Genomic DNA, 56337 nt, shown 5'->3' with positions numbered 1-56337 from the left:
CGCCGGGCACGCCCGCCGCGTGGCCGCGCTCAGCCTCGCCGTCGGCCGGGACCTCGGCCTGACCGGGGGTGAACTGACCGTTCTGGAGTACGCGGCCCTCATGCACGACATCGGCCAGCTCAGCCTGGTCGACCCGGTCCCGGGCGGCGCCACCGCGGGTCTGCCCGCCGCGGAGCAGCGGCGGATCGCGTTGCTCGGCGGGGCGGTCGTACGGCAGACCGGGGTGTCCGCGGCCGTCGCCGTGATGGTGGAACGGCAGGCGGACCCCTACCGCGAACAGCCCGTCCCGGCCCGCATCATCCGGGCCGTGAACGCCTACGAGGAGAAGGCCCGGGACGCGGGCCCCGAGGGGCCCCTGCGGGCGCTGGAGGAGCTGCGCCTCGGTACCGCCGGTGACTACGCTCCTGAGGTGGTGGAGTCCCTCGCCCGGGTGCTGGCGCGGCCACGGACCTGGCGGGAGAGCGCGCCGGTGGCGGGCGACGGAAGACGCACGGCACTGTCTGACCCCGCTCCGGGCTGGGTAACCCATGGGTAATGAGCGCCTTTCCCGCCGTACGTGGTTGGATGCGAGGGAGAGGGTGTCCGGGGGCACAAGCCAGCCCATGGGTGGAACTGGAACTGGCAGGCGGGAATCGTGAGGATCTTCGGCAAGGGACGGCACCGGCCCTCCGCCTCCTGGCGGCAGGCCACCGACCGTGCGTTCACGCTCATCGGCGACGGCCGGTACGAGGACGCGGGCGAGCTGCTGACACGGGCCGCCGATCTGGAGCCCTGGCTGTCGGAGTCCTGGTTCAACCTCGCCCTGCTGCACAAGTTCCGGCACGACTGGGAGCAGGCGCGGGCCGCGGGGCTCCGGGCGGTCGCCCTGCTGGACCGGGAGGCCGGGGCGCCCGACTGGTGGAACGTCGGCATCGCGGCCACCGCGCTGCAGGACTGGCCGCTGGCCCGCCGCGCCTGGCAGGCGTACGGCCTGAAGGTGCCCGGCGGCGCCACCGTGGCCGGGGAACCGGCCGGCATGGAGCTCGGCAGCGCGGCGGTACGGCTCTCCCCGGAGGGCGAGGCCGAGGTCGTGTGGGGCCGCAGGCTGGACCCGGCGCGGATCGAGGTGCTGTCCATCCCGCTTCCCTCGTCCGGGCGACGCTGGGGCGAGGTGGTGCTGCACGACGGCGTCCCGCACGGCGAGCGCACGACGTCCACCGGGCACGCCTACCCGGTCTTCGACGAGATCGAGCTGTGGGCCCCCTCGCCCGTGCCGACCTGGGTGGTCCTGCTGGAGGCGGCCACCGAGGCGGACCGGGACGCGCTGGAGCAGCTGGCCGCGGACGCGGGGTTCGCCGCGGAGGACTGGTCCTCCTCGGTGCGGCTGCTGTGCCGGATGTGTTCCGAGTCCCGGATGCCGTCCGACGAGGGCGAAGGGGAGCACCTGGACCCGCATGATCACAGCGAGCCCGGTCATCCCGGGCCGCTGGGCCACCGGACGGACGGGCAGCTGTGGGTGCCGGAGCGGGAGTGCGGGGTGGCCGCGCCGGCTTCGCTGGTGCGGGGGTTGCTGGACGGGTGGGTCGCGGACAGCCCGGACTCCAGGGACTGGCGGGATCTCGAAGAGGTTTGCTGAGCCGCCGATGACCAGCCGTCGCCTTTAGGCTGTACCCGAGACTTTTCCCAGGTTTGCAGGAAGGCGTACGTCGGTCATGGCGCAGCAGGACACCGATCAGCAGCACGCGGGCGTGCTCCCCGTCGACGACGAGGGGTACGTCGTCGACACGGAGGACTGCGAGGAGCGCGAGAAGGCCTGGCGGGAGCGCGGGACCTCGCGGCCGATCACGGTCGTCGGCAATCCGGTGCTGCACAAGGAGTGCAAGGACGTCACCGAGTTCGGCGAGGAGCTGCAGCAGCTCGTCGCCGACATGTTCGCCAGCCAGCGCACCGCCGAGGGCGTGGGCCTGGCCGCCAACCAGATCGGTGTCGACCTGAAGGTCTTCGTCTACGACTGCCCCGACGACGAGGGCGTCCGGCACACCGGCGTGGTGTGCAACCCGAAGCTGGTCGAGCTGCCCGCCGACCGGCGCCGGCTGGACGACAGCAACGAGGGCTGCCTGTCCGTGCCGACGGCCTACGCGCCGCTCGCCCGCCCCGACTACGCCGAGGTGACCGGCCAGGACGAGCGGGGCAACCCGGTCAAGGTCCGGGGCACCGGCTACTTCGCACGGTGTTTGCAGCACGAGACCGACCACCTCTACGGCTATCTGTACATCGACCGGCTGTCCAAGCGGGACCGCAAGGACGCGCTGCGGCAGATGGCCGAGAACGAGCCACGCTATCCCGTGGTCGCCAACGACTAGGGCACGCCGGGGACTTGGGGCGCCCGGCCGGGACCGCTCCCGGCCGGGCGCCCTTCGCATGACCCGCCTCGCTCATCCGTGCGTCGTACAACCGATCCCTTCCGGCCTCCTAGTGATCCTTAATCAGTCACACAAGGGGGGATTCTCGGCATCTTGGGGTGGTGAGTGAAGCAAATCCGTTCCCAACGCGGTCAGTTGTGGTGCTGAATGTAAGTGCGGGGATACGCAACGGCGCACGCCCGGCACGACCGGGAGGGTGTGCGTTCCTGGCGGCTGAGAGGGGTTTGTACGTGCATGCTTTCCCACACAGCACCACAGCGACACGGACGGCGGTGGTAGTACCACCGTCACTGGCACTCCCGGTGATCGAGTCCGCCTTTCCTCGGCGACTGCACCCGTATTGGCCGCGACTCCAGGAGAAGACACGGGTCTGGCTCCTGGAAAAACGGCTCATGCCGGCGGACAAGGTGCAGGAATATGCCGACGGACTGTGCTACACCGACCTCATGGCGGGCTACTACCTCGGCGCCCCCGACGAGGTCCTGCAGGCCATAGCCGACTACAGCGCGTGGTTCTTCGTCTGGGACGACCGCCACGACCGGTACGTCGTCCACGGCCGGGCCGGCGACTGGCGGCGCCTCAGGCACCGCCTGCACGCGGCCCTCGACGCACCCCGGCACCATCTGCACCACCCGGACCCGCTGCTCGCCGCCTTCGCGGACAGCGTGCTGCGGCTGTACGGCTTCCTGCCGCGCACCTGGAACCAGCGGTTCGCCCGGCACTTCCACGCGGTGATCGAGGCCTACGACCGCGAGTTCCGCAACCGCGTCCAGGGATACGTGCCCGGCGTCGAGGAATACCTCGCCCTGCGCCGGCACACCTTCGCGCACTGGATATGGACGGACCTGCTGGAGCCTAGCGCCGGATATGAACTCCCGGCATTCGTGCGGAAAAACCCGGCCTATCGCCGGGCCGCGCTGCTCAGTCAGGAATTCGCCGCCTGGTACAACGATCTGTGCTCGCTGCCCAAGGAAATAGCGGGCGACGAGGTCCACAATCTCGGCATCAGTCTCATCCTCCATGAGGGGCTGACTCTCGAGGAATCGGTGGACGAAGTGAGGCGGCGCGTCGAGGAATGCATCAGTGAATTCCTCCAGGTCGAACAGGACGCCCTCCGGTTCGCCGACAGTCTGGCCGACGGCACCCTCCGCGGAAAGGAGCTGAGCGCCGCGGTGCACGCCTGCGTCGGCAATATGCGGAACTGGTTCAGCGCCGTCTACTGGTTCCACCACGAGTCCGGCCGGTACATGGTCGACACCTGGGACGACCGGTCCACGCCCCCGTACGTCACGAACGAAGCGGCAGGTGAGTAATGACCGTCGAGTCGGTAAGGCCCCTGACCCCCGAGACCGCGACCGAACTGCGTGAACCGCCCCTGGCCGGGGGCGCCCTGCCGGGCCTCGGGCACGGCCTGAAACTGGTCCGCGACCCGCTCGCGTTCATGTCCGGGCTCCGCGACCACGGCGACGTCGTACGCCTCAAGCTCGGCCCCAAGACGGTGTACGCCGTCACCACCCCGGAGCTCACCGGCGCACTCGCGCTCAGCCCCGACTTCAAGATCGACGGACCCCTGTGGGAGTCCCTGGAGGGGCTGCTCGGCAAGGAGGGCGTGGCCACCGCCAACGGCCCCCGGCACCGCCGCCAGCGGCGCACCATCCAGCCCGCGTTCCGGCTGGACGCGATCCCGGACTACGGGCCGGTCATGGAGGAGGAGGCGCACGCGCTGACCGAGCGCTGGCGGCCCGGCGAGACCGTCGACTGCACCTCCGAGTCCTTCCGGGTGGCCGTCCGCATCGCCGCCCGCTGCCTGCTGCGCGGCGAGTACATGGACGAGCGCGCCGAGCGGCTCAGCGTCGACCTCGCCACCGTCTTCCGCGGCATGTACCGGCGGATGGTCATCCCGCTCGGGCCGCTGTACCGGCTGCCGTTCCCGGCCAACCGCGAATTCAACCGGGCGCTGGCCGATTTGCATCTGCTGGTGGACGAGATCGTCGCCGAGCGGAGGGCATCTGGTCAAAAGCCGGACGATTTGCTGACGGCATTGCTGGAGGCAAAGGACGACAATGGCGAGCCCATCGGGGAACAGGAGATCCACGACCAGGTCGTGGCGATACTCACCCCCGGCAGCGAAACAGTGGCGTCCACGATCATGTGGCTGCTCCAGGTGCTCGCGGAACATCCGGAACACGCCGAGAAGGTACGGACCGAGGTCGAATCCGTGACCGGTGGCCGGCCCGTCGGATTCCCACACGTCCGCTCACTCACGCACACCAACAATGTCGTCGTCGAGGCCATGCGGCTCAGGCCGGCCGTATGGATTCTGACCCGGCGCGCGGTGACCGACACGGCGCTCGGTGACTATCGCATTCCGGCTGGGGCGGACATCGTCTACAGCCCCTACGCGATCCAGCGCGACGCCCGTTCCTACGACCGCCATCTCGACTTCGACCCCGACCGGTGGCTGCCGGAGCGGGCCGCGCAGGTGCCGAAGTACGCCATGAGCCCCTTCAGCGTCGGCAACCGCAAGTGCCCCAGCGACCACTTCTCCATGGCCCAGCTGAGCCTGATCACGGCGGCGGTCTCGGCGAAGTACCGCTTCGAGCAGGTGGCGGGGTCGGACGACAGCACCCGGGTGGGCATCACGCTGCGCCCGCACAACCTGCTGCTGAGGCCGATGCCTTGGTAGGACGCCTGGTACCGGCGCGCGCTCCGGCGGCCTCACGGCCCGGAACGCGCGCCGGCGGACGTGCCGCGGCCCGGCTCAGAAGTCCTCGTCCAGGTCGACGGTGCCCTCCACCGCCACCTGGTACGCCGACGGGCGGCGCTCGAAGAAGTTCGTCAGCTCCTGGACGCCCTGCAGCTCCATGAAGGAGAACGGGTTCTCCGAGCCGTACACCGGGGCGAACCCGAGGCGGGTGAGGCGCTGGTCGGCGACGCACTCCAGGTACTGCCGCATCGACTCGGTGTTCATGCCCGGCAGGCCGTCGCCGCACAGGTCCCGCGCGAACTGCAGCTCCGCCTCGACGGCCTCCCGCAGCATGTCGGTGACCTGCTGCCCCAGCTCGTCGTCGAACAGCTCCGGCTCCTCCTTGCGGACCGTGTCGACCACGTCGAAGGCGAAGCTCATGTGCATCGTCTCGTCGCGGAACACCCAGTTGGTGCCGGTCGCCAGACCGTGCAGCAGGCCCCGGCTGCGGAACCAGTAGACGTACGCGAAGGCGCCGTAGAAGAACAGGCCCTCGATGCACGCGGCGAAGCAGATGAGGTTGAGCAGGAAGCGACGGCGGTCGGCCTTCGTCTCCAGCCGCTCCAGCTTCTCCACCTCGTTGATCCACTTGAAGCAGAACTGCGCCTTCTCGCGGATGGACGGGATGTTCTCCACGGCCGCGAAGGCCGCCGCCCGGTCGTCCGGGTCGGGGAGGTAGGTGTCCAGCAGCGTCAGATAGAACTGGACGTGCACGGCCTCCTCGAAGAGCTGACGGCTCAGGTACAGCCGCGCCTCGGGGGAGTTGATGTGCTTGTAGAGCGTCAGCACCAGGTTGTTGGCCACGATCGAGTCACCGGTCGCGAAGAAGGCGACCAGGCGGCCGATGAGGTGCTGCTCCTCGGGCGTCAGCTTCGCGAGGTCGGCGACGTCCGAGTGGAGGTCGACCTCCTCCACGGTCCAGGTGTTCTTGATCGCGTCCCGGTAGCGCTCGTAGAAGTCCGGGTAGCGCATGGGACGCAGGGTCAGCTCGAAGCCCGGGTCGAGGAGGTTGGCATTGCGGGTTGGCGCAGTCGGCGCGGAGCGCCGTCCATCAGGGGTGGTGGTCGGGCGACGGGTGGGCATTACTGGCAGGCCTCGCAGGACTCGGGGTTCTCAAGGGAGCAGGCGACGGCGTCGGGGTCGGCGGCCTGCTGCACGGGGATGGGGGTCTTGGTCTGCGCCTGGCCCTGGGCCGCGCGGGCGATCCGGGTCGCCGGGCGGGAGCGCAGGTAGTACGTCGTCTTCAGGCCCGACTTCCAGGCGTACGCGTACATCGAGGAGAGCTTGCCGATGGTCGGCGTCTCCATGAAGAGGTTCAGGGACTGGGACTGGTCCAGGAACGGGGTACGGGCCGCCGCCATGTCGATCAGCCCGCGCTGCGGGATCTCCCACGCCGTGCGGTACAGGGCGCGCACGTCCTCGGGGATCCAGGCGAAGCCCTGCACCGAGCCGTTCGAGTCGCGCAGCGCCTCCCGGGTGCGGGCGTCCCAGACGCCCAGTTCCTTAAGGTCGTTCACCAGGTACGAGTTGACCTGCAGGAACTCACCGGACAGCGTCTCGCGCTTGAACAGGTTCGACACCTGCGGCTCGATGCACTCGTACACGCCCGCGATCGAGGCGATGGTGGCGGTGGGCGCGATGGCCAGCAGCAGGGAGTTGCGCATGCCGACCTCGGCGATACGGCTGCGCAGCGCCTCCCACCGCTCGGGCCAGGTCAGCTCGACGCCGTAGTGGTCGGGGTGCAGCACACCCCGGGCCGTACGGGTCTTCTCCCACGCCGGCAGCGGGCCGCTGCGCTCGGCGAGGTCGGCGGAGGCCTCGTACGCGGCGAGCATGATCCGCTCGGCGATCCGCGTGGACAGGGCCTTGGCCTCCGGGGAGTCGAAGGGCAGGCGCAGCTTGAAGAAGACGTCCTGCAGGCCCATCGCGCCGAGGCCGACGGGCCGCCACTTGGCGTTGGACCGTCCCGCCTGCTCGGTCGGGTAGAAGTTGATGTCGACCACGCGGTCGAGGAAGGTCACGGCGGTGCGGACGGTCTCGTCCAGCCGCTCCCAGTCGATGTCCCCGGTCGCCGTGTCGACGAAGGCACCGAGGTTCACGGAGCCCAGGTTGCAGACCGCCGTCTCCCCGTCGTCGGTGACCTCCAGGATCTCCGTGCAGAGGTTGGAGGAGTGGACCACGTGCCCCGGCAGGGCCGTCTGGTTGGCGGTGCGGTTGGCCGCGTCCTTGAAGGTCATCCAGCCGTTGCCGGTCTGCGCGAGGGTGCGCATCATCCGGCCGTACAGCTCCCGGGCCGGGATGGTCTTCTTCGCGAGGCCCGCCTGCTCGGCCTTGCGGTAGGCGGCGTCGAACTCCTCGCCCCACAGGTCCACCAGCTCGGGCACGTCCGCCGGGGAGAACAGCGACCACTGCTCGTCGGCATTGACCCGGCGCATGAACTCGTCCGGTACCCAGTGCGCGAGGTTCAGGTTGTGCGTACGGCGGGCGTCCTCACCGGTGTTGTCCCGCAGCTCCAGGAACTCCTCGATGTCGGAGTGCCAGGTCTCCAGGTAGACGGCGGCGGCACCCTTGCGCCGGCCGCCCTGGTTCACGGCGGCCACCGAGGCGTCCAGGGTCTTCAGGAACGGCACGATGCCGTTGGAGTGCCCGTTGGTCCCGCGGATCAGCGAACCGCGGCTGCGGATCCGGGAGTACGAAAGGCCGATGCCGCCGGCGTGCTTGGAGAGCCGGGCCACCTGGTGGTAGCGGTCGTAGATGGAGTCCAGCTCGTCCAGCGGGGAGTCGAGGAGGTAGCAGGACGACATCTGCGGGTGCCGGGTGCCGGAGTTGAAGAGCGTGGGGGAGGACGGGAGGTAGTCGAGCCGGCTCATGAGCCCGTAGAGCGCGGCCACTTCGTCCACGGACCGGACGGTGTCGTCCTCGGCGAGCCCGCTCGCCACCCGCAGCATGAAGTGCTGGGGCGTCTCGATGACCTTGCGGGTGATCGGGTGCCGCAGCAGGTAGCGGCTGTAGAGCGTCCGCAGGCCGAAGTAGCCGAAGCGGTCGTCCGCCTGCCGGTCGACCAGCGCGTCGAGCCGCTCGGCGTGCAGCCGCGCGAACTCGGCGGTCCGGTCGGCGATGAGCCCCTCGCGGTGTCCCACGGCCACGGACCCGGTGAAGGACGTCACGCCCTGCGAGGCGGCCTCGGCGCGGATGGAGATGGTCAGCAGCCGGGCGGCGAGCCGGGAGTAGGCGGGGTCCTCCGAGATGAGCCCGGCGGCGGCCTCCGTGGCCAGCTCGCGCAGCTCCGACTCGTCGGCCTTCGCCGACCGGCCGCGCAGCGCGGCGGCGGCGACCCGGCCGGGGTCGGCGTCGGGCAGGTCGGCGGTCAGCTCGGTCAGGGTCCGCAGCAGCGCGGTGCCGGGACCGTCGGTCTCCAGGCCGCCGGCTGACATGCCGCCGGCTGAAGCCGGGTCTGCTGGCGCGATGGTCACGTGGGGCTCTCCCTCGCTCGGCACGGGGGCCTCGCGGGCGGGCAGGGGGCAGCCACGAGCGCAGACGGCGCCCGAGTCCACCGGCCCATTCCGCGAGGCCCGGACGTCGGAAGGCACCCGGACCGGACGGCCGGGCGCGCGCTGCCGGCAGGTCCTCGGACTGACACGGGCGTGCGAACGCACGCGAGTACACCGTTGCGGGACAGTTCCGGATTCGCACCGGATTCCCCTGCGGCGACAGCGAGCACGAGCATACATCTAGTGCCGGGCTGTCGTGACACCCCCAGATGTTGTGTCGTGGCGGTGTCGGAGCGTCAACTCGTAGGTGAGCAGAGTGATGTCGAGCTGCCCCGGCAGCGGATTCCAGTCCCGCTCGGGCGTGCGAACGAAACCCAGCCGTTCGTAGATGCGGTGGGCGGCGTGCATGGTGCGCTGGGTGGACAGGACGACGGCCCGGCAGCCCTCGGTGGCCCGCGCGCGGTCGACGCAGGCCCGCACGAGAGCCTCGCCGACGCCCCGGCCACGCGCCGCGTGGGCCACGGCGAGCATCCGTATCTCGGCCTCTCCGGGGCGTGCGATGTCGGCCATGGGTCCGGGGGACGGAACGAAGGTGACCCCGCCGAGGAGGGTGTCGTTCTGCGTGGCCACGAGTACGTCCGCGTCGGCGGCGCGCTTGGCCACGTCCCTCAGTTCACCGAGGTACGCGTCGCTCTCCCCGAAGTCGAGGAGACCGTCCTGGAGGTAGGCCTGGGCGGTGACCTCGCCGAGGCTTTCGTAGTCGCCCGGGGTCACCTTCCGGATCACGAAGTCCATGGCACCGAGTGTGCCGGAGGGGTACGACAACGGGCCGCCGGTTTTTCCTCCGGCGGCCCGTCGTACGACAGTCGTTCAGTGACTGGCGCCCGCGGTGGCCGGCGGCAGTTCCACCTGCACCCCGGGGTCTCCCGCGTCCGCCGTGTAGTCCTCCGGCTTGGTCTCGTCGGTGCCCTCCGGGGCCTTCAGGGCCTTCAGGGCGAAGGTGAGGACCACGGTGACCACGACGTTGAGGACGAACGCCGTGAGGCCGATGTAGCCGATCTCGCCGATGCCGGGGATCTCCTTCGCCGAGCCGCCGAAGTGCTTCTGGGTCGGGGAGGCGACGCCGTACGCGGCGACCGTGCCGTACGCCATGCCGACCGCCCAGCCGGCGAGCAGCGCCCAGCGGTGGAACCAGCGGGTGAACAGGCCGCCGACCAGGGCTGGGAAGGTCTGCAGGATCCAGATGCCGCCCAGCAGCTGGAAGTTGATGGCGACCGTCTTGTCCATGGTGAGGACGAAGACCAGGGCGCCGACCTTCACCAGCAGCGAGACGACCTTGGAGACCTGGGCCTCCTGCTTCGGCGTCGCGTCCGGCTTGATGAAGTCCTTGTAGATGTTGCGGGTGAAGAGGTTCGCCGCCGCGATCGACATGATCGCCGCCGGGACCAGCGCACCGATGCCGATCGCCGCGAAGGCCACGCCCGCGAACCAGCTCGGGAACATGTCCTCGAAGAGCTGCGGGATGGCCAGCTGGCCGTTCTTGACCTTCACTCCGGCCGCGATCGCCATGAAGCCCAGCAGGGCGAGCAGGCCCAGCATCAGGGAGTACAGCGGCAGGATCGTGGTGTTGCGGCGGATCACCTCACGGCTCTTGGAGGACAGGGTCGCGGTGATCGAGTGCGGGTACATGAAGAGCGCGAGGGCGGAGCCGAGGGCCAGGGTGGCGTACGTCCACTGGCCCGCCTCCGGGGGCACGAGCGCACCGCGCGGCTTGCCCGTGGCCGGGTTGACCTGGCTGAAGGCGTGGGCCGCCTTGGCGAAGACGTCGTCGAAGCCGCCCAGCTTGATCGGGATGTAGATGATCGCCACCGCGATGACGATGTAGATCAGCGCGTCCTTGACGAAGGCGATCAGGGCGGGGGCGCGCAGACCGGACGAGTAGGTGTACGCCGCGAGCACACCGAAGGCGATCAGCAGCGGCAGGTCCCGTACGAACCAGTTGGTGCTGCTGTCCCCGCCGACGCCCATCACGTCCAGCACCGCCTGGATGCCGACGAGCTGGAGCGCGATGTACGGCATCGTCGCCAGGATGCCGGTCAGCGCCACCGCCAGCGACAGGCCCCTGGAGCCGAAGCGGCCCCGGACGAAGTCGGACGTGGTGACGTAGCCGTGGCGGTGGCTGACCGACCACAGGCGCGGCAGGAAGGTGAAGATCAGCGGGTAGACCAGGATCGTGTACGGCACCGCGAAGAAGCCGGACGCGCCCGCCGCGTAGATCGCCGCCGGTACGGCGACGAAGGTGTACGCCGTGTACAGGTCGCCGCCGAGCAGGAACCAGGTGATCCAGGTGCCGAACGACCGTCCGCCCAGGCCCCATTCGTCCAGGGAGTGCTCGTTCTCGGCCCTGCGCCAGCGGGCGGCGAGGAAGCCCATGACCGTGACGGCCAGGAAGAAGAAGATGAAGACGCCGAGCGCGACGCCGTTGACGCCGTTCTTCACTCCGCCTCACCGCCCGTCTCTGAAGCGGGGGAAGCCTGGGAGGCGTGGGCGCGCTGGTCGCGCTGCCACAGCTGGTACGCGGTCATCGTGAGCGCGGTGGAGATCAGCACCCAGAGCATCTGGTACCAGTAGAAGAACGGGATCCCGATGAAGGCGGGGCCCGTCTTCGCGTAGGAGCCGACCCAGAGCATCGCCACGAAGGGCGCGACCAGACACAGGGCGATGATCACCCGGACCGGTGTGACGACCGGGGGTCTCACTTCAGACGTATCGGACATGCCACGGCTCTCCGTCCCCTCGCTGATCACCTGTGTAATGCGCAGGCAATCTAGGTGACGGTGTCAGGGAAGTGGAAGACGTCGTCCGTATATCGGTATATCGATTCAGTGAAGGCCCTGGTGAAGGCCCCGGCGGAGGCCCGCGGGACCCAGCCGCCTTACTCCGCCGGGCGCTTGAGCCGCGCCACGAACTTGTACCGGTCGCCCCGGTACACCGACCGCACCCACTCCACGGGCTTGCCCTCGCGGTCCAGGGAGTGCCGGGAGAGCATGAGCATCGGCAGGCCGACGTCGGTGCCGAGCAGGCCCGCCTCGCGCGGGGTGGCCAGCGAGGTCTCGATGGTCTCCTCGGCCTCGGCGAGGTGGACGTCGTAGACCTCGGCGAGGGCGGTGTAGAGGGACGTGTACTTCACCAGGGAGCGGCGCAGCGCCGGGAAGCGCTTGGCGCTCAGGTGGGTGGTCTCGATGGCCATCGGCTCGCCGTTGGCCATGCGCAGCCGCTCGATGCGCAGCACGCGTCCGCCGGCGGCGATGTCGAGCAGCCCGGCGAGCCGGTCGTCGGCGGTGATGTAGCCGACGTCCAGCAGCTGCGAGGTCGGCTCCAGGCCCTGGGCGCGCATGTCCTCGGTGTAGGAGGTGAGCTGGAGCGCCTGGGAGACCTTGGGCTTGGCCACGAAGGTGCCCTTGCCCTGGATGCGCTCCAGCCGGCCCTCGACCACCAGTTCCTGAAGGGCCTGGCGGACGGTGGTGCGGGAGGTGTCGAACTCGGCCGCCAGCGTGCGCTCGGGCGGGACCGGCGTGCCCGGCGCCTGGGTCTCCGTCATGTCGAGCAGGTGCTTCTTCAGGCGGTAGTACTTGGGCACGCGCGCCGTACGCACGGTCGTCCCGGCCTCGTTCTCCGCACTGCTGACGTCGGTGGTCATGCTCTGCCTTCCCGGCTCCGGATGCCGAAAGCGACCGACTGACATCGGCCACGGCTCACATCGTGGCACGGGTTCTTCTGTCAGGACTCCACCCGCACGCTCCGTGATCTCCTCTATATACAGTGGTGACCGAGGTTGGTCTAGTCCATGATGGCGGGCTGGGCGTCAGATCCCCTGCCAGTCCGGCTTGCCCGCGTAGGTGTGCCGGAAGTAGTCGGCCAGCTTCAGCTTGGCCGCGGCCGGCTCGTCGACGACCACCGTGGCGTGCGGGTGCAGCTGGAGCGCCGAGGCCGGGCAGACGGCGGCGACCGGTCCCTCGACGGTCGCGGCGACCGCGTCCGCCTTGCCCTCGCCGGTCGCCAGCAGCACCAGGTGGCGGGCCTCCAGGATGGTGCCGATGCCCTGGGTGATGACGTGGTGCGGGACCTGCTCGATGTCGCCGTCGAAGAAGCGGGCGTTGTCGATCCGGGTCTGCTCGGTCAGCGTCTTGATCCGGGTGCGCGAGGCGAGGGACGAGCAGGGCTCGTTGAAGCCGATGTGGCCGTCGGTGCCGATGCCCAGCAGCTGCAGGTCCACCCCGCCGGCCGCGGCGAGCGCGCGGTCGTACGCCGCACAGGCCGCCTGGATGTCGTCGGCGGTGCCGTCGGGTCCGAGGAACTTGTCCATGCCGATGCCGAGCGGCTCGAGGACCTCCCGGCGCAGCACCGAGCGGTAGGACTCGGGGTGCTCGGCGGGCAGTCCCACGTATTCGTCGAGCTGGGCTATGCGCGCCCGCGAGGTGTCCACGGCGCCGGAGCGCACCTTGGCGGTCAGCGCCTGGTAGATGGGCAGCGGGGTGGAGCCGGTGGCCACGCCGAGCAGGGCGTCGGGCTTGCGTCGCAGCAGCTGTGCCATGGCCTCGGCGATGAGCTCGCCGCCCGCCGCGGCGTCCGGAACGATGACAACTTCCACGCTGGGCCTGCCGTTCTGAAGTGGGCTCTGGACGTCTCTATGTGGTTTAGACCAATCTAACAGAGCCGGGCCTCCGGAGGGGCTGGTTCATTTCTCTAAGGTCCGCTATAAAATGACCCTCATGGTGACCTCCAGATCGCGTGGCCGCCCGCGCTCCTTCGATCGTGCCACCGCCCTGGAGAAGGCGCTCATGGCCTTCTGGGAGCACGGCTACGAGGCCACCTCCGTCGCCGACCTCACCAGGATCATGGGCATCGGCGCCCCGAGCCTCTACGCCGCCTTCGGCGACAAGCGGACGCTGTTCGAGGAGGTCGTGCGGCTCTACACCGACACCTACGGCGCCTTCGGTGATCGTGCCCTCGCCGAGGAGCCCACCGCCCGCGCCGCCGTCGAGCGCCTGCTGCGCGAGGCCGCCGCCGAGTACACCGACGCCGCCCACCCGCACGGCTGCCTGGTCGTGCACGCCGCCACCAACTGCACCAGCCCCGAGGTGGGGCGGCTGCTGCGCGAGCGGCGCAACGCGAACATCGCCGCCCTCGAGTCCCGGATCCGGGCGGACGTCGTGGCGGGCCGGCTCCCCGCCGGCACCGACGCCGCCGCCCTCGCCCGGCACACCGGCGCGATGATCCAGGGCATGTCCCAGCAGGCCCGCGACGGCGCGAGCCGTGCCGAACTGGAGGCGCTCGCGGAAATTGCCCTGTCCATCTGGCCCCATGGCTGACCGCGGCGGGCTAGGCTTCGTGGCATCGGGTGCCATCAGTCGTGCATGCCGACAAGACCATGGACACATCGTTGTGGTCTAGTCCACAATCGACGACGACGTTTCTGTGCGAACAAGCCTCCGTCTTCCCCGCACAGGAAGGCGGATCGAGGATCCGGAGCTCTCTGCCCTGACTGCCCCGGCTCCTCGACCTTCGGCCGACCGGGACCGCACACCCCACGGCCGATGATGCTCCGGGCTGCGGTGCCGGGAGGGTTGAGGGTCCCTTCCAGGCGCCGCGGCCCGCGGGTGTTCCAGGGGCCGCTCGCGACTGGTTTTCGGCCATGTTCGAACGTCCGGGTACGCTCGCAGACGTGCCCTCCATGAACGAACTGGTCCGCCAGCACACCGCCCTCGACGACTCCGACCTCGAGTGGCTCCACCTGCTGGTCTCGGAGTGGCAGCTGCTCTCCGACCTCTCCTTCGCCGACCTGGTCCTGTGGGTCCCCACCCGGGACGGCACCCGGTACGTCTCGGTGGCCCAGATGCGCCCCAACACCGGCCCCACCTCCTACCAGGACGACATGGTCGGCCACCTGGTCCCGCGCGGCCGGCGGCCCATGCTGGACGCGGCGCTGGACGAGGGCCGGATCGTGCGCGAGGGCGACCCGGAGTGGCGCGAAGAGGTCCCCGTACGGGTCGAGTCCATCCCCGTACGGCGGGAGAGCCGCGTCCTCGGCGTGATCGCCCGCAACACCAATCTGCTCACCGTCCGCACCCCGAGCCGCCTGGAGCTCACCTACCTGCAGAGCGCCTCGGACCTCGCGCAGATGATCGCGGCCGGCTCCTTCCCGTTCCCGGACCAGCAGGTCGACATGGACGCCGCGCCCCGCGTCGGCGACGGCCTGATCCGGCTCGACGCGGACGGCCTCGTCCAGTACGCCTCGCCGAACGCCCTGTCCGCCTACCACCGCCTCGGCCTCGCCGCCGACCTGGTCGGCCAGCACCTGGGGCAGACCACCGCCGAACTCGCCCCGACCCGGGGACCGGTCGACGAGGCGCTCGCCAAGGTGGCCAGCGGCTGGGCGCCGCGCGAGTTCGAGATCGAGGCCAACGACGGGGTCATCCAGTTCCGGGCGATCCCGCTCAAGCCCAAGGGCACCCGGATCGGTTCGCTGGTGCTGTGCCGGGACGTCACCGAACTGCGGCGCCGCGAGCGGGAGTTGATCACCAAGGACGCGACCATCCGGGAGATCCACCACCGGGTGAAGAACAACCTCCAGACGGTGGCCGCGCTGCTGCGCCTCCAGGCCCGGCGCATCGGCTCCGAGCGCGGCCGGGAAGCCCTGGAGGAGGCCGTCCGCCGGGTCGGCTCGATCGCGATCGTGCATGAGACGCTGTCTCAGAACCTGGATGAGCGCGTGGAGTTCGACGACATCGCCGACCGGGTGCTGGCGATGGTCGCCGAGATCTCGCCGGGCAAGGTGACCGGCCGGCGCAGCGGCCGTTTCGGGATCCTCGACGCCGAGGTGGCCACGCCGCTGTCGATGGTCCTCACCGAGGTCCTGCAGAACGCCCTGGAGCACGGCTTCCGTGAGGGCGACACCGGCACGGTCGAGGTCTCCGCGGTCCGGGGCGGTACGACGAAGGAGGCCCGGCTGCTGGTCACCGTCCAGGACGACGGGGTCGGCCTGCCCGAGGACTTCGACCCGCACCGCTCGGGCAACCTCGGCCTGCAGATCGTACGCACCCTGGTGGAGGGCGAGCTGGGCGGCTCCTTCGACATGGTCCCGGCGCCGGGGCGGGGGACCAGGGTGATCCTCGACATTCCGGTGCGGGCGCAGAAGTAGCCCAACTGCCGTAGGGCAGGGGGCGTTTGTCATACGGAGAGCGGGCACAGCACGAAGCCGACGGGCGCAGCAAAAAGCCCCGGACCGTCGTCGGTCCGAGGCTCGTGCTCGTTGCTGCTCTGCTCAATCGCTAGCGGCATCGGGGGATACTGCGCGCTGCGGCTCGGGGGCGGGAGATGCGTGCGTGCTGCACGCGCCGCCAAGCTCAGGCTGTCAGCAGGGGTGGGTATGTCAGGCGGAGGCCTGACGAGCCCGGTTGCGGGCGGCGCGGCGCTTCATGGCGCGGCGCTCGTCCTCGCTGAGACCACCCCAGACGCCGGAGTCCTGGCCGGACTCGAGCGCCCACTGCAGACACTGCTCGATCACCGGGCAGCGACGGCAGACGGCCTTGGCTTCCTCGATCTGCAGCAGCGCAGGACCGGTGTTGCCGATGGGGAAGAAGAGCTCGGGGTCTTCCTCGCGGCAAACGGCGTTGTGACGCCAGTCCATGGCTGCTACCTCTCCTAGGTTCTCTGAACGTATGACGTACAGGTTGCTTGTGAATGTGAACGCTTTCACGAATCCCTCAACAAGTGAAGGGCCGACCGCCGAGTCTTCCCCGGCGTGGTCCTTGGTTTGAAGAGGGGTTCCGGTGATCAGTGGAGGCCGGTGTTGCGGGCCGTCCCGATCGCCACGTAGAGACTCGCAAACCTCAGCGACGGATACAACCCCTTCCGGAAAGTTTTTTTTGATTCCTCGGTGTCGACTGGGTCACAGCCGTACTTCCATGGGGTGGATCCTGGCCTAAACGTTCGAGTGAAAGGACTTTTGCCCGTTCCGCTCACACAATCACACGCAGTGCGCGGCGTACACCTGTGAACGTCACGCTCGTACGCAGCCCCAGGTGGTCACCGTCCATCTGAAGGGGCAGAGGCACCTTCGAATGCAAGGTGAACTGATCCAGATCATGCAGCGAGACGACATGTCGACCATGGGGGCCGCGCTCGGGGGACGAAGTGAGCAACTGGGTGCCATACCGGGCAACCGCGGCCGTCGACAGGCGGCTGAGACCGAGCACATCGACGCCGGTATCGAACGAGGCCTTAGGTGATGTGTACATGGGGCGATTGCCGAGATACGTCCAAGGGGACGTGTTCGAGACTATGGCCACCACGAGATCGGCGATCGGGTCCTCGCCGGGCCGCGACAGCGTGATCGAGCCGTGCCGGCGGTTCGGCTCGCCGAGGAACTGCCGGATGACCTGACGTACGTACAAGGCGTGCGTCGACTTCTTCCCGCGCTCGCGCTGCTGCTCCACCCGGCCGACGACGCCCGCGTCGAAACCGAGCCCCGCGTTGAAGGTGAACCAGCGGTCCGGGACCGCCTCGTCCTCGGTGCCGGGCGTGCCCGAGGCCAGCCCGAGGCCGACGACCCGCTCCCGGCCCTCCCGCAGCGCGTCCAGCAGGGCGCCGGTGGCCTCGACCGGGTCGTTGGGCAGGCCCAGGGCGCGGGCGAAGACGTTCGTGGAGCCGCCGGGTACGACGGCGAGGCCGGGCAGGCGCTCCGGGTCGGGGCCGGCGTGCAGCAGGCCGTTGACGACCTCGTTGACCGTGCCGTCGCCGCCGAGGGCCACGACCAGGTCGATGTCGTCGCTGTCCGCCGCCTGCCGGCCGAGGTCGCGGGCGTGTCCGCGGTACTCGGTGGTGACCGCCTCCAGCTTCATCTCGCTCGCCAGCGCGTGGATCAGCACGTCACGCCTGCGTGCGCTTGTGGTGGTTGCCGCCGGGTTGACCACGAGAAGTGCACGCATGGAGGGCAGCGTACCTACTGGGGGGTACCGGGCCCATACCGAGGTAGGGATCGGGTAAGAGGTGGGGGCGTGAGCCTGGACACTCCGTTGGTGTGCGGGCCGCCCCTTCGGGGCGCTGACACCACCCCCGCTACCCTGCTGGGGTGAGCAGTGAGCAGACCCCCGCCCCGGACACCACCGAAGCCGCTGTCGGCCCGCGCCCGCGTCGGTTGACGTATGCCGCGCTGCTGGCCGGGCTGGAGGGTGTGGCCCTCGGGGCCGGTGGGCTGTGGGTGCTCGTGCTCGGGCTTGCCGGGTCGCCGGACGACCGGCAGCAGGCCGTGACCCTCGGGGTCACCCTCGTCGTGCTCGCGCTGCTGCCGCTGCTCGCCGCGCGCGGGCTGCTGCTGCGGCGCGGCTGGAGCCGCGGTCCCGCGGTGATCACGCAGGTCATGGCGCTGCCGATCGCCTACAACCTGCTCAAGGCCGACAGCATGGCCATTCCGGCCGGTATCGCCATCGCGGTCGTCGCCGTGGCGGCGCTGGTCCTCCTCGTCAACGGCGAGACGACCCGGGCCCTCGGCATCAAGGGTCCGGGCCGCGCGGAGTAGGACCACCTGCTCGTTCGCCTACTCCTCCACCAGCAGCTTCTCGCGCAGCTGGGCCAGCGTGCGGGCCAGCAGCCGGGAGACGTGCATCTGGGAGATGCCGACCTCCTGCGCGATCTGCGACTGGGTCATGTTCCCGAAGAAGCGCAGCAGCAGGATCCGCTTCTCCCGCGGCGGGAGGTCCTCCAGCAGCGGCTTGAGCGACTCCCGGTACTCCACGCCCTCCAGCGCCTCGTCCTCCGCGCCGAGGGTGTCGGCGACCGCCGGGGACTCGTCGTCGGTGTCGGGGACGTCCAGGGACAGCGTGGAGTAGGCGTTGGCGGACTCCAGGCCCTCCAGGACCTCCTCCTCCGAGATGGCCAGCTTCTCGGCCAGCTCGTGGACCGTGGGGGAGCGGCCGTGCAGCTGGGACAGCTCGGCCGTCGCCGTGGTCAGCGCGAGCCGCAGCTCCTGCAGCCGGCGCGGCACGCGGACCGCCCAGCCCTTGTCCCGGAAGTGCCGCTTGATCTCGCCGACCACGGTCGGGGTGGCGTACGTGGAGAACTCCACGCCGCGCTCCGGGTCGAACCGGTCGACGGACTTGATCAGACCGATCGTGGCGACCTGGGTGAGGTCGTCCAGCGGCTCGCCGCGGTTGCGGAAGCGGCGCGCCAGGTGCTCCACGAGCGGCAGATGCATACGGACCAGCTGATTGCGCAGCTCCGCGTACTCCGGGCTGCCCTCCTTCAGCGCGCGCAGCTCCACGAACATCGCCCGTGCCCCGCTGCGGTCCGCCGGGTCGTGCTGTGCGGCCTGCACGGGCTTCGCGCTCGGCGCGTCGTCCTCGGCGTACCGCTCGTGCTCGCTCATCGTCCCGCCCGTAGCCCTTCCCCGAGCCCTGGCTCCCGCGCGGCCGGCGGCTTGGGTGCCGCCGGAGTCCTCCGGCGGTACGGCCTGCGCGCCACCGTCGCTCGCGGTGTGCGCGGAGTCGTCCTCCGGATGCGGTCTGGCCTGCTCGGGGATGCCGTCGATGCCGTCCGCCATGCGCCGGGAACCGTCCCGGGGAGCCTCCCCGGAGAGGTCGCCCGTGCTCGGCCAGGGGGCACCCCCGTCCCCGGCCGGCAGCTCCCGTGTGCCGCGCTCTTCGTCCCGCACCGGACCGTCCCCGTTCCTCACGCCGGGCCGGGGCCCGCGCCGCGCTGTTTGTAGAGGCTGATCGACACGGTCTTGTCCTCGTCGACGGCGGACGAGACCTTGCCCGCGAGGGCCGAGAGCACGGTCCAGGCGAAGGTGTCCCGCGAGGGGGCGTGACCGTCCGTGGTCGGCGCCGAGACCGTGACCTCCAGCGAGTCGTCGACGAGCCGGAAGACACAGCCGAGCACGGAGCCCGGCACGGCCTGCTGGAGCAGGATCGCGCACGCCTCGTCCACGGCGATGCGCAGGTCCTCGATCTCGTCCAGGGTGAAGTCCAAGCGGGCCGCGAGTCCGGCCGTGGCCGTCCGCAGCACCGACAGGTAGGCACCCGCGGCCGGCAGCCGGACTTCCACGAAGTCCTGGTTCGCCGCGGGCTCGCCTGCGATCTGGGACACCCTCACCTCCATGGTGGTACAAGCTTTACGGGGCCGAGGGTCGCCCCCCGGGGTAACGCGGACGCGGTTCCGCGGTGACGCTATCGCGCTCCCAACGTTTCTGTCCCGGGACCCCAACCCCCCTGGCGTCACTCACAGTAAAGCTGTGTATACGCTCCGTGTCTAGGGGGTTTGCGGGCCCAAATGGGAACAGCGCGCGCCGGGTTGACGTACCCAGACGTCAGACGCTCGAACCGTCGTACGGCCACCGCCCCATGCAGTGTCACACGAGAAGGCGGCCGGGCGGGAATGTGATCACGCGATGACGTGCTCAGACCAGTACGTGGTCCACGAAGCACCACCGCCAGTCCTCGCCGGGCTCGAAGGTCCGCATCACCGGATGACCGGACGTCTCGTGGTGCTGCGTCGCGTGCCGTCCGGGTGAGGAGTCGCAGCAGCCGACATGGCCGCAGGTGAGGCACAGCCGCAGCTGCACGGGGTGCGTGCCGTCGCGCAGGCACTCCGGGCAGGTCGCGTCGAGCGGTTCCGGTTCCGGGTGCGGCAGCGCGTCGGCGTGCGTGCACTGTTTCATGATTGCCAGATTACGACGGGCGTGCGGCTGACCGCGCGGAAAACGAGGGTGGGCGAGGATCATGGACGTGATGCCGCTGCTGTTGCTGGTGGCGGGCAGTGCGGCGATCGCGGGGGCCGCCCGGCGCACTCCGGTGCCGGCGCCGCTGCTGCTGGTCGCCGTGAGCCTGGCGGTCTCGTACATCCCCGGGATCCCGCACTACACCCTGGATCCGCAGATCGTCCTGCCCCTGGTGCTGCCCCCGCTGCTGTACAAGGAGGGCACCGAGAGCTCGTACCTCGATCTGCGCGCCCAGATGCGGCCGGTGGGGCTGCTGTCGATCGGGTACGTGCTCTTCGCGACCTTCGCCGTCGGCTGGGTCGCCTACCTCGTCGTACCCGGACTGCCGCTGCCCGGCGCGCCCGGTGGCGGGCGCGGTGGTCGCGCCCACGGACGCGGTCGCGGCCGCGGCGATCGCGCGCCGGGTCGGCCTGCCCTCCAGGATCACCACCATCCTCCAGGGCGAGTCCCTGCTCAACGACGCCACCGCGATCACCGCCTACAAGGTGGCCCTCGCCGCGGCCGTCGGCGAGGGCGCCACCTGGGCCGGCGGGATCGGCGAGTTCCTGCGGGCGGCGATCGGCGGGATCGTCGTCGGCCTGGTGCTCATGGTGCCGATCCACTGGCTGCGCACGCACCTGAGGGAGGCCCTTCTCCAGAACACCCTCTCCCTGCTGATCCCGTTCACCGCCTACGGCGTCGCCGAGCAGTTCCACGGCTCCGGGGTGCTCGCGGTCGTCGTGGTCGCGGTCTACCTCGGGCACCACGCGTGGGAGGTCGACTTCGCCACCCGGCTCCAGGAGGACGCGGTGTGGCGGATGGTCGCCTTCCTGCTGGAATCGGCGGTCTTCGCCCTGATCGGCCTGCAGCTGCCCACCGTCCTCAAGGGGTTGGCCGCGTACCACGGGGCCGACGCCGCCTGGTACGCGATCGCGGTCTTCCTCGTGGTCGTCGCGGCCCGCTTCGTCTGGGTGTACCCCGCGGCCTTCCTGCCCCGCCTGCTCTCCCGGCGCATCCGGGAACGCGAGGACAACCCCACCTGGCGGGCGCCGATCGTGACGTCCTGGGCCGCCATGCGCGGTGTGGTGTCCCTGGCCATCGCGTTCTCCATCCCGCTCACGGTGCACGGCGGCGCCTCCTTCCCGCAGCGCAACCTGATCCTCTTCCTGACCTTCACCACGGTCATCGGCACCCTCGTGGTGCAGGGGCTGACGCTCGCGCCGCTGATCCGCCTGCTGAGGTTCCCCGGCCGCGACCCGCAGGCCGAGACCCTCGCCGAGGCCAACGCCCAGGCCCAGGCCTCCCGCGCCGCCGAGAGCCGCCTCGACGACCTCCTCGCCGACGAGCGCAACGCCCTGCCCCCGCCGCTCGCCGACCGCCTGCGCACGGTCCTGGAGCGCCGCCGCAACGCCGTCTGGGAGCGCCTCGGCCAGACCAACCCCGTGACCGGCGAGTCCGTGGACGACACCTACCGCCGCCTCTCCCGCGAGGTGATCAGCACCGAGCGGGAGGTCTTCGTCAGGCTCCGCGACCACCGCTACATCGACGACGAGATGCTGCGCGCCCTGCTCAGACGCCTGGACCTGGAGGAGGCGGCGGCCTACCGGGAGGCGGAGTAGCGCCAGCGGCCGAAGGGCTCGGGGAACGGCCGGCCGGTGACGACGGCGGCGACCGTCGTGCCGCGCACGAAGGCGCCCTCGTCCGCCAGGGCGACAAGTCCGTAGAGCAGCTTGGCGACATAGAGGCGTTCGACGGGCAGCCCGTGGCGGTCCTCGAAGTCCGCGGCGAACGCGTGCAGTTCGGGGGTCGTACGGCCGTAACCGCCGAAGTGGAAGCGCTCGTCGAGGGACCAGGAGCCGGTGCGGGCGCCGAAGGCACTCTCCTGCAAGGCCTCGGTGACGCGCTCCAGAAAGCCGCCCTTGAGCACCGGCACGCCGAGCGCGCGCTGCCCGGGGCCCAGCCCCGCGGCCAGGCCCGCGAGCGTGCCGCCGGTACCGCAGGCGACCGCGACGACGTCGGCGTGTCCGCGCAGCTCCTCGCCCAGGGCCCGGCAGCCGTGGACGGCCGCGCTGTTGCTGCCGCCTTCGGGCACCACGTACGCCTCCTCGGCGCCGGCCGCGCGCAGGATCGCGGCCAGCGTCTCCGGCTCGTTCTTCCGCCGGTACGTCGACCTGTCGACGAAGTGCAGGCGCATGCCGTCGGCCGAGCACCGGGCCAGCGAGGGGTTCAGCGGGCGCCCGGCCAGCTCGTCGCCGCGCACCACGCCGGTGGTCGCCAGCCCGAGGACGCGGCCCGCGGCGGCGGTGGCCCGCAGGTGGTTGGAGTAGGCCCCGCCGAAGGTCACCAGGGGGCGGCCCCGCGCCGCGTCGATGTTCGGCACGAGCTTGCGCCACTTGTTGCCGACGAGGTCGGGGTGGATCAGGTCGTCGCGCTTGAGGAGGAGCCGGAGACCGTGCCGCCCGAACCGGTCGTCCCGTACCTCCTGGAGGGGGGAGGGCAGGCGGGGGGTGAGCGGGTCGCTGCTGGTCACGGCTTCATTGTCGCCTGGGCGGGGGGATGCGTGAGTCCCTCTTTCTGCCCACTCGTCCGATGAGCCATTCCCGCTCTTTCGGGTAATGGCGCGACCACGGTGCGTGATGGAAGGCTCGGTGCCGAGACCCGGTGCCCCCTGCGATTCGGCACCGGGCATACCTGGGAGGCAATTCTCTATGTCGGTAGGCGAAGAGGTCCGCACGGAACAGGGCAGGCCACAGCAGTCCCTCGGGACCGCGGCCGCGCGGAACCTGGCCACCACCACCAAGTCCGTTCCGCAGATGCAGGAGATCAGCTCCCGCTGGCTGCTGCGCACACTCCCGTGGGTGGACGTACAGGGCGGCACATACCGGGTGAACCGGCGGCTGACGTACTCCGTCGGCGACGGCCGCATCACCTTCGTGAAGACCGGGGACCAGGTCGAGGTCATCCCGGCCGAACTCGGCGAGCTGCCGGCCCTGCGCGGTTACGAGGACGAGGAGGTGCTGACGGAGCTCGCCCGGCGCTGCCGCCAGCGCGACTTCGCGCCCGGTGAGGTGATCGCCGACTTCGGCAACCAGACGGGCGAGGTGTACCTGCTGGCCCACGGCAGGGTCGAGAAGGTCGGCACCGGCCCGTACGGCGACGACGCGGTCCTCGGAGTCCTCGCCGACGGCGCCTACTTCGGCGAGCAGGCGCTGCTCGACCCGGACGCCATCTGGGAGTACACCGTCCGCGCGGACACCGCGACCACCGTGCTGATCCTCAGCCGCCAGGACTTCCAGCAGGTCGCCGAGCGCGCGGACACCCTGCGCGAGCACCTCGAGCGGCTGCGCTCCGTGCCGGAGCAGCGGACCAACAAGTACGGCGAGAAGGAGGTCGAGCTGGCGGCCGGTCACTCCGGCGAGCCCGACATCCCGCACACCTTCGTGGACTACGAGGCCCGGCCCCGTGAGTACGAGCTGAGCATCGCCCAGACCGTGCTGCGCATCCACACGCGCGTGGCCGATCTCTACAACCAGCCGATGAACCAGACCGAACAGCAGCTCAGGCTCACCGTCGAGGCGCTCAAGGAGCGCCAGGAGCACGAGCTGATCAACAACCGCGACTTCGGCCTGCTCCACAACTGCGAGTACGACCAGCGGATCCAGCCGCACGACGGCGTGCCCAGCCCGGACGACATGGACGAGCTGCTCAGCCGCCGGCGCAGCACCAAGCTGTTCCTGGCCCACCCGCGCGCGATCGCCGCGTTCGGGCGCGAGCTGAACAAGCGGGGGCTGGTCCCGGAGACCGTCGAGATCGGCGGCAACCGCATCCCGACCTGGCGCGGTGTGCCGATCTACCCGTGTGGCAAGATCCCGGTCACCCCGGAGCGCACGACCTCGATCATCGCGATGCGTACCGGTGAGCAGGACCAGGGCGTCATCGGCCTCCGGCAGTCGGGCATCCCGGACGAGATCGAGCCGAGCCTGTCCGTCCGCTTCATGGGCATCAACGAACAGGCCATCATCAAGTACCTGGTGACGGCCTACTACTCGGCCGCCGTGCTGGTACCCGACGCGCTCGGCGTGCTGGAGAACGTCGAGATCGGCCGGTGGAGGTGACGTTTCCGCACTTCGCGGCCGTGTCCCCGCCCGCCGGGCAGGGTAGACCCTCGCCATATGCGTCCGGCCGGGCCGGCGACGCCGGTGTCCGCGGACCTGGCGAGGGGGAGACATGGCCGAGTTCATGACGGAGACCGAGCAGCGTTGCCCCGCCGTGCCGCATCACGGCACGGCGGGGGAACGCCGGGGGAGGACCACCGGCACCGGTGCCGGTCGGCTCGACGGGCAGGCCGACGGGCAGGAGGCGGCTGTGCTGCTGGAGCGCACCCGGGCCGTCGTCGACCCGGAGCTGCGGGCGGCCCTGGAGTCGCTGCCCGCCCCCATGCGCCGGATCGCGCTCTACCACTTCGGCTGGCAGCACGCGGACGGCACTTCGGCGAACGGCAGGACGGGCAAGGCGATACGGCCCGCGCTCGTTCTGGCCGCGGCCGCGGCACTCGGCGGACCCGCGGCCCGTACGGCGGCGGTCCGGGCGGCGGTGGCGGTCGAACTGGTCCACAACTTCACGCTGTTGCACGACGACGTGATGGACCGGGACACCTCGCGCCGGCACCGTCCCACCGCCTGGACCGTGTTCGGTGACGCCGACGCGATCCTCGCCGGTGACGCCCTGCAGGCGCTGGCCCTGCGGCTGCTCGCCGAGGACCCGCACCCGGCCGCCCGCCCGGCGGCGGCCCGGCTCGCGGACTGTGTCGTGGAGCTGTGCGCGGGCCAGCACACCGACACGGACATGGAGCGCCGCGGCCCCGACGAGGTCACCCTCGACGAGGTGCTCGCCATGGCCGAGGCGAAGACCGGCGCCCTGCTGGGCTGCGCCTGCGCCCTGGGGGCGCTGTACGCGGGCGCGGGCCCGGACGACGTGGCGGCACTCGACGGCTTCGGCCGCCAGGCGGGGCTCGCCTTCCAGCTGATCGACGACGTCATCGGGATATGGGGCGATCCCCGGCACACCGGGAAGCCGGCCGGTGCCGATCTCGCCGCCCGCAAGAAGTCCCTGCCCGTGGTGGCGGCCCTGTCCTCCGGCACCGAGGCCGCGGCCGAACTCGCCGAGCTGTACGGGAAGCCGTACGTCGCCGGTGACGTCGAGGGCATCGCGCTGACGGCCCGGGCCGTGGAGCGGGCCGGCGGCCGGGACTGGGCGCAGGCCGAGGCGGCCGACCGGATGGCCCGCGCCGTGCAGGAGCTGTCCCGTGCGGTCCCCGTCCCCGAGGCGGCGGGCGGTCTGCTGGCGCTCGCCGAGTTCGTGACCCGGCGCAGCAGCTGAGCGCCGCGGCCCCCGGAAGCCGGGAGGACCCCGGAGTCCCGGGCCCGTGCGGCTCCCTGACCCCGCACGGACTCCGGGTCTCCGGCCGGGCGAGCCCCGCGCAACCCCCCACAGCGCGCGGGGCTCGCCGTCTGGGTGAACGCCGATGTGGCGCGGGGCTCGCCGTCTGCGGGAGCGCGGACGTGCTGCGTGGTTCGCCGCCTGCGGGAACGCCGATGCACTGCGCGGCTCGCTGCCTGCGGGAATGCCGATGTAGCGCGGGGTTCGCTGCTTGCGGGAGCGCGGACGTGTTGCGTGGTTTGCCGCCTGCCGGAATGCCGATGTGGCGCGGGGTTCGCTGCTTGCGGGAGCGCGGACGTGCTGCGTGGTTCGCCGCCAGCGAGAACGCCGATGTGGCGCGGGGTTCGCTGCTTGCGGGAGCGCGGACGTGCTGCGTGGTTCGCCGCCTGCGGGAACGCCGATGCACTGCGCGGCTCGCTGCCTGCGGGAATGCCGATGTAGCGCGGGGCTCGCTGCCCGCGTGCATGGCGATGTGCCGTGGGAAGCGCCGGACCCCCCGCCGCCCTACCCTGAGGGCATGGACAGCGAGGGTCACGTCTGTCCCGTCTGCGGACAGCCCGTCGACACGGTCGTCGGACGGCGCAAGACGCTCGGCGCCTGGGTACCGGTGTGGGGCCCCGGCCCCTGCCGCAACCCGGGCTGCGCGGCCTACGGGAAGTCCGTCGAGCCCCCGGCTCCGGCCGACGTGACCGGGCATCCGCGCCCCGGTGAGTCCGCGGCCGAGAAATCCTGAGCCGTGCCGGGAGTCTCGAGCCGAAGGAGCGGACCATGAAGTACCTGGTGATGGTGCAGGGTACGCAGGCGGACTACGACGCGATGAGCGGCAGGGCCACCCCGCACGCCCCCGCCTGGACCGAGGTACAGCTGAAGGCCATGTACGCCTACATGAGCTGGATCAACGACGACCTCACCGAATCCGGCGAACTCATCGACGCCGAGGGCCTGGCGGAGCCCGCCCGGACCCGGCTGGTCGCCCGCGGCGAGGACGGGGCGTCGGTGATCACCGACGCCCCGTACGGCGAGACCCAGGAGGTGATCGTCGGCTACTGGCTGCTGGAGTGCGCGAGCCTGGCCCGGGTCACCGAGATCGCCGAACGCGTCACCCGCTGCCCCGGCCCCGAGGGCCTGACCGACTACCCCGTGGTGATCCGGCCCGTCATGGACGGCGCCGACGACATCGGCGCCGGACAAGACATGGGCGCCGGATAGGGGACCGGCGCCGGAAAAGCAGGCGCCCGCGGCCCGGCCGAGGCCGTAGCGTGGCCGCATGCCGAAGCTTCCGCACATCGTCCACATCACCGAGCGCTCCCTGTGGGAGGCGGCGCGCGAGCGCGGCACCTATGAGGTGTCGACCCGTGGCCGCACCCTGCAGCAGGAGGGCTTCATCCACTTCTCCACCCGCGAACAGCTCCCGCGCATCGCCGAGTTCCTCTACGGGGACTACGACGGCCCGGACGAGCTGGTCGTGCTGGTCGTGGACCCGGCCCTGGTGGGCGCGCCGGTGAAGTACGAGGCCATGGAGCCCGGCGGGGAGGAGTTCCCGCATGTGTACGGGCCGGTGCCGGCCGACGCCGTGGTGGACGTCGAGCCCTGGGGGTGACCGGGCAGGGGGGACACCTCGCCGCCGGTGGTGGCGCCGGGCGGTGAGGTCTGGGCGGTCGCCGTGGTCCTGGGGGCGGGACTCACGCTCGGACACCGGGAGGACGCCCGGCCTCGGGGGCTGTACGTCTGGGACGACGGGCACGGGCACGGGCGGTCCGTCGCCGGGTGCGCGGCGCCCCCAGCCGCAGCCGCAGCCCCCTGGCGAGCGGGGCGGCGACCGCTCCTGCCCGCCGAGTCCGCCGGCGGACCCGGCCGAGGCCTCCCCGCCCGCCGGGGTCATCTGCCTCTACGCGACGGCGGGCTCGCTGACCGGCGTCCGTCGCGCGGCTCGCTGATCGGCGTTCGTCGCGCGGATCACCGACCGGCACCCGTCGCGTGGATCACCGACCGGCGTGCGGCAGGCCGCCGGTCTCCGGGTCGCGGCCGGTCAGGCAGTAGACGCCGCCCGCCGGATCGCGCATCACGGCCCAGTGCGGGCCCTCGCTCACCCGGGCGGCGCCGTGTTCCTCGTGCCGGGCGCGGACGGCGGCGATGTCCGCGCAGGCCAGGTCGAGGTGGGCGGAGGCGGGGCGCTCGTCGTCGAGCCGCTGCAGCAGGATCCGGACGGGCAGCCCGGTCGGCGGCTTGAGCACCTCGAACTCCGGCCGGGACCCCGTCAGCCGCTCCCAGCCGGTGAGACCGGCCCAGAAGTCCGACTCGGCGGCGTACGCCGACGGCGGGATGTCCAGGCACACCTGGTCCAGCCGGCTGCCGGCCACCACCGGCGGCCGTACCGACTCCCCGTGCCAGGGCACGGCACAGAACAACTGCCCGGCCGGGGAGCGCAGTACGGCCCACTCGCCGTGGTCCGCGACCAGCCCCGCACCGGCTTCCAGGGCCGCCCCGATCAGCTTCCGTACGTCCCCGGTGCACAGGTCGAGGTGGGCGCCGCCGGCGCCCTCGGTGACGCCCTGGAGCTTCACGCACGCGTCCGTCCCGGCCGCCCCCTCGGGCAGCAGGGTCATGAACTCGTCCCACTCACCGCGCGGCAGGGACGCCCGGGTGCCGGTGACGGCCGTCCAGAAGGCGCGGGCCTCGGGCAGCCGGCCGGCGGGCCGGTCGACGAAGGCGTACGTCCAGCGAATGATCACCTGGCGAGTGTAGGCGCGAACTCGGCGACCAGGCCGGGGAATCCACCCGGGCCGTTCATTGCGCGGGCCGCTGGAGGAAGCGCAGCTGGTTGCCCGCCGGGTCCCGGAAGGCGCAGTCGCGCACCCCGTACGGCTGGTCCGTCGGCTCCTGGAGCACGTCGGCGCCGGCCGCCCGCACCCGCTCGTACAGCGCGTCGCAGTCCTCGGTCGTGAAGATGACACCCCGCAGCATGCCCTTCGCGAGCAGCTCCGCGAGCGCCTGCCGGTCGGCGGGGGACGCGTCCGGGTTCGCCCCCGGCGGCTCCAGCACGATGTCGACGTCCGGCTGCAGCGGCGAGCCCAGCGTCACCCAGCGCATGTCCTCGAAGCTCACGTCATTGCGGACCTCCAGGCCGAGCACGTCACGGTAGAAGGCGAGCGCCTTGTCGTGGTCGTCCACCGCGATGAAGCAGTTCTTGAGTTTCACGTCCATGGGCTCACGCTAGGCCCATCCGGCCCTGGACGCGCGCGAGCCGGCAAGGCGGACGGGGGGCGGAGGAAGAGCGGGAAGGGGCGGCTGCACGGGCGCGGGGGGATGCCGTGCGAGCCGGGCAGGTGAGGCCAGGGCAGGGGCCGGGGCGGTCACGGGGCGTACGGGCGGCGCCGGGGGCGGGTGAAGGTGCGGGCCACGCAGGACGGGATCACCGCGCTCTCCTCGTGCGAGCGGGAGCGGTAGGCGCTCGGTGTCTCCCCGACCAGCTCGGTGAAGCGGGAACTGAAGGAGCCGAGTGACGTACAGCCCACGGCGAGGCACACCTCGGTCACGGTGAGGTCGCCCCGGCGCAGCAGCGCCTTGGCCCGCTCGATCCTGCGGGTCATCAGATAGCTGTACGGCGTCTCGCCGAAGGCCTTGCGGAAGCTGCGCTGGAAGTGGCCCGGTGACATGTGGGCACCCCGGGCCAGCTCGGCCATGTCGAGCGGCTCGGCGTACTCACGGTCCATGCGGTCGCGCACCCGGCGCAGCCGTCTGAGGTCCTCCAGGGTCACGTCCACAGCTTGGCACAGGGCACGGACACCGGGAGAGAACCGAACGTATCAGCACAGGACTGCACAACAGACTCCCTCATTACAGGGCTGCACAACAGACTCCGGGAGCCCCCATGCATGTCGACTGGTCCGCCCTCGGCAAGGCCGCCGCGGCCGGCCTCGGTGTCACGGTCGCCGTGGTCGTCGTCCTCACCCTCGGCGCCCTGGGCCTCTTCCGTGGGGTGCCGGGAATCTCAGGCGCGCGGAGAACCCCCGTCGCCCTCCCACTCCCCGGCGTGCAGGGGTGCGGTGGTGGCCCGCGGGATCAGATGCGTGGGCAGCACGATGTGCTGCGTGTGGTCCGGCTCGGAGTCGTCGATGAGCTTCAGGGCCAGCCGGCCGGCCTCGTGGCCGATGTCCGAGGGGGACTGGGCGATGGTGGACAGGTCGAACAGGTCGGCCACCGGCTGGTCGTCGAAGCCCAGGACGGACACCTGCTCGGGCACCTCGATCCGCGTCCGGCGCAGGGCCCGGATGACGGCGACGGCGACCTCGTCCTGTTCGGCGAAGACCGCGGTGGGCGGCTCGCGCAGGCTCAGCAGCCGCCCGAGGGCTTCGGTGAGGGCGCGTTGGTCGCCGACCGGCAGGGCGGCCACCAGATCGTCGTCGAGCGGGACGCCCGCCTCGGCGAGCGCCTGCTGGTAGCCGAGCAGCCGCTCGTTGGAGCTGAACGAGAAGCCGCTCGCGCCCACCGTCTTGATGAAGGCGATCCGGCGGTGGCCGAGGTTGAGCAGGTGCCGGGTGCCGTGCAGGGCGCCGGCCACGTCGTCGACGTACACGCTGGGGCGGCCGTCGACGTGCTGGCTGACATAGATGACCGGCATGCCGAGGCTGTCCAGCCGGTCGGTCTCCTCCTCGGTGAGGTCGAAGGAGAAGACCAGCAGCGCGTCGGCGTTCCGGCGGGCGGGCAGCCGGTCGAAGAACGAGGTGCGCTCGGCGAGATCGGGGATCACATAGACGGTCAGCTCCATGCCCGCCGCCCGCAGCACCGGGGCCAGGCTGGAGAGGGCCGAGCCCATGAACCACGCGTTGAGGGTGGGGACGAGCACCGCCACGGTGCCCGTCCTGCCCGTGACCAGGCTCGCGGCCTGCCGCGAGACGGCGAAGTCCAGTTCACGGGCGGCCTGTTCGACCCGGGCGCGCACCTCCGGCGAGACGGTGGTCAGTCCGCGCAGGGTCCGCGAGACGGTGGAGGCGGATACCCCGGCCCGTTCGGCGACGTCAGCCATCGTGGGGTGTCGCTGAGCTGGTGGCATGTGCCGGACGGTAGCACAGAAGGGCCCCATGTCGAGCCCCACCGTGACAGCGCTTTCACGGCTCCCGTGCCCTGTTCTCCTCTCATTACCCAGAAGTAACGCATTGACTTCCGGTTACCCCGCTCCTAGCGTGCAAGCGTTGTCTCGGCGGGATCAAAGCCACTCCCTCGGGGTCTACTTCACCCGCATTGACCTGCGTGTTTGATCAAGAAGCTGTCGTGACAACGCAGTCTCACCACCTCGCAGTCTCACAACACCGCAGTCTCGCAACAGAGTCGCCTTCGGTTCCGCACGACCAGGAGAGACAGTGAAGACCAGAACAGTCAGAGCCCTTCGGTGCTCGGCCGCGCTCGCCGCCGCCGGACTCCTCCTCGCCGCCTGCGGCTCGTCCGGCGACGGCGGCTCCCAAGGACAGGCCGGGACCACGTCGTTCACCGGCCGCGGCCCCATCACCTACGTGGCCGGAAAGGACACCACCGGCGCCGTACAGCCGGTCCTCGACCAGTGGAACAAGCTGCACCCGAAGGAGAAGGTCACCTTCATCCAGCTGCCCACGGACGCGGACGCGCAGCGCCAGCAGATGATCCAGAACGCGGAGACGAAGTCCGACGCCTACACGGTGCTCTCCCTCGACGTCGTGTGGACCTCGGAGTTCGCCGCCCACCAGTGGATCGACAGGCTGCCCGAGCAGAGCTTCCCGCTGGACAGGATGCTCAAGCCGGTGGTGGAGACGGCGCGGTACCGCGGCGGCCTGTACGCGGCCCCGGCCAGTTCCGACGGCGGCCTGCTGTACTACCGCACCGACCTGCTCAAGCAGGCCGGGGTCACCAAACCCCCGGCCACCTGGGCCGAGTTGAAGGCCGACTGCGCCAAGGTGGAGAAGCTGCCCGCGGCCAAGGGCATGTCCTGCTACGCGGGCCAGTTCCAGAAGTACGAAGGCCTGACGGTGAACTTCTCCGAGGCCGTGAACTCCGCGGGCGGTGTCGTCACCGACGCGAACGGCAAGCCGGACGTGGACACCCCGGCGGCGCGCGAGGGACTGGACTTCCTCGCCGGCTCGTTCAAGGACGGGACGATCCCCAAGGAGGCCATCACCTACCAGGAGGAGGACGGCCGGCAGGCGTTCCAGGCCGGCAAGCTGGTCTTCCTGCGCAACTGGCCGTACATGTACGCGCTCGCCGGCAAGAGCAAGCTGGCCGGCAAGTACGCCGTCGCGCCGCTGCCCGGCCTGAACGGGCCCGGCTCCTCCAGCCTGGGCGGCCACAACCTGGCCCTGTCCTCCTTCGCCAAGAACAAGGCGACGGCGCTGGACTTCATGAAGTTCTACAGCAGCGAGACGACCGCGAAGACCTTCCTGGAGAAGGCCTCCCTCGCCCCGCCCTACGCCGACCTGTACGACGACGCGGCACTGACCGGGCAGTACCCGTACCTTCCGGTCCTCAAGCAGTCGATCCTGCACGCCGTACCGCGCCCGCGGGTGGTGAGCTACGGCGATGTGACCTCGGCGGTCCAGCAGGAGGCGTACGCCGCCCTGACCGGCACCAAGAGCAGCGCACAGGCGCTGCAGGACCTGCAGCGGGAGCTGCAGAAGGCCACGGCGCAGTGAGGGGCGCGGTCATGACCGACACCCGGATCCCGCCCGGACCCGCCGCCCCCGGGTCCCGCCGGCCGCCCCGCACACCGGTGACGGGCCGGCGGTCCCGCACCCGCGCCACGGCCGGCACCGGGCGGCTGGCGGCCCTGCTGGTCTCCCCGACGCTCCTGGTGCTGACGATCGTCGTGCTCTACCCGACGGTCATGGCGCTGCGGGAGTCGCTGTACGGGCCGAAGGGCCTCGACCCGAAGACCGGCTTCATCCGCAGCACCGAGCCGTTCGTCGGGCTCAGGAACTACGCCGACATCCTCGGCGCCGCCGGGGACCGGTTCTGGAACGCCTTCTGGAACACCACCTTCTTCACCGTCGTCACCGTCGGCCTGGAGACGGTGATCGGCGTGACCATGGCCCTGATCATGCACCGGGCGTTCAGCGGCCGGGCCCTGGTCCGGGCCGGCATCCTCGTCCCCTGGGCGGTGCCCACGGCCATCTCCGGCCTGCTGTGGCGATGGATCTTCAACAGCGACGGCATCGCCAACGCCCTGCTCGGCCACCAGATCCTGTGGACCACCGAGGGCTTCCACGCCAAGGTCGCGGTCATCGTCGCCGAGGTGTGGAAGACCGCCCCGTTCATCGGGCTGCTGGTCCTGGCCGGACTGCAGGTGATCCCGAACGAGGTCTACGAGGCGGCGCGCCTCGACGGCGCGAGCGCGTTGCGCCGGTTCTGGCACATCACGCTGCCGCTGGTGAAGCCGGCGCTGCTGGTGGCGATGCTGTTCCGCTGCATGGACGCGCTGCGGATGTTCGACCTGCCGTACATCCTGATCGGCGCGCAGAAGAACTCGGTGGAAACGCTGTCCATGCTGGCGCAGAACGAGGCGTCCAACGTCCGCTTCGGCCCGGCCTCCGCCTACGCGGTCCTGCTCTTCCTCTACGTCTTCCTGATCGCGCTCGCCTTCGTACGGCTGCTGGGCGCCGATCTCGTCGGCGGCGCCGGCACGGGAGGCGGTCGCAGGAGCGGGCGCAGGTTCGTGTTCGCGCGCCGCGCGGAGGTGACGGCATGACGACCACGACGGCCATGACGACCAGGGCGACGACAAGGGCGGCCGCCGGGAAGTGGCGAGGCCGGCTGCTGTACGTGGGGGTCGCCGCGGTGGTGGCCTACTGCCTGGCCCCGTTCTACTGGATGCTGGTCTCCAGCCTGCGCCGCACCTCCGACATCTTCGACACCTCGCTCGTCCCGTCCCCGGTGTCGTTCGAGAACTACCGCTCGCTGTTCGGCGCCTCCCAGGGGTTCACCCGGGCGCTGCTCAACAGCCTGGTCGTGGCCGGGGTCACCACCGTGCTGGCGCTGCTGCTGGCCACGTTCACCGCCTACGCGATGGCCCGGCTGGAGTTCCGTTTCAAGCGGCTGATCCTGACCCTCATCATCGCCACCTCGATGTTCCCGGTGGTGTCGATCGTGGTCCCGCTGCTGAAGCTGTTCACGGACATCGGCTGGATCAACACCTACCAGTCCATGATCGTGCCGAGCATGTCCTTCGCGCTGCCGCTGGCGGTGTGGAACCTGACCACGTTCTTCCGGCAGATGCCGGACGAACTGGAGCACGCCGCCATGGTGGACGGCTGCACCCGCGGCCAGGCCTTCCGCAAGGTCATCATCCCGCTGGCCGCGCCGGGCATCTTCACCACCGCGATCATCACGTTCATCGCCGCCTGGAACGAGTTCCTCATCGCGCTGTCGATGACCAACCGGCCGGAGATGCAGACCGCTCCGGTCGCCATCTCCAAGTTCACCGGCGCCACGACGTACGAGACCCCGTTCGGCAGCCAGATGGCCGCGGGCGTCCTCGTCACGATCCCGCTGGTGGTCATGGTGCTGCTCTTCCAGCGCCGCATCGTCGCCGGCCTGACGGCCGGTGCCGCGAAGTAGACCCTCCCACTGCTAAGGAACAGCATGCCCGGTACCGCACCCTGGTGGCGCAGCGCCGTCATCTACCAGGTCTACATCCGCAGCTTCGCCGACGGCAACGGCGACGGCGTCGGCGACATCGCCGGCATCCGCTCCCGGCTGCCGTACCTCACGTCGCTCGGCGTGGACGCCCTGTGGATCAACCCCTGGTACAAGTCGCCGCAGGCCGACCACGGTTACGACGTGGCCGACTACCGCGCGATCGACCCGCTGTTCGGCACGGTGGCCGAGGCCGAGCAACTCATCGAGGAGGCCCACCGGCACGGGATCCGCATCATCCCCGACATGGTGCCCAACCACACCTCCGACCGGCACGCCTGGTTCCAGGCGGCCCTGGCGGCCGGACCGGGCAGCCCGGAGCGCGAGCGCTACGTCTTCCGCCCCGGCCGCGGACCCGACGGCGCCCTGCCGCCCAACGACTGGGTCTCCTCCTTCGGCGGCCCGGCCTGGACCCGGCTGCCGGACGGGGAGTGGTACCTGCACCTCTTCGCCCCCCAGCAGCCCGACCTGAACTGGCAGCACCCCGAGGTGCGCGCCGAGTTCGAGTCGATCCTGCGGTTCTGGTTCGCCCGGGGCGTGGACGGCTTCCGCATCGACGTGGCGCACGGCCTGATCAAGCACCCCGAACTGCCCGACCTGCCGCCGCGTCCGGCCGGGGCCGGGTCCGGCGGGCGCGGGCAGCACCTCGACCACCCGCACTGGGACCGCGACGAGGTGCACGACATCTACCGCGCCTGGCGGAAGGTGGCCGACGAGTTCCCCGGCGACCGGTGCTTCGTCGCCGAGGCCTGGGCGGACACCCCCGAACGGCTGGCCGCCTACGTCCGCGCGGACGGCCTGCACACCGCGTTCAACTTCGACTTCCTGATGGCCAGTTGGGACCCCAAGGACCTGCGTACGGTCATCGACGACTCCCTCGCCATGCTGGGCGCGGTCGGCGCCCCCGCCACCTGGGTGCTCTCCAACCACGACGTCATGCGCCACGCCAGCCGCTACGGCCGCAGGGCGGCCCGGCGCTGGGTGGCCAACGAGCGGTACGAGCCCGAAGGCCCCCTCGACCTCGAACTGGGCACCCGGCGCGCCCGCGCGGCCGCCCTGCTGATGCTCGCCCTGCCCGGCGGCGCCTACATCTACCAGGGCGAGGAACTCGGCCTGCCCGAGGTCGAGGACCTGCCCGATTCCGTCCTCCAGGACCCCGTCTGGGAACGCTCCGGCCACACCGACCGCGGCCGCGACGGCTGCCGGGTGCCGATCCCCTGGTCCGGGCGGACCACGCCGTACGGCTTCAGCCCCGAGGACGCATCCGCCGCGCCCTGGCTGCCGCAGCCCGCCGACTGGGCCGCGCGCACCGTCGCGGCGCAGACCGGCGACGAGACCTCCATGCTGGAGCTGTACCGCGCCGCCCTGCGGCGGCGCCGCGCGCACCCCGCCCTCGGCGACGGCACCCTCACCTGGCTGGACGCCCCGGCAGGAGTCCTCGCCTTCCGCCGCGACCCCGGCTTCGTGTGCGTGGTCAACCTCTCCGGCGAGCCGTACCCGCTGCCCGACCACACCGCGGTCCTGCTGACCAGCGAACCCGTCGAGGACGGCCGGCTGGGCCCGGACCAGGCGGCCTGGCTGGCGGTGTAGCCCCTCCCGCGCGCAGCGACAGGCGGCCGCCGGTCACCGCCGGCCGGGGGCCGCTCCGCCGGGCGCGACCGGGCGTCCGCCGGGCGTGACCGCGCGTCCGCCCGGCGTGACCAGGCCCGTCTCGTAGGCGAGGACGACGGCCTGGGCGCGGTCGCGGAGGGCGAGCTTGGCGAAGATCCGGGCGACGTGGGTCTTCACCGTGGCCTCGCTGAGCGTGAGGGACGCGGCGAGCTCGGTGTTCGACAGGCCCCGGCCCATCAGGGCCAGCACTTCGCGTTCGCGGGGGGTCAGCGCGGCCAGGTCACGGTGGAGCGCAGGCGGGGGCGCCGCGGTTGCCGCGGTGGCGGGGCGGTGCGCCGGCTGGGCCGGATCCGCCTCCTGGCCGGCCGCGTACCGCTCGACCAGACGGCGGGTGATCGAGGGAGCGAGCAGCGCGTCGCCCGTGTTCACCAGCCGTACCGCCGCGGCGAGATGGGCGGCGGTGACGTCCTTGAGCAGGAAACCGCTCGCGCCGGCTGCGAGCGCGGCGTAGACGTAGCGGTCGAGGTCGAACGTGGTGAGCATCAGGACCCGGCAGCGCGGGACCAGCCGCAGGACGCGCTTGGCGGCTTCCAGGCCGTCCAGGTCGGGCATCCGGATGTCCATCAGGACGACGTCCGGGCGCAGCCGTTCCGCTTCTGCCACTGCCTGCAGTCCGTCCGCCGCCTCACCGACGACCTCGATGCCGCGCGAGGTGAGGATCAGCCGGAACCCGGTGCGGATGAGCTCCTCGTCGTCGGCGATGAGGACGCGCGGGGCGCCGGTTTCCTGGACCGGGACAGGCGCCGGGACAGGGCGGTCCGGTACGGGGGCCGGGACAGGGCGGTCCGGTACAGGCGCCGGGACAGGGCGGTCCGGGATGCGGCCCGGCGCGGGGCCGAGGCCGGGGTCTGCGGCGGGTTCGGTCACGGGCGCTCCAGCGGGATGCGGGCACGGACACGGTACCCACCGCCGATGCGGCGCCGGGCGTCGAAGTGGCCGCCGTAGACGGCCACACGCTCACGCAGGCCGATCAGGCCGCGCCCCGCCCCCTCGTCCCGGCGCTTCCCGGCACCCGGTGCCGGACCGCTGCTCGCGCGGTCGGCGGCCGGCACGCCCGGTCCGCTGTCCAGCACCTCGACCCGCAGGCTGTGGTCGGCGTAGCGCACCGTCACGGTCGCCGTGCCGCCGTCGCCGTACTTGAGGGAGTTGGTCAGCGCCTCCTGGACGATCCGGTAGGCGGTGACGTCGATGCCGGGAGGCAGCGGGCGCGGTTCCCCGGAGATCCGCACCTCGACCGGCAGTCCGGCGAAGGCGATCCGGTCGACGAGCGTGCCCAGCTGGCGCAGGCTCGGCTGCGGAGCGAGTCCGGAGAGGTCGCCGTGCCCGCTCGGCTCGGCGGGGTCGTCGCCGTCCGGCGACGGCGCCAGCAGGCCCAGCAGATGGCGCAGTTCGGTCATCGCGTCGCGGCCGGCGCCCTCGACGGCCGCCAGCGCGGTCTCCGCCGCGTCCGGCAGGGTGGCGAGCACCTCCCGGGCGGCCGTCGCCTGGACCACCATGAGGCCGACCTTGTGGCTGACGATGTCGTGCAACTCGCGGGCGATGCGGGCACGTTCGGCCGCCACCGCGGTACGGGCCGCGGCCTCCCGCTCGCGCTCCAGCAGCCAGCGCCGGTCTTCCAGCACCTTGCGGTACCGGCGGTGGGCCCGCGCCAGCAGCACGACGGCGACCCCGGCCGACGCCAGGCCCACCGCTGCCAGGGCGATGAGGAGCGCGCCCGTCTCCGATCTCCACACGCCGACCATCGTGCCAGCCGGCGGAGTCACGGGCGTCCTCCTCGGGGGCCACCCCGTACATCGCCGGGATGACCACCGCCGCGGGATATCTCCGGGGGCTGACGCCGGGACGGACCCGGCCGCCTACCGTCCCTGCCATGACCACCGAAGACATCGGCGACCCGAACCCGGGGCCCGGCCCGGCCGCCGTACCCGGCCAGGAAGTCGTCCGGCTGAGCGGCCTGCGCAAGGAGTACGGCGACACCGTCGCCCTGGACGGCGTGTCGCTGGAGATCGCCGCCGGGGAGGCGGTGGCGGTGATGGGGCCGTCCGGCTGCGGCAAATCGACCCTGTTGAACATGATCGCCGGTCTGGACCGGCCGAGTGCCGGACAGGTGCGCGTGCACGGCGAGGACCTGGACGCGCTCAACGAGACCGGACTGGCGCTGTTCCGGCGCCGCCGGATCGGGATGATCTTCCAGTTCTTCAACCTCATCGACGACCTGCCCGCGATCGACAACGTCGCCCTGGCCGCCCAGCTCACCGGCACCCCGGCCCGCCAGGCCCGGCGCCGGGCGCTGGAGCTGCTGGACGAACTCGGCATCGCCGACCGCCGGAACGTCTACCCCGCCGCGCTCAGCGGCGGCGAGCGCCAGCGGGTGGCGGTGGCCCGCGCGCTGACGAACCGGCCCGCGCTGCTGCTCGCGGACGAGCCCACCGGCGCGCTGGACAGCCACGCGGGTGAGCAGGTGATGGACCTGCTCATCGACCTCAACGAACTCGGCCAGACCCTGCTGCTGGTGACGCACGACCCGAGGCTGGCCACGCGCTGCGCCGGCCGGCTGGTGACCATGGCGGACGGCCGGATCACCGGCGACCGGACCCTGGAGCGGACGGCGTGAGCGCGGTGTGGCGGGCCTCCCGCGCGGCCGTGCGCCGCCGCCGGCTGCAGACCGCCGTGATCGGGGCGGTGGTCCTCGTCTCCTCCGTGGCCCTGGTGGTCGCCCTCGGCCTGCTGGACGTCGCGTCCGGGCCGTTCGACCGGATCTTCGGCCAGGCGCACGGCGCCCACGTCGTCGCCACCTTCGACGCGACGAAGGTCACCCGCACCCGGCTGGCACGGACCGCGCACCGACCGGGCGTGCGGGCCTCGGCCGGGCCGTTCCCGGAAGCGGTGGTCGACCTGCCGCAGAGCGCGGTCGCCGAGCTGCCCGGGATGGGGCCGGGCCCGCTGACCGTGGTGGGCCGGGCGGACCCCGGCGGCGCGGTCGACCGGCTGGACCTGTTCGCCGGGCACTGGGCCACCGGCCCCGGCCAGCTCGTCCTGGCGCTTCCGGACGCGCCCGGGTTGGGCGACGGCCCGCACTCTCCGATCGGCAGACGGATCAGGCTGCCCGGGCTGGCACCGCTGACCGTCGTCGGACTCGCGTCCAGCGTGAGCGGCACCGCGCAGGCCTGGGTCTCCCCACGGCAGATCAACGCCCTGCATCCCACGACGTACCAGATGCTGTACCGCTTCGACCGGGCCGGCACGGCCGGGCGGATCACGGCGGACACCGCGGCGGTGAGGGCCGGCCTGCCGTCCGGCTCGCTCCTCGCCCACCAGTCGTATCTGACCCTGAAGGCGCAGGTCGCCACCGACCCCAACGCCTTCGTGCCGTTCCTCATGGCCTTCGGCGTCCTCGGCCTGCTGGTGGCCGTGCTGATCGTGGGCAACGTGGTGAGCGGCGCCGTCGTGTCCGGCTTCCGGCACATCGGGGTGCTCAAGTCCGTGGGATTCACACCGGTCCAGGTGACCGCGGTCTACCTGGTGATGGTCTGTGTCCCGGCGACGGCGGGCGCGGCGATCGGCACCGCCGTGGGCGCCGTGGTGGCACGGCCGCTGCTGCACCAGGTCTTCTACGGCGCCGACCTCGGCACGGTGACCCTCAGACCGGCGATCAGCTCCTGGGTGTACGTGACGACGGCGCTGGGCATGCCCGCGGTCGTGCTGCTGGCCGCGCTGATTCCGGCGCTGCGCGCGCACCGGCTCTCCGCCGCGCGGGCGATCAGCGCGGGCAGCGCGCCCGACGGCGGACGCCGGCCTGCGGTGCAGCGGTGGCTGAGCGGGGTGCGGCTGCCGCGCTCGGTGACGCTGGGGCTGGGCCTGCCCTTCGCCCGGCCCGGGCGGGCGCTGCTCACCGTCTGCGCCGTCCTGCTCGGGGTGGCGACGGTGACCTTCGCCACCGGCCTGTCGGCCACGATGGTCTCCTACGGCGGTGCGGTCGAGGGCACCGGCCGAACGCAGGTGGTCGTCTTCGCCGGGCAGGCCAGGTTCGGGGAGACCGTTCCGCACCAGGGCGACGCCGCGACCCAGGCCCTGTTGCGCTCGCTGCCGCATGCGGCGGACGTGTCCGGCGTGGGCTTCGCCGGGGTGCGGATGCTCGGGCAGAGCCAGGACGTGACGATTCAGGGCGCGCGCGGGGGCCGGTCCGCGCTCCAGGACGACCTGGCCAGGGGCCGGTGGGCGCGCAGGCCCGGCGAGGTGGTGGCCTCCGGCAGGTTCCTGTCCAAGTACGGCCTGCGTGTCGGTGACTCGGTCACGCTGAGCGCGGCGCACGGCCGGACGGAGCGCGTGACCCTGGTCGGGGAGGTCATGGCCGGGCCGGCGGACTGGCTGCGCGCCGACTGGCCGACGGTGACCGCCCTGGCACCGCACGCGCAGGCCAACCAGTACTGGGTGCGGCTCACCCCCGGAGCCGATGCCGGCGCCTATGTGAAGGCCGTCCGGGCAGCCGATCCCGGGCTCTACCCGAGTGAGCAGACCTCGCTCAACGCCGGGGCGGTGACCGTGATCGGCTCGGCCTCCGCGCTGACCCTGATGCTCACGACCGTCTCCGCGATGGGCGTGTTCAACACGGTCGTGCTGAGCGCCCGGGAACGGCGGCGCGACCTGGGGATGCTGAAGTCGATCGGCATGACACCACGTCAGGTGACGGTGATGCTCGTGGTGTCCATGGCCGGACTCGGCCTGGCCGGCGGAGTCCTGGGGCTGCCGGTGGGCGTCGCGGCCTACCGCCTGGTGATCCCGATGACCGAGCACAGCGCCCATCTCACCTTCCCGGCCCGGATGCTGGACGTCTGGCACCCCGCGACCCTGGCCGTGCCGGTGCTGGCCGGGGTGGCGATCGCCGGGCTCGGTGCGGTGATTCCGGCGCGTACGGCGGCCCGGCAGACCATCGCCCGGGTCCTGCGCACGGAGTGACGACCGGCTCGCACCCCGCCCTCTCCGCACCACCGGGTCACCGGGTGAGCCGTGCGGACGCCGCGCGTCAGGGGACCCGCCAGGACATGACCTCCTCGACCTGGCACCGATGGGCATGCTGTCGGCCGGCGTCCTTGGCCCCTTGTCAGCAGGCGCACGCGCCCGCTCCTGGTCACCGGGGCTGGTAGGCGGTGGCCAGCACGGAGACGGTGACCTGATCGGGCAGGAGGCCGTCCTCGCTGAGGTCTGCGCCGTTCACGTGTCGTGCGCTGGGCGTCATCGCCACCAGGTCCCTGGCATCCAGCCTGGTCAGGGTCGCGGGGTACTCCACCTGTTCGGTGACGGAGGCCTCGAAGAAGGGGTCCAGTGCCCGGCGCAGGCGCTGTTCCTTGGCCGGGTCGATCGTGACCATCGCGGGCAACCGGCCGCGCAGCTCGGCCAGGTGGCGCCCGGTGGGACGGACCACGATCAGCCGGCCGGCGGGGTGCAGCACGCGGTGGAACTCGGCCGGGTTGCGCGGGGCGAACACGTTCAGCACGACATCGGCCGCTGCGTCGGCCAGTGGGAGGGGGCGGAAGACGTCCCAGGCCACCGCGGCGGCTCGTTCGTGGGCTCGGGCGGCCGAGCGCAGCGCCCGCACCGATGTGTCCAGGCCCAGACCTCGGGCGTCAGGGAACTGGTCGAGTACGCCGGCCAGGTAGTAGCCCGTGCCGCACCCCACGTCCACCACCGTGGCCCGCTCACAGACGGCGTCGGCCGCCAGGCGGCCCACGGCCGTGCGGATGGGCGTGTAGGTGCCGGTGGACAGGAATCGGTCCCGGGCCCGGACCATCGTCGCGTCGTCGCCGCTGGTGGCGCGGGTGCCCGTGAGCAAGCCGGCGTAGCCATGGCGGGCGATGTCGAAGGTGTGGCCCACCGGGCAGCGCAGTGCGCCCCGGGCGGGGTGCAGCTGGCGCGTGCGGCACGTCGGGCAGCGCAGCAGGTCGAGGGACAGTCCGAGGGCAGGGGGAAGCGACACGGGCACGAAGCACTCCTGGCAGGGGCGAAGGGAAGAGACGCTCAGGTGGGAGCGGGCCGCGCCGGGAACGTGGTTCCCGCAGCGGGCACACCAAGGAGGGCGACGCCGACCGGCATCGCCCTCAACGCCTTCCGGTCACAGGAAGCAGCAGTGCGGGGTGCTCATGAATGCCACGTCATGAGTCTACGAGCCCCGGCGAAGCCCCTCGGGCCCCAGGGGAGTTGGGAGACATGACCTGGTGATCAGCAGTACGGCAAGGGGCCCGGCCGGAACACCCGGCCGGGCCCCTTCGCGCAGGGCAGAAAGCCTCAGGCCTTCTTGGTCTCCCAGAAGATCTTGTCGATCTGGGCGATGTAGTCCAGCGCCTTCTGGCCCGTCGCCGGGTCGGTGGACGCCTTGGCGGCCGAGAGGGCCTTCAGGGTGTCGTTGACCAGCTGGTGCAGCTCCGGGTACTTCTCGAAGTGCGGGGCCTTGAAGTAGTCGCTCCAGAGCACGGAGACGTGGTGCTTCGCGAGCTCCGCGCGCTGCTCCTTGATGACGGTGGCGCGTGCCTGGAAGTGGGGGTCGTCGTTACCGGCCATCTTCTCCTGGACGGCCTTCACCGACTCCGCCTCGATGCGGGCCTGGGCCGGGTCATACACGCCGCAGGGCAGGTCGCAGTGGGCGCTGACCTTGACCTTGGGGGCAAACAGGCGGGAAAGCATGGAGCATTCCTTCCTCGTGATCGTCTTCTCAGGTGCGACATTACTCCCTGAGGAAGGCGATTTCTCGGGTGCCCCCTAGGGCTTAGGACAAAAGTCCAGGGTCAGACTGAGACTGGTGGAGGAACGGACCGGGGAGGTGCCGGGGATGCCGGAGCTGTCGCAGGAGACCGAGCGGGGGAGGGCCGGGGCGCCCTTCGGGGTGGCGGAGGTGACCGGGCCGTCCATGGTGCCCACGCTGCGTCACGGTGACCTGCTGCTGGTGCGGTACGGCGCGTCGGTCAGGGCGGGGGACGTCGTCGTCCTGCGTCATCCGTTCCAGCAGGACCTGCTCGTCGTCAAGCGTGCCGTGGAGCGGCGCGACGGCGGCTGGTGGGTGCTCGGGGACAATCCGTACGCGGGCGGGGACAGCACCGATTACGGCGTCGTGCCGGACGAGCTCATTCTCGGGCGCGCCCGCTTCCGGTACCGGCCGCTGCCCGCCGGTCAGCGCTCGCCGCTGGCGCTGGTGCGCTGGGCGCTCTCGACGGCCAGGCCGCTGCTGCCCGACCGGTCGGCCTCCAGGCGCTTGCGGGCCCGGTAGGCGGCCACGTTCGCGCGGGTCGCGCACCGGTCGGAGCAGTAGCGCCGGGAGCGGTTGGTGGAGGTGTCCAGGTAGGCGTTGCGGCAGGGGGCGGCCTCGCACAGGCCGAGGCGGTCGACGCCGTACTCGGTGAGGTGGAAGGCCAGGCCCATCGCGGCGATCGCCGCATAGCCCGCCGTCGCGTTCGACGGGTGGTCGGCCAGGTGCATGTGCCACAGCGGGCGGCCGTCCTCGTCCCGGAAGTCGTGGCCGGAGATCTGCGGCGACACCGGGAACTCCAGCAGCAGGGAGTTCAGCAGGTCCACGGCCAGCGTCTCGTCGCCCTTGTCGGCCGCCTCGAAGACCGCGCGCAGCCGCGCCCGCACCGAGCGGAAGCGCGTGACATCGGCGTCCGTGGCGCGGCGGGCCGCCGACGCGTTGGCGCCGAACAGGTCGCGGACGGCCTCGACCGAGGTCAGCGAGTCCTTGCCCCGGGCCGGTTCCTCGCTGTTGACGAGACGGACGGCGTAATCCGAGTAATAGGCCAGTTCCACTTGTAGTCCTTACGAGGGCGCTTTATGGTCGTGTCTGCGGTCGGGTAACAGCCGGTCGTGCTTCCAGGGTATTACGCAGACAAGGGGGACGGGCTCCATGACGACGAGTACGGGCACCGACTGGGCCGCGTGGCAGGAGAGCTGGGACCGGCAGCAGGAGTGGTACATGCCGGACCGGGAGGAACGGTTCCGGATCATGCTCGACATGGTCGAGGCGCTCGTGGGCACGGCTCCACGGGTTCTCGACCTCGCCTGCGGCACCGGCAGCATCACCGCCCGGCTGCTGGCGCGCTTCCCGGCGGCCACCAGCACCGGCGTCGACCTCGACCCGGCCCTGCTCGCCATCGCCCGCGGCACCTTCGACGGCGATGACCGGGTCACCCTCGTGGAGGCCGACCTCAAGGACCCCGAGTGGCCGGCGCGGCTGCCGTACGACTCCTACGACGCCGTCCTGACCGCCACGGCCCTGCACTGGCTGCACAGCGAACCCCTCGCGGCCCTCTACGGTCAGGTCGCGGAACTGGTCCGCGACGGCGGTGTCTTCATGAACGCGGACCACATGATCGACGACAGCACGCCCCGGATCAACGCGGCCGAGCGCGCCCAGCGGCACGCCCGCATGGATCAGGCCAAGCGGGACGGTGTCCTGGACTGGGCCGAATGGTGGCAGCTCGCGGGGAAGGACCCGGCGCTCGCCGGGCCGACGGCGCGTCGTTTCGAGATCTACGGCGAGCACGCCGACGGGGACACGCCGTCGGCGGCGTGGCACGCGCGCACTCTGCTGGCGCTGGGCTTCGGCGAGGCCCGGCCGGTGTGGTGCTCGCCGTCGGACACGCTGCTGCTCGCGGTGAAGTAGCCAGGAAGCAGCCCTGAAACGGCGTGGAGGGGCGGTACGGAGTCCGTACCGCCCCTCACTGACACCCGGTCAGAGAACCTTCGACAGGAACGACTGCGTCCGCTCGTGCCGGGGGTTCGTCAGGACGTCGCGCGGATGGCCCGATTCGACCACCACGCCCTCGTCCATGAACACCAGGCTGTCGCCCACCTCGCGGGCGAAGCCCATCTCGTGCGTGACGACGACCATGGTCATGCCGGACTCGGCGAGGTCCCGCATGACGTCCAGGACGTCACCGACCAGCTCCGGGTCCAGGGCCGAGGTCGGCTCGTCGAACAGCATCAGCTTCGGGTCCATCGCCAGGGCCCGGGCGATCGCCACCCGCTGCTGCTGGCCGCCGGAGAGCTGCGAGGGGTAGTGCCCGGCCCGGTCGGCCAGGCCCACGCGCTGCAGCAGCTGCATGGCCCGCTCCCGGGCCTGCGCCTTGCTCACGCCCTTGACCTGCACCGGCGCCTCCATGACGTTCTCCACGGCCGTCATGTGCGGGAACAGGTTGAAGCGCTGGAAGACCATGCCGATGTCCCGGCGCTTGCGCGCGACCTCGCTGTCCTTCAGCTCGTACAGCTTGTCGCCCTTCTGGCGGTAGCCGACCAGCTCGCCGTCGACGTACAGCCGGCCGGCGTTGATCTTCTCCAGGTGGTTGATGCAGCGCAGGAAGGTCGACTTGCCGGAGCCGGAGGGGCCGATCAGGCAGAACACCTCGCCCGGCTGCACCTCCAGGTCGATGCCCTTGAGCACCTCGACGTGGCCGAAGGACTTGTGCACGCCCTGCGCCCTGACCATCGGGGCCGTACCCGCCGGCGGGCTGTCCTGCGGCGGCGTGTCCTGCGCCTTGCTCAGCTTGTCGGTCATGCGCTCACCGCTCCCTTCGGACGGCCCAGGGAGAACATGTTCGCCCTCACCCTCTGCCACGGGGTCGGCGGCAGCTGGCGGCTGGAGCCGCGGGCGTAGTAGCGCTCGATGTAGTACTGGCCGACGCTCAGCACCGAGGTCATGATCAGGTACCAGGCCGCGGCGAGGAAGTACATCTCCACCGGGGCGCCGGAGTTCTGGCCGATGTCCTGGGCGTAGCGGAACAGCTCGGGATACTGGACGGCCGCCACGAGCGAGGTCGTCTTCAGCATGTTGATGACCTCGTTGCCGGTCGGCGGCACGATCACCCGCATCGCCTGCGGGATGATCACCCGGCGCAGCGTCCTGCCGTGGCTCATGCCCAGCGCGTGGGCCGCCTCGGTCTGGCCCTCGTCCACCGCGAGCAGGCCCGCGCGGCAGATCTCGGCCATGTACGCCGCCTCGTTCAGACCCAGGCCGAGCAGCGCCGTCAGCAGCGGCGTCATGAAGTTCGACCAGTAGTCCTTGTAGAACGGCATCAGGTTGATGTACTCGAACACCAGGCCCAGGTTGAACCACAGGAACAGCTGGACCAGGACCGGGGTGCCGCGGAAGAACCAGATGTAGAACCAGGCGATCGACGAGGTCACCGGGTTCTTCGACAGCCGCATCACGGCGAGGACGATGCCGAGCACGATGCCGATCAGCATCGACAGGACCGTCAGCAGGAGGGTCTTGCCGACGCCGGTCATGATCCGGTGGTCGAAGAAGTACTCCGGCACCGCATGCCAGTTGATCCTGCCCTGGCTGAAGGCGTAGACGATCGCGACGAGGAGCGCGATGGCGATGAGGGCCGAAACGTACCGTCCGTAGTGCCGGACCGGGATGGCCCGGATGGCCTCGGGGCGGCCGGCCGGGGGAGCGGGGTTCGCCCCGGCGCCCTCCCCGGCGCCTTCCCCGGCCGTCTTCTCGATGTCAGTCACGCGTGTTGCCTCTCAGTGGCCGCTTCTGCTTTCGCGGGTCACTTGCCGCCGTTGACGACGGACTCCTTGACGGCGCCGTCCTGGGCGCCCCACTTCTGGAGGATCTTGGCGTACTCGCCGTTCTTGATGATCGCGTTCATCGCGGCCTGCAGCGCGTCGCGCAGCTGGGTGTCCTTCTTGGCCACGGCGATGCCGTACGGCGCCGCCTCGACCTGCTGGCCGACGATCTGGAAGTCCTTGCCGCCGCCCGAGGTCTTCACCGCGTACGCGGCGACCGGGAAGTCGGAGGAGGCCGCGTCCACACCGCCGGAGCGCAGCCGGGTCTGCGACTGCTGGTCGTCGTCGAAGGGCTCGATGGTGAGCTTCTTGCCGCTCGGACACTTCTTGGCCTCCTGCTTGGCCAGGTCCTCCGAGACGGTGCCGCGCTCCACGGCGATCTTCTTGCCGCACAGGTCCGACCAGCCGTTGATGCCCTGGGTGTCGCCCTTGCGGGTGTAGATGGAGACACCGGCGGTCAGGTAGTCGACGAAGTCGACGCCCTCGCCGACCTTCTTGCCCGTGTCCGGGTCGACGCCGTTCTGGCGGTTCTTGTTGTCGGTCATGGCCGACATGGCTATGTCGTAGCGGCCCGAGCGCAGACCGGTGAGCAGGGCGTCGAAGGTGCCGTTCTGGAACTCCAGCGTCACGCCGAGCTGCTTGCCCATCGCCGCGGCGAGGTCCGGGTCGAGGCCGACGGCCTTGCCGGAGGAGTCCTTGAACTCCACGGGGGCGTAGGCGATGTCCGAACCGACCTCGATCTTCCCCTTGTCCCGGATCTCCTTGGGGAGCTTGTCGGCGAGCGGGGCGCTGCTGACGGAGGCGCCGGAGTCCTTGCTCTTGTCCTTCGTCTGGTCACCGCAGCCGGTGAGCAGCAGGGCGCCCGCGACCGCGATCGCACCGGCCGCTGCCAGACGGGAGCGTGCGGCGGTCGTACGAGGGGTGGAGCTTGCGGTCATCGTGGTTCCTCCGGCTGATGGGAAGAGGTGCGATGGGTCAGCGAGAACACACACCTTCGGGCGTCGCGACCTCGCGGGTTTACCGCATCTTGCCATTCGGACTGCGCCGTTCAGGGGCCCGCTTATGTCAAAATCGGATAACGGGTCACCCCCGAACCGCATCAGGTCGGTACATCCTTGGTCGTTCACCACCGAACCATCTGCGGGAATCCAGCCTTCCGGCCGGAAAATCTTCGGCGCATCTCACGATGTGGTCAGCGCGGGCGTCCGCGTACCAGCGTCTCCGTGTGCGTGGCGTGGTTGTCAGCCGCGAGTCATCTTGCAGTGGCTTTCCGGTTCCCCGATGTGACCTTGCACCTAATGGACTCGTCGTGGGTGCCGTCCGTCCGGTATGAAGGTTCTTTACACCCCTCATCCGGGGCTCAGGGCGCGTGTGCGGCGCGCCCGTCGCGTATGGCCCGTACGTATCAGCAATCGGGCGGTACGCGGTGCCCGCCCACCCCTCACCAGGAGTGGTCGACCCTCAAACCATGCATACCTAAGGGGTAAAACAAAGTGGCAGCGGAGATCGTCAATCCTCGCAGCGACAACAAAGCGGATCAGGACGGCGGGGCCGAGCCCCTCGATTCCTTCGATCCGGTGTTCGCGCTGCACCGCGGCGGCAAGATGGCTGTGCAGGCCACCGTGCCGGTCCGCGACAAGGACGACCTTTCCCTCGCGTACACGCCCGGTGTGGCGCGCGTGTGCACCGCGATCGCGGAACAGCCGGAGCTGGTCAACGACTACACATGGAAGTCCTCGGTGGTCGCCGTCGTGACCGACGGTACGGCCGTGCTCGGACTCGGGGACATCGGTCCCCAGGCCTCCCTCCCCGTGATGGAGGGCAAGGCGATCCTGTTCAAGCAGTTCGGCGGCGTCGACGCGGTGCCGATCGCGCTCGACTGCACCGACGTGGACGACATCGTCGAGACCGTCGTCCGGCTCGCCCCGTCCTTCGGCGGAGTGAACCTGGAGGACATCTCGGCGCCCCGGTGCTTCGAGATCGAGCGCCGGCTCCAGGAGCGCCTGGACATCCCGGTCTTCCACGACGACCAGCACGGTACGGCCGTGGTGACGCTCGCGGCGCTGCGGAACGCGGCGCGGCTCAGCGGCCGTGAGATCGGGCAGCTCCGGGCCGTCATCTCGGGCGCCGGCGCGGCCGGTGTGGCCATCGCCAAGATGCTCGTCGAGGCCGGCATCGGGGACGTGGCCGTGGCGGACCGCAAGGGCGTCGTGTCGGCCGACCGGGAGGACCTGACCCCGGTCAAGCGGGAGCTCGCGGGCTTCACCAACAAGGCCGGCATCAGCGGCTCGCTGGAGGACGCGCTCGCGGGCGCGGACGTCTTCATCGGCGTCTCCGGCGGTACGGTTCCGGAGGAGGCCGTCGCCTCCATGGCCGAGGGCGCCTTCGTGTTCGCGATGGCCAACCCGAACCCCGAGGTGCACCCGGACGTCGCGCACAAGTACGCGGCGGTCGTCGCCACCGGGCGGTCGGACTTCCCGAACCAGATCAACAACGTGCTGGCGTTCCCGGGCATCTTCGCGGGCGCGCTGCAGGTGCGGGCCTCCCGGATCACCGAGGGGATGAAGATCGCCGCGGCCGAGGCCCTGGCCGCGGTGGTGGGCGACGATCTCGCCGCCGACTACGTGATTCCCTCGCCGTTCGACGAGCGGGTCGCTCCCGCGGTCACGGCGGCGGTCGCGGCCGCGGCGCGGGCCGAGGGCGTCGCTCGTCGCTGACGTCGCGGTGCATGGCCCCGTCCGTCCGGGCGGGGCCATTCCTCTTTCCCGCCCGCCCATCGAGGGGCGGTGGCCTGCTGCGCTGTGTGGGTGCCGTTGCGCAAGAGGGCATGTGTCACAGGGCCTGCTGGTTCCGTCGGCTGATCAGCGCCCCTATCGTCGGCTGCATGTTCGCTGTCTACGCCGCCCGAATCGACCGCGACCAGCCGCTCACCGGCCTGGAGTTGGGGGAGCGCCCGGCTCCCGAGGCCCGGCCCGGCTGGAGCACCATCACGGTGCGCGCCGCCTCCCTCAACCACCACGACCTCTGGTCCCTCAGGGGCGTCGGCCTCCCGGAGGACCGGCTGCCGATGATCCTCGGCTGTGACGCCGCCGGCGTCGACGAGGACGGCAACGAGGTCGTCCTGCACTCCGTCATCGGCCAGACCGGCCACGGCGTCGGCCCGGACGAGCCGCGCTCCATCCTCACCGAGCGCTACCAGGGCACCTTCGCCGAGCAGGTCGCCGTGCCGACCTGGAACGTGCTGCCCAAGCCCAAGGAGCTGTCCTTCGCCGAGGCCGCCTGCCTGCCGACCGCGTGGCTGACGGCCTACCGGATGCTGTTCACCAACGCCGGGGTACGGCCCGGTGACTCGGTCCTCGTGCAGGGCGCGGGCGGCGGTGTCGCCACGGCCGCGATCGTGCTCGGCAAGGCGGCGGGGCTGCGTGTCTTCGCGACCAGCCGGGACGAGGCCAAGCGGAAGCGGGCCCTGGAGCTGGGGGCCGTGGAGGCGGTGGAGCCGGGGGCGCGGCTGCCGCAGCGGGTGGACGCCGTGATCGAGACCGTGGGCGCCGCTACCTGGTCCCACTCGGTGAAGTCCCTGCGGCCCGGCGGGACCATCGTCATCTCCGGTGCCACCAGCGGCGACCGGCCCTCGCACGCCGAGCTGACCCGGATCTTCTTCCTCGAGCTGAAGGTCGTCGGCTCCACCATGGGCACCAAGGAGGAGCTGGAGGACCTGCTCTCCTTCTGCGCCGCGACCGGGGTGCGGCCCGTCATCGACGAGGAACTGCCGCTGGACCGCGCCCGCGAGGGCTTCGAGCGGCTCGCGTCCGGTGAACAGTTCGGCAAGATCGTGCTCACCAACAGCTGACCTGGCCTCAGGAGGCACGGTCCGGCGACTCCTGCCGGGTCTTGCGGCAGCGCCCGGCGGGGTGCCGGGCGCTGCCTCCTGTGCCTCGGGCTCAGACCTTCGGCCGGCGGAGTAGCGCACCGATGTGGGCCGCCGCCGTGGACAGGTGGCGGCGGGCGTCCCGGAGCTGGGTGGGGGTGACCCCGTGGTCGCGGGCCGCGTCGCGGATGTCGTCGCGGAAGCGGTCCAGGAGGCGGTCCAGGTCGCGGGCCGGGTCGCCGGTGGAGTCCTCGTGGGCCCAGGCGGGTTCGTACTCGGCCGGGAAGTCCTCGTCCGCGGGGACGTAGTGCGTGTCCGGGGGTGGCGCGGCGGGCTTCGGGGCCGGTTCCGCGGAGGTGCGGGGGGAGCCCCAGGACTTGCCGAAGTCGCCCAGCTCCCTGGCCAGTTCGGACAGCCCCTCGCGCACACCCGTCGGCCAGTCGCCCTGGGCGAAGTGGTCCTGGACGCGGTCCTGGACCTGGCGGGCGATGCGCTGCATCTCCTCCTGCGCCTGGGCCCGCGCCCGCGCCTGCGCCTCCTGGGCCTGGCGCCGGGCCCGCTGGGCCTCCTCACGGGCCCGGCGGCTCTCGTCCTTGGCGCGGCGGGTCTGCTCCTTCCACTCCTGCTTGACCCGGCGCATCTCCTCCTTGGCGGCCCGCCAGGCCTCCTTGTCGGTCAGGTCGCCGTACTCCGCGAAGGGTCCCGCCGCAGCGGACCCCGGTTTCGGGCTCCGGCGGGCCTCGGAGGCGGCGGCCCGCATCTCGCGGCGCAGATCGCCGGCCGCGCCGCGCACGTCGGCCCTTATCTCGGCGGCCAGTTCCGCGACCGACTCGCGGATCTCCAGCTCCAGGTCGTCCAACTCGCCGCTGCGCTCGGCCAGTTCGGCGCGGCCCGCGTCCGTGATGGCGTAGACCTTGCGGCCGCCCTCGGTGGTGTGCCTGACCAGGCCCTCGGCCTCCAGCTTGGCCAGCCGGGGGTAGACCGTGCCCGCCGAAGGGGCGTACAGGCCCTGGAAGCGTTCCTCGAGGAGCCTGATCACCTCGTAGCCGTGGCGCGGGGCCTCGTCCAGCAGCTTGAGCAGGTACAGGCGGAGGCGCCCATGGGCGAAGACGGGGGGCATGTCAGAGCACCTTCTTTCCGGTCGTGCCGTCGGCCTGGGCGCCGGTGCCGTCGGAGGCGTCGGCGCCCTGGCCGGAGACGGAATTCTCCCCCGGGGCGGCCGGGCTGCCCGCGGCGGGGGCGGTGCCGGGGTGCCGCGGGGGCGCGGAGGGCTCCGCGGGCCCGGGCTCCCACGGGGCGTCCGCCTCGTCCTCGCGCGGCGGGCGGCGCAGCAGGGCGATCGAGCCGGAGACCGTGGTGGCCCGGAGCCTGCCCGTGCCCGCGCCGAGGCGGCCGGTGATCTTGTGGGCGCCCCACTGGCCGTGCACCCGCAGTCCGTCGAAGGCGTTGGAGATCGTGCCGCTCGCGGTGTTGGCCTCCACCTCCGCGTCCCCCGGGTGCGGCAGGCGGATGGCGATCTCGCCCGAGACGCTGGTGAGGCTGACCTCCGTCGGGCCGTCCGGGTCCAGGTCCACGATCATGGAGCCGCTGACGGAGTCGGCGCGCACGGAGCGGCCGGAGCCCTCGACCACCGTCAGGTCTCCCGAGACCGAGTTGAACCGGAGGTCGCCGGTGACCGCCTGGGCTTCCACGTTCCCCGACACGGTGTCCGCGCGGACCGGGCCGGAGACGCCGACCAGGGTCGTGTCACCGGTCACTCCCTTGACCACCGCCGGGCCGCGGATGCCGGAGACGACCGCGCCGGCGCCGACCACACCCACCTCCACGCGCGTGTCGGCCGGGACCGCCAGGGAGACGACCGCGCTGCGCCGCCAACCCTTGCGGTCGAGCCACTTGAGGAAGCCCTTCCAGGGCAGGTCGTCGTAGGCCACCGTGAGGGTGCCGTCCTCCTGGGTGACCACCAGGGGTGGCCCTTCGATGTCCGAGATCTCCAGGCGGGCGGAACCCTCGTCCGTGCCCACCACGTTCACCGTTCCGTTGACGATGCGGACCTGGAGGTCGCTCACGCGGGTGTCGAACGTCAGCTTCCGTGGCTCGTTGACGGACCACTCGGGCATGGGGGACCTCCTCGGCGGGCAGGATCGCGGCATGTGACACGCCATATCGCGTCTACTGAGAAACACGATATATCGCGGACGCCGTAAGTCAAGACACCCTTTCGGGGGACGACGGCCCGGGAAGGGGCGCCGTACATGCGAAAGGGGCGCCATGAAGGCGCCCCACCGTGCGGACCCGAGTCGTCCTGACTGCTCGTCGTCGACGCGTCGTCCCGGCTACTCGTCGTCCTCGTCGTCCAGCCGGGCCAGCCACGTCGCCAGCCGCTCCACCGGCACCTCGAAGTCCGGGTTCAGGTCGACGAACGTCCGCAGCTGCTCGGCCAGCCACTCGAACGTGACCTCCTCTTCGCCGCGCCGCTTCTCCAGTTCTTCGATGCCTCGGTCGGTGAAGTACAAGGGATGCTCCACAAGGGGAAAGGGACGTACGCGTCAAGGTTAACCGGCCGTGCCCCTGCCCCGGTCCGGACAGGCGAAGGGCCCGGTACCGAGCAGAAGCTCGGTACCGGGCCCTGAGGGGCGGCTTGGGCCGCCGGAGGCCTAGGCCTCGAACACCTCACGCACCAGCTGCTCCTGCTCGGCCTGGTGCCGCTTGGCGGAGCCGACGGCCGGGGACGAGGAGTGCGGACGCGAGATGCGCCGCAGCCGCTCGCCGTGCGGGACGTCCGCGCCGACCGCCAGGTCCAGGTGGTCGATCAGGTTCAGGGCGATGAACGGCCACGCACCCTGGTTCGCCGGCTCCTCCTGCGCCCACAGGTACTTCTCGGCGTTCGGGTACTTCTTGATCTCCGCCTGGAGCTCGGCACCCGGCAGCGGGTACAGCCGCTCGATGCGGATGATCGCGGTGTCGGTCGCGCCCCGCTTCTGCCGCTCGGCCTCCAGGTCGTAGTAGACCTTGCCCGCGCAGAAGACGACCTTGCGGACGGCGGCCGGGTCGACCGAGCTGTCGCCGATGACCGGGCGGAACTCGCCGGTCGTGAACTCCTCCGCCTTCGAGGCCGCCGCCTTCAGGCGCAGCATCGACTTCGGGGTGAAGACGATCAGCGGCTTGTGGTGCGGGTTGTGCACCTGCCACCGCAGGAGGTGGAAGTAGTTCGACGGCAGCGTCGGCATGGCGACCGTCATGTTGTTCTGCGCGCACAGCTGCAGGAACCGCTCCGGGCGCGCCGAGGAGTGGTCCGGGCCCTGGCCCTCGTAGCCGTGCGGGAGGAGCAGGACCACACCGCTGGTCTGGCCCCACTTCTGCTCGGCCGAGGAGATGAACTCGTCGACGACCGTCTGCGCGCCGTTGGTGAAGTCGCCGAACTGCGCCTCCCACATCACGAGCGACTCGGGGCGGGCCAGCGAGTAGCCGTACTCGAAGCCCATCGCCGCGTACTCGGAGAGCAGGGAGTTGTAGACGTTCAGGCGGGCCTGGTCCTCGGACAGGTACTGCAGCGGGGTGTACTCCTCGCCGGTCTCCCGGTCGATCAGCACCGCGTGCCGCTGGCCGAAGGTGCCGCGCTGGGAGTCCTGGCCCGCGAGGCGGACCGGGGTGCCCTCCAGGAGCAGCGAGCCGATGGCGAGGGTCTCGCCCATGCCCCAGTCGATCGTGCCGTCCTCGACCATCGCCGCACGGCGCTGCAGCTGCGGCTGCAGACGCGGGTGGACGGTGATGTTCTCCGGGATGTTGACCTGGGACTCGGCGATCCGCTTGACGACCTCGGCGGAGACCGCGGTCGGGACCGTGACCGGGAAGCCGTCCTGCGGCGCCTGGGCGTCGACGGCGGCCGGCTGCGAGGTGGCCTCGCGGACCTCGGTGAAGACCTTCTCCAGCTGGCCCTGGTAGTCCTGCAGGGCCTGCTCGGCCTCTTCCAGGGTGATGTCGCCGCGACCGATCAGGGACTCGGTGTAGAGCTTGCGCACCGAGCGCTTCTTGTCGATCAGGTCGTACATCAGCGGCTGGGTGAAGGCCGGGTTGTCCGACTCGTTGTGACCGCGGCGGCGGTAGCAGATGAGGTCGATCACCACGTCCTTGTTGAACGCCTGGCGGAACTCGAAGGCGAGCCGCGCGACGCGGACCACGGCCTCGGGGTCGTCGCCGTTCACGTGGAAGATCGGGGCCTCGATCATGCGGGCCACGTCGGTGGCGTACATCGACGAGCGCGAGGACTCGGGCGCCGCGGTGAAGCCGACCTGGTTGTTGATGACGATGTGGACCGTGCCGCCGGTGCGGTAGCCGCGCAGCTGCGACATGTTCAGGGTCTCGGCCACCACGCCCTGGCCCGCGAAGGCCGCGTCGCCGTGGATCGCCACCGGCAGGACCGTGAAGTCGGTGCCGCCCTTGTTGATGATGTCCTGCTTGGCGCGGGCGACGCCCTCCAGGACCGGGTCGACCGCCTCCAGGTGGGAGGGGTTGGCGACCAGGGAGACCTTGATCTGCTCGCCGTCCAGACCGGTGAAGGTGCCCTCGGCGCCCAGGTGGTACTTCACGTCGCCGGAGCCGTGCATCGACTTCGGGTCGAGGTTGCCCTCGAACTCGCGGAAGATCTGCGCGTACGACTTGCCGACGATGTTCGCCAGGACGTTCAGGCGGCCGCGGTGGGCCATGCCGATGACGACCTCGTCCAGGCGGGACTCGGCAGCGGAGTCGATCACCGCGTCGAGCAGCGGGATGACGGACTCGCCGCCCTCCAGCGAGAACCGCTTCTGGCCGACGTACTTGGTCTGCAGGAAGGTCTCGAAGGCCTCCGCCGCGTTCAGCCGGCGCAGGATGCGCAGCTGCTCCTCGCGCTCCGGCTTGGAGTGGCCGCGCTCGACGCGGTCCTGGATCCACTTGCGCTGCTTGGGGTCCTGGATGTGCATGAACTCGATGCCGGTGGTGCGGCAGTACGAGTCGCGCAGCACGCCGAGGATGTCGCGCAGCTTCATCATCGACTTGCCGGCGAAGCCGCCGACGGCGAACTCGCGCTCCAGGTCCCACAGGGTGAGGCCGTGCTCGACGATGTCCAGGTCGGGGTGCTTGCGCTGGCGGTACTCCAGCGGGTCGGTGTCGGCCATGACGTGGCCGCGGACCCGGTAGGAGTGGATCAGCTCGAAGACGCGGGCGGCCTTGGTGACGTCGTCGTCGTGGCTGGCGTCGATGTCCTTGAGCCAGCGGACCGGCTCGTAGGGGATGCGCAGCGCCTCGAAGATGTCGTCGTAGAAGCCGTTCTCGCCGAGCAGCAGGTTCGCGACCTGGCGCAGGAACTCGCCGGAGGCGGCGCCCTGGATCACCCGGTGGTCGTAGGTCGACGTGAGCGTCATGACCTTCGAGATGCCGAGCTTGTTCAGGGTGTCCTGGCTGGTGCCCTGGAACTCCGCCGGGTAGTCCATGGAGCCGACGCCCATGATCACGGACTGGCCGGGCATCAGACGCGGCACCGAGTGGACGGTGCCGAGGCCGCCGGGGTTGGTCAGGGAGACCGTGACACCGGTGAAGTCGTCCATCGTCAGCTTGCCGTCACGGGCGCGGCGGACGATGTCCTCGTAGGCCTGCCAGAACTCGAAGAAGTTCAGCGTCTCGGCCTTCTTGATGGCGGCCACGACGAGCTGGCGGTCGCCGTTGGGCTTCACCAGGTCGATGGCCAGGCCGAGGTTGACGTGCGGCGGCTTGAC

General features: G+C 71.1%; 52 protein-coding genes, 1 pseudogene and 1 riboswitch (2 of these 54 cut by a window edge). Of the genes and pseudogenes, 24 read left to right on the top strand and 29 right to left on the bottom strand.

Translation table 11 applies throughout. From position 1 onward, the window contains the following. The 5 genes from ABB07_RS13185 to ABB07_RS13165 form a co-directional block, all read left to right on the top strand. Positions 1 to 535 carry the final stretch of an HD-GYP domain-containing protein gene (locus ABB07_RS13185; RefSeq protein ID WP_208898895.1) on the top strand. 758 nt of this gene lie to the left of the window's left edge, so the window shows 535 of its 1293 coding nt (coding positions 759–1293); the start codon falls outside the window, past its left edge; it ends in the stop codon at positions 533 to 535. 99 nt (positions 536 to 634) lie between these two features. Continuing rightward, the gene (locus ABB07_RS13180; RefSeq protein ID WP_055706004.1) at positions 635 to 1615 is read left to right on the top strand and encodes a hypothetical protein; all 981 of its coding nucleotides are present in this window, start codon (positions 635 to 637) and stop codon (positions 1613 to 1615) included. A 76-nt stretch (positions 1616 to 1691) separates the two neighbouring features. Beyond that, positions 1692 to 2342, top strand: coding sequence for a peptide deformylase (def, locus tag ABB07_RS13175; protein WP_208898894.1), 651 nt, complete (start codon positions 1692 to 1694; stop codon positions 2340 to 2342). A gap of 290 nt (positions 2343 to 2632) precedes the next feature. Then, complete coding sequence (gene cyc1 / locus ABB07_RS13170; RefSeq protein ID WP_208898893.1) at positions 2633 to 3715, top strand: epi-isozizaene synthase; 1083 nt, start codon at positions 2633 to 2635, stop codon at positions 3713 to 3715. Beyond that, positions 3715 to 5088, top strand: coding sequence for a bifunctional albaflavenone monooxygenase/terpene synthase (locus tag ABB07_RS13165; protein WP_208898892.1), 1374 nt, complete (start codon positions 3715 to 3717; stop codon positions 5086 to 5088). Before cyc1 ends, ABB07_RS13165 begins: the two co-directional genes overlap by 1 nt. A 75-nt stretch (positions 5089 to 5163) precedes the next feature. On the opposite strand, the gene ABB07_RS13160 is transcribed toward ABB07_RS13165, so the two are convergent. The 7 genes from ABB07_RS13160 to nagB all read right to left on the bottom strand — a co-directional run bounded on the left by ABB07_RS13160 (position 5164) and on the right by nagB (position 13290). Further along, positions 5164 to 6120, bottom strand: a complete 957-nt coding sequence (locus ABB07_RS13160; protein WP_208898891.1) for a ribonucleotide-diphosphate reductase subunit beta — start codon at positions 6118 to 6120, stop codon at positions 5164 to 5166. 110 nt (positions 6121 to 6230) lie between these two features. Next, entirely contained in the window at positions 6231 to 8621 is a 2391-nt protein-coding gene (locus tag ABB07_RS13155; RefSeq protein ID WP_208898890.1) for a ribonucleoside-diphosphate reductase subunit alpha, read from the bottom strand. A gap of 129 nt (positions 8622 to 8750) precedes the next feature. After that, positions 8751 to 8875, bottom strand: a riboswitch (cobalamin riboswitch). A gap of 4 nt (positions 8876 to 8879) precedes the next feature. After that, positions 8880 to 9434 (bottom strand): GNAT family N-acetyltransferase, encoded by a 555-nt coding sequence (locus ABB07_RS13150; protein WP_208898889.1) that lies wholly within the window; start codon positions 9432 to 9434, stop codon positions 8880 to 8882. Positions 9435 to 9509: 75 nt separating this feature from the next. After that, positions 9510 to 11138 carry a monocarboxylate uptake permease MctP gene (mctP, locus tag ABB07_RS13145; protein WP_208898888.1) on the bottom strand — a complete coding sequence of 543 codons (1629 nt, stop codon included), beginning with the start codon at positions 11136 to 11138 and terminating at the stop codon, positions 9510 to 9512. Then, the gene (locus tag ABB07_RS13140) at positions 11135 to 11416 is read right to left on the bottom strand and encodes a DUF3311 domain-containing protein (protein WP_208898887.1); all 282 of its coding nucleotides are present in this window, start codon (positions 11414 to 11416) and stop codon (positions 11135 to 11137) included. Before ABB07_RS13140 ends, mctP begins: the two co-directional genes overlap by 4 nt. 158 nt (positions 11417 to 11574) lie before the next feature. Continuing rightward, a complete protein-coding gene (locus ABB07_RS13135) occupies positions 11575 to 12339 on the bottom strand; it encodes a GntR family transcriptional regulator (RefSeq protein WP_055705994.1) in 765 nt (254 codons plus the stop codon). A 165-nt stretch (positions 12340 to 12504) separates the two neighbouring features. After that, entirely contained in the window at positions 12505 to 13290 is a 786-nt protein-coding gene (gene nagB, locus ABB07_RS13130) for a glucosamine-6-phosphate deaminase (RefSeq protein WP_208898886.1), read from the bottom strand. Between the two features lie 121 nt (positions 13291 to 13411). On the opposite strand from nagB, the gene ABB07_RS13125 reads away from it, so the two are divergent. Then, complete coding sequence (locus ABB07_RS13125) at positions 13412 to 14011, top strand: TetR/AcrR family transcriptional regulator (RefSeq protein WP_244189342.1); 600 nt, start codon at positions 13412 to 13414, stop codon at positions 14009 to 14011. 362 nt (positions 14012 to 14373) lie between these two features. Next, complete coding sequence (locus tag ABB07_RS13120; protein ID WP_208903416.1) at positions 14374 to 15840, top strand: sensor histidine kinase; 1467 nt, start codon at positions 14374 to 14376, stop codon at positions 15838 to 15840. Positions 15841 to 16071: 231 nt separating this feature from the next. Here ABB07_RS13120 and ABB07_RS13115 read toward each other — a convergent pair whose 3' ends face one another. Beyond that, entirely contained in the window at positions 16072 to 16329 is a 258-nt protein-coding gene (locus tag ABB07_RS13115; RefSeq protein WP_003992873.1) for a WhiB family transcriptional regulator, read from the bottom strand. Positions 16330 to 16660: 331 nt separating this feature from the next. Then, positions 16661 to 17629: a diacylglycerol/lipid kinase family protein gene (locus ABB07_RS13110; RefSeq protein ID WP_208898884.1), complete on the bottom strand. Its 969-nt coding sequence runs from the start codon at positions 17627 to 17629 to the stop codon at positions 16661 to 16663. A gap of 143 nt (positions 17630 to 17772) precedes the next feature. On the opposite strand from ABB07_RS13110, the gene ABB07_RS13105 reads away from it, so the two are divergent. After that, positions 17773 to 18219, top strand: a complete 447-nt coding sequence (locus ABB07_RS13105; protein WP_208898883.1) for a hypothetical protein — start codon at positions 17773 to 17775, stop codon at positions 18217 to 18219. 18 nt (positions 18220 to 18237) lie between these two features. Here ABB07_RS13105 and ABB07_RS13100 read toward each other — a convergent pair whose 3' ends face one another. From ABB07_RS13100 to ABB07_RS13090, 3 genes are all read right to left on the bottom strand, one after another. After that, positions 18238 to 19350, bottom strand: a complete 1113-nt coding sequence (locus ABB07_RS13100; protein WP_208898882.1) for an RNA polymerase sigma factor SigF — start codon at positions 19348 to 19350, stop codon at positions 18238 to 18240. A 17-nt stretch (positions 19351 to 19367) separates the two neighbouring features. After that, positions 19368 to 19784 (bottom strand): ATP-binding protein, encoded by a 417-nt coding sequence (locus tag ABB07_RS13095; protein WP_055705999.1) that lies wholly within the window; start codon positions 19782 to 19784, stop codon positions 19368 to 19370. A 310-nt stretch (positions 19785 to 20094) separates the two neighbouring features. Beyond that, on the bottom strand, positions 20095 to 20355 hold the full coding sequence (locus tag ABB07_RS13090) for a UBP-type zinc finger domain-containing protein (protein WP_055706000.1): 261 nt from the start codon (positions 20353 to 20355) through the stop codon (positions 20095 to 20097). A gap of 61 nt (positions 20356 to 20416) precedes the next feature. On the opposite strand from ABB07_RS13090, the pseudogene ABB07_RS13085 reads away from it, so the two are divergent. Beyond that, positions 20417 to 22013, top strand: a pseudogene (locus ABB07_RS13085) (Na+/H+ antiporter). Here ABB07_RS13085 and ABB07_RS13080 read toward each other — a convergent pair. Continuing rightward, complete coding sequence (locus tag ABB07_RS13080) at positions 21995 to 22924, bottom strand: 1-aminocyclopropane-1-carboxylate deaminase/D-cysteine desulfhydrase (RefSeq protein WP_244189341.1); 930 nt, start codon at positions 22922 to 22924, stop codon at positions 21995 to 21997. The pseudogene ABB07_RS13085 and the gene ABB07_RS13080 sit on opposite strands and share 19 nt — an antisense overlap. A 178-nt stretch (positions 22925 to 23102) precedes the next feature. Between ABB07_RS13080 and ABB07_RS13075 the strand changes: the two genes are divergently transcribed. The 5 genes from ABB07_RS13075 (at position 23103) to ABB07_RS13055 (ending at position 27433) form a co-directional block, all read left to right on the top strand. Beyond that, positions 23103 to 24509 (top strand): family 2B encapsulin nanocompartment shell protein, encoded by a 1407-nt coding sequence (locus ABB07_RS13075; protein ID WP_208898880.1) that lies wholly within the window; start codon positions 23103 to 23105, stop codon positions 24507 to 24509. Positions 24510 to 24621: 112 nt separating this feature from the next. Beyond that, on the top strand, positions 24622 to 25773 hold the full coding sequence (locus ABB07_RS13070) for a family 2 encapsulin nanocompartment cargo protein polyprenyl transferase (protein ID WP_208898879.1): 1152 nt from the start codon (positions 24622 to 24624) through the stop codon (positions 25771 to 25773). A 577-nt stretch (positions 25774 to 26350) separates the two neighbouring features. Beyond that, entirely contained in the window at positions 26351 to 26566 is a 216-nt protein-coding gene (locus tag ABB07_RS13065; RefSeq protein ID WP_208898878.1) for a hypothetical protein, read from the top strand. Between the two features lie 35 nt (positions 26567 to 26601). Beyond that, positions 26602 to 27042 (top strand): YciI family protein, encoded by a 441-nt coding sequence (locus ABB07_RS13060; protein WP_208898877.1) that lies wholly within the window; start codon positions 26602 to 26604, stop codon positions 27040 to 27042. 58 nt (positions 27043 to 27100) lie between these two features. Continuing rightward, positions 27101 to 27433: a DUF952 domain-containing protein gene (locus tag ABB07_RS13055; RefSeq protein WP_208898876.1), complete on the top strand. Its 333-nt coding sequence runs from the start codon at positions 27101 to 27103 to the stop codon at positions 27431 to 27433. Between the two features lie 382 nt (positions 27434 to 27815). Here ABB07_RS13055 and ABB07_RS13050 read toward each other — a convergent pair whose 3' ends face one another. The 4 genes from ABB07_RS13050 to ABB07_RS13035 form a co-directional block, all read right to left on the bottom strand. Further along, positions 27816 to 28565 (bottom strand): VOC family protein, encoded by a 750-nt coding sequence (locus ABB07_RS13050; protein ID WP_208898875.1) that lies wholly within the window; start codon positions 28563 to 28565, stop codon positions 27816 to 27818. Between the two features lie 55 nt (positions 28566 to 28620). Beyond that, a complete protein-coding gene (locus ABB07_RS13045; protein ID WP_208898874.1) occupies positions 28621 to 29037 on the bottom strand; it encodes a VOC family protein in 417 nt (138 codons plus the stop codon). A 149-nt stretch (positions 29038 to 29186) separates the two neighbouring features. Next, a complete protein-coding gene (locus ABB07_RS13040) occupies positions 29187 to 29591 on the bottom strand; it encodes a helix-turn-helix transcriptional regulator (protein WP_208898873.1) in 405 nt (134 codons plus the stop codon). Between the two features lie 233 nt (positions 29592 to 29824). Continuing rightward, the gene (locus tag ABB07_RS13035) at positions 29825 to 30859 is read right to left on the bottom strand and encodes a LacI family DNA-binding transcriptional regulator (protein WP_208903415.1); all 1035 of its coding nucleotides are present in this window, start codon (positions 30857 to 30859) and stop codon (positions 29825 to 29827) included. Positions 30860 to 31193: 334 nt separating this feature from the next. On the opposite strand from ABB07_RS13035, the gene ABB07_RS13030 reads away from it, so the two are divergent. Genes ABB07_RS13030 through ABB07_RS13015 form a run of 4 tightly spaced genes read left to right on the top strand, consistent with a single transcriptional unit; the run spans position 31194 to position 36081 of the window. Further along, the gene (locus ABB07_RS13030) at positions 31194 to 32492 is read left to right on the top strand and encodes an ABC transporter substrate-binding protein (RefSeq protein WP_208898872.1); all 1299 of its coding nucleotides are present in this window, start codon (positions 31194 to 31196) and stop codon (positions 32490 to 32492) included. Between the two features lie 11 nt (positions 32493 to 32503). Then, positions 32504 to 33544 (top strand): carbohydrate ABC transporter permease, encoded by a 1041-nt coding sequence (locus ABB07_RS13025; RefSeq protein ID WP_208898871.1) that lies wholly within the window; start codon positions 32504 to 32506, stop codon positions 33542 to 33544. Further along, positions 33541 to 34413 (top strand): carbohydrate ABC transporter permease, encoded by an 873-nt coding sequence (locus ABB07_RS13020; protein ID WP_244189340.1) that lies wholly within the window; start codon positions 33541 to 33543, stop codon positions 34411 to 34413. Before ABB07_RS13025 ends, ABB07_RS13020 begins: the two co-directional genes overlap by 4 nt. 24 nt (positions 34414 to 34437) lie before the next feature. After that, positions 34438 to 36081 (top strand): glycoside hydrolase family 13 protein, encoded by a 1644-nt coding sequence (locus ABB07_RS13015; protein ID WP_208898870.1) that lies wholly within the window; start codon positions 34438 to 34440, stop codon positions 36079 to 36081. Between the two features lie 33 nt (positions 36082 to 36114). Here the strand turns inward: ABB07_RS13015 and ABB07_RS13010 are convergent, their stop codons facing one another. Continuing rightward, a complete protein-coding gene (locus ABB07_RS13010; RefSeq protein ID WP_208903413.1) occupies positions 36115 to 36864 on the bottom strand; it encodes a response regulator transcription factor in 750 nt (249 codons plus the stop codon). Between the two features lie 161 nt (positions 36865 to 37025). Next, the gene (locus tag ABB07_RS13005; protein WP_244189339.1) at positions 37026 to 37925 is read right to left on the bottom strand and encodes a sensor histidine kinase; all 900 of its coding nucleotides are present in this window, start codon (positions 37923 to 37925) and stop codon (positions 37026 to 37028) included. 107 nt (positions 37926 to 38032) lie between these two features. On the opposite strand from ABB07_RS13005, the gene ABB07_RS13000 reads away from it, so the two are divergent. Beyond that, a complete protein-coding gene (locus ABB07_RS13000; protein WP_208898869.1) occupies positions 38033 to 38776 on the top strand; it encodes an ABC transporter ATP-binding protein in 744 nt (247 codons plus the stop codon). After that, positions 38773 to 41118: an ABC transporter permease gene (locus ABB07_RS12995; RefSeq protein ID WP_208898868.1), complete on the top strand. Its 2346-nt coding sequence runs from the start codon at positions 38773 to 38775 to the stop codon at positions 41116 to 41118. Before ABB07_RS13000 ends, ABB07_RS12995 begins: the two co-directional genes overlap by 4 nt. Before the next feature lie 172 nt (positions 41119 to 41290). On the opposite strand, the gene ABB07_RS12990 is transcribed toward ABB07_RS12995, so the two are convergent. Next, a complete protein-coding gene (locus ABB07_RS12990; RefSeq protein ID WP_208898867.1) occupies positions 41291 to 42142 on the bottom strand; it encodes a methyltransferase domain-containing protein in 852 nt (283 codons plus the stop codon). A 302-nt stretch (positions 42143 to 42444) separates the two neighbouring features. Further along, entirely contained in the window at positions 42445 to 42840 is a 396-nt protein-coding gene (gene sodN, locus ABB07_RS12985; protein ID WP_014674929.1) for a superoxide dismutase, Ni, read from the bottom strand. A gap of 145 nt (positions 42841 to 42985) precedes the next feature. Between sodN and sodX the strand changes: the two genes are divergently transcribed. Next, the gene (gene sodX, locus ABB07_RS12980) at positions 42986 to 43420 is read left to right on the top strand and encodes a nickel-type superoxide dismutase maturation protease (protein ID WP_208903411.1); all 435 of its coding nucleotides are present in this window, start codon (positions 42986 to 42988) and stop codon (positions 43418 to 43420) included. Here sodX and ABB07_RS12975 read toward each other — a convergent pair. Beyond that, positions 43324 to 43953 (bottom strand): CGNR zinc finger domain-containing protein, encoded by a 630-nt coding sequence (locus tag ABB07_RS12975; RefSeq protein ID WP_208898866.1) that lies wholly within the window; start codon positions 43951 to 43953, stop codon positions 43324 to 43326. The two genes, sodX and ABB07_RS12975, sit on opposite strands and share 97 nt — an antisense overlap. Positions 43954 to 44050: 97 nt before the next feature. Here ABB07_RS12975 and ABB07_RS12970 point away from each other — a divergent pair, with 97 nt between their 5' ends. Then, a complete protein-coding gene (locus ABB07_RS12970) occupies positions 44051 to 44809 on the top strand; it encodes a class I SAM-dependent methyltransferase (protein ID WP_208898865.1) in 759 nt (252 codons plus the stop codon). Between the two features lie 69 nt (positions 44810 to 44878). On the opposite strand, the gene ABB07_RS12965 is transcribed toward ABB07_RS12970, so the two are convergent. The 3 genes from ABB07_RS12965 to ABB07_RS12955 all read right to left on the bottom strand — a co-directional run bounded on the left by ABB07_RS12965 (position 44879) and on the right by ABB07_RS12955 (position 47657). Then, positions 44879 to 45631, bottom strand: a complete 753-nt coding sequence (locus ABB07_RS12965) for an amino acid ABC transporter ATP-binding protein (protein ID WP_208903410.1) — start codon at positions 45629 to 45631, stop codon at positions 44879 to 44881. A gap of 65 nt (positions 45632 to 45696) precedes the next feature. Continuing rightward, positions 45697 to 46662, bottom strand: a complete 966-nt coding sequence (locus ABB07_RS12960; protein ID WP_397996557.1) for an amino acid ABC transporter permease — start codon at positions 46660 to 46662, stop codon at positions 45697 to 45699. Between the two features lie 38 nt (positions 46663 to 46700). Continuing rightward, the gene (locus ABB07_RS12955; RefSeq protein ID WP_208898864.1) at positions 46701 to 47657 is read right to left on the bottom strand and encodes an ABC transporter substrate-binding protein; all 957 of its coding nucleotides are present in this window, start codon (positions 47655 to 47657) and stop codon (positions 46701 to 46703) included. A gap of 555 nt (positions 47658 to 48212) precedes the next feature. Here ABB07_RS12955 and ABB07_RS12950 point away from each other — a divergent pair. Both ABB07_RS12950 and ABB07_RS12945 read left to right on the top strand, forming a co-directional pair. Then, on the top strand, positions 48213 to 49436 hold the full coding sequence (locus ABB07_RS12950) for an NAD(P)-dependent malic enzyme (protein ID WP_208898863.1): 1224 nt from the start codon (positions 48213 to 48215) through the stop codon (positions 49434 to 49436). 167 nt (positions 49437 to 49603) lie between these two features. Further along, positions 49604 to 50569: a zinc-binding dehydrogenase gene (locus tag ABB07_RS12945; RefSeq protein WP_208898862.1), complete on the top strand. Its 966-nt coding sequence runs from the start codon at positions 49604 to 49606 to the stop codon at positions 50567 to 50569. A gap of 91 nt (positions 50570 to 50660) precedes the next feature. Here the strand turns inward: ABB07_RS12945 and ABB07_RS12940 are convergent, their stop codons facing one another. From ABB07_RS12940 to ABB07_RS12925, 4 genes are all read right to left on the bottom strand, one after another. Then, positions 50661 to 51707: a PadR family transcriptional regulator gene (locus ABB07_RS12940; RefSeq protein WP_208898861.1), complete on the bottom strand. Its 1047-nt coding sequence runs from the start codon at positions 51705 to 51707 to the stop codon at positions 50661 to 50663. Between the two features lies 1 nt (position 51708). Next, a complete protein-coding gene (locus tag ABB07_RS12935; RefSeq protein WP_208898860.1) occupies positions 51709 to 52704 on the bottom strand; it encodes a DUF4097 family beta strand repeat-containing protein in 996 nt (331 codons plus the stop codon). Between the two features lie 216 nt (positions 52705 to 52920). Further along, on the bottom strand, positions 52921 to 53100 hold the full coding sequence (locus ABB07_RS12930; protein ID WP_003992906.1) for a DUF6104 family protein: 180 nt from the start codon (positions 53098 to 53100) through the stop codon (positions 52921 to 52923). Between the two features lie 141 nt (positions 53101 to 53241). Further along, a protein-coding gene (locus ABB07_RS12925) for a multifunctional oxoglutarate decarboxylase/oxoglutarate dehydrogenase thiamine pyrophosphate-binding subunit/dihydrolipoyllysine-residue succinyltransferase subunit (protein ID WP_208898859.1) crosses the window boundary here: on the bottom strand, positions 53242 to 56337 show its 3' portion. Its footprint extends 714 nt past the window's final position; 3096 of the gene's 3810 nt are visible here — the last part of the coding sequence; its start codon lies off the right edge, out of view; the stop codon is at positions 53242 to 53244.

The sequence above is a fragment of the Streptomyces incarnatus genome, from assembly GCF_001027185.1.
GTDB classification, from domain to species: domain Bacteria; phylum Actinomycetota; class Actinomycetes; order Streptomycetales; family Streptomycetaceae; genus Streptomyces; species Streptomyces puniciscabiei.
The sequence above is the reverse complement of the archived record's forward strand: the minus strand, read 5'-3'. Positions and strand labels throughout refer to the sequence as shown.

What these genes read in the sequence shown, in the direction of transcription:
- ABB07_RS13150 (WP_208898889.1), bottom strand. Translation starts at nt 9,434, where the DNA reads ATGGACTTCGTGATCCGGAAGGTGACCCCGGGCGACTACGAAAGCCTC.
- def (WP_208898894.1), top strand. Translation starts at nt 1,692, where the DNA reads ATGGCGCAGCAGGACACCGATCAGCAGCACGCGGGCGTGCTCCCCGTC.
- ABB07_RS13110 (WP_208898884.1), bottom strand. Translation starts at nt 17,629, where the DNA reads ATGCGTGCACTTCTCGTGGTCAACCCGGCGGCAACCACCACAAGCGCA.
- ABB07_RS13065 (WP_208898878.1), top strand. Translation starts at nt 26,351, where the DNA reads ATGGACAGCGAGGGTCACGTCTGTCCCGTCTGCGGACAGCCCGTCGAC.
- ABB07_RS13045 (WP_208898874.1), bottom strand. Translation starts at nt 29,037, where the DNA reads ATGGACGTGAAACTCAAGAACTGCTTCATCGCGGTGGACGACCACGAC.
- ABB07_RS13015 (WP_208898870.1), top strand. Translation starts at nt 34,438, where the DNA reads ATGCCCGGTACCGCACCCTGGTGGCGCAGCGCCGTCATCTACCAGGTC.
- ABB07_RS13075 (WP_208898880.1), top strand. Translation starts at nt 23,103, where the DNA reads ATGTCGGTAGGCGAAGAGGTCCGCACGGAACAGGGCAGGCCACAGCAG.
- ABB07_RS13160 (WP_208898891.1), bottom strand. Translation starts at nt 6,120, where the DNA reads ATGCGCTACCCGGACTTCTACGAGCGCTACCGGGACGCGATCAAGAAC.
- ABB07_RS13125 (WP_244189342.1), top strand. Translation starts at nt 13,412, where the DNA reads ATGGTGACCTCCAGATCGCGTGGCCGCCCGCGCTCCTTCGATCGTGCC.
- sodX (WP_208903411.1), top strand. Translation starts at nt 42,986, where the DNA reads ATGCCGGAGCTGTCGCAGGAGACCGAGCGGGGGAGGGCCGGGGCGCCC.
- ABB07_RS13025 (WP_208898871.1), top strand. Translation starts at nt 32,504, where the DNA reads ATGACCGACACCCGGATCCCGCCCGGACCCGCCGCCCCCGGGTCCCGC.
- ABB07_RS13035 (WP_208903415.1), bottom strand. Translation starts at nt 30,859, where the DNA reads ATGGCTGACGTCGCCGAACGGGCCGGGGTATCCGCCTCCACCGTCTCG.
- ABB07_RS13020 (WP_244189340.1), top strand. Translation starts at nt 33,541, where the DNA reads ATGACGACCACGACGGCCATGACGACCAGGGCGACGACAAGGGCGGCC.
- ABB07_RS13140 (WP_208898887.1), bottom strand. Translation starts at nt 11,416, where the DNA reads ATGTCCGATACGTCTGAAGTGAGACCCCCGGTCGTCACACCGGTCCGG.
- ABB07_RS12935 (WP_208898860.1), bottom strand. Translation starts at nt 52,704, where the DNA reads ATGCCCGAGTGGTCCGTCAACGAGCCACGGAAGCTGACGTTCGACACC.
- ABB07_RS12970 (WP_208898865.1), top strand. Translation starts at nt 44,051, where the DNA reads ATGACGACGAGTACGGGCACCGACTGGGCCGCGTGGCAGGAGAGCTGG.
- ABB07_RS12965 (WP_208903410.1), bottom strand. Translation starts at nt 45,631, where the DNA reads ATGGTCAGGGCGCAGGGCGTGCACAAGTCCTTCGGCCACGTCGAGGTG.
- ABB07_RS12955 (WP_208898864.1), bottom strand. Translation starts at nt 47,657, where the DNA reads ATGACCGCAAGCTCCACCCCTCGTACGACCGCCGCACGCTCCCGTCTG.
- ABB07_RS13090 (WP_055706000.1), bottom strand. Translation starts at nt 20,355, where the DNA reads ATGAAACAGTGCACGCACGCCGACGCGCTGCCGCACCCGGAACCGGAA.
- ABB07_RS13120 (WP_208903416.1), top strand. Translation starts at nt 14,374, where the DNA reads ATGAACGAACTGGTCCGCCAGCACACCGCCCTCGACGACTCCGACCTC.
- ABB07_RS12945 (WP_208898862.1), top strand. Translation starts at nt 49,604, where the DNA reads ATGTTCGCTGTCTACGCCGCCCGAATCGACCGCGACCAGCCGCTCACC.
- ABB07_RS13115 (WP_003992873.1), bottom strand. Translation starts at nt 16,329, where the DNA reads ATGGACTGGCGTCACAACGCCGTTTGCCGCGAGGAAGACCCCGAGCTC.
- ABB07_RS13135 (WP_055705994.1), bottom strand. Translation starts at nt 12,339, where the DNA reads ATGACCACCGACGTCAGCAGTGCGGAGAACGAGGCCGGGACGACCGTG.
- ABB07_RS13165 (WP_208898892.1), top strand. Translation starts at nt 3,715, where the DNA reads ATGACCGTCGAGTCGGTAAGGCCCCTGACCCCCGAGACCGCGACCGAA.
- ABB07_RS13000 (WP_208898869.1), top strand. Translation starts at nt 38,033, where the DNA reads ATGACCACCGAAGACATCGGCGACCCGAACCCGGGGCCCGGCCCGGCC.
- ABB07_RS13055 (WP_208898876.1), top strand. Translation starts at nt 27,101, where the DNA reads ATGCCGAAGCTTCCGCACATCGTCCACATCACCGAGCGCTCCCTGTGG.
- sodN (WP_014674929.1), bottom strand. Translation starts at nt 42,840, where the DNA reads ATGCTTTCCCGCCTGTTTGCCCCCAAGGTCAAGGTCAGCGCCCACTGC.
- ABB07_RS13070 (WP_208898879.1), top strand. Translation starts at nt 24,622, where the DNA reads ATGGCCGAGTTCATGACGGAGACCGAGCAGCGTTGCCCCGCCGTGCCG.
- ABB07_RS13060 (WP_208898877.1), top strand. Translation starts at nt 26,602, where the DNA reads ATGAAGTACCTGGTGATGGTGCAGGGTACGCAGGCGGACTACGACGCG.
- ABB07_RS12940 (WP_208898861.1), bottom strand. Translation starts at nt 51,707, where the DNA reads ATGCCCCCCGTCTTCGCCCATGGGCGCCTCCGCCTGTACCTGCTCAAG.